The 56214-nt window shown below is 60.0% G+C and carries 51 protein-coding genes and 2 pseudogenes (1 of these 53 only partly in view); 39 read left to right on the top strand and 14 right to left on the bottom strand.

Annotation, left to right across the window (positions count from 1 at the left end; all coding sequences use genetic code 11):
- The 8 genes from ubiH to gcvP form a co-directional block, all read left to right on the top strand.
- Positions 1-98, top strand: partial view of a 2-octaprenyl-6-methoxyphenyl hydroxylase gene (gene ubiH / locus AC1Q8Q_RS12385; protein WP_492615077.1) — the final stretch only. It extends 1090 nt beyond the left edge of the window; only the last 98 of its 1188 coding nucleotides appear in the window; the start codon falls outside the window, past its left edge; it ends in the stop codon at positions 96-98.
- Positions 91-576, top strand: a complete 486-nt coding sequence (locus tag AC1Q8Q_RS12380) for a DUF4442 domain-containing protein (protein WP_033042136.1) — start codon at positions 91-93, stop codon at positions 574-576. Before ubiH ends, AC1Q8Q_RS12380 begins: the two co-directional genes overlap by 8 nt.
- A 9-nt stretch (positions 577-585) precedes the next feature.
- A complete protein-coding gene (locus tag AC1Q8Q_RS12375) occupies positions 586-1803 on the top strand; it encodes a 2-octaprenyl-3-methyl-6-methoxy-1,4-benzoquinol hydroxylase (protein ID WP_168759239.1) in 1218 nt (405 codons plus the stop codon).
- Between the two features lie 220 nt (positions 1804-2023).
- On the top strand, positions 2024-3028 hold the full coding sequence (locus AC1Q8Q_RS12370) for an extracellular solute-binding protein (RefSeq protein ID WP_020797275.1): 1005 nt from the start codon (positions 2024-2026) through the stop codon (positions 3026-3028).
- Positions 3029-3166: 138 nt separating this feature from the next.
- The gene (locus AC1Q8Q_RS12365; RefSeq protein ID WP_033044230.1) at positions 3167-4783 is read left to right on the top strand and encodes an ABC transporter permease; all 1617 of its coding nucleotides are present in this window, start codon (positions 3167-3169) and stop codon (positions 4781-4783) included.
- Between the two features lie 155 nt (positions 4784-4938).
- On the top strand, positions 4939-6021 hold the full coding sequence (gcvT, locus tag AC1Q8Q_RS12360) for a glycine cleavage system aminomethyltransferase GcvT (RefSeq protein WP_020797277.1): 1083 nt from the start codon (positions 4939-4941) through the stop codon (positions 6019-6021).
- A gap of 50 nt (positions 6022-6071) precedes the next feature.
- Positions 6072-6455 (top strand): glycine cleavage system protein GcvH, encoded by a 384-nt coding sequence (gene gcvH, locus AC1Q8Q_RS12355; RefSeq protein ID WP_020797279.1) that lies wholly within the window; start codon positions 6072-6074, stop codon positions 6453-6455.
- A 246-nt stretch (positions 6456-6701) separates the two neighbouring features.
- Entirely contained in the window at positions 6702-9575 is a 2874-nt protein-coding gene (gcvP, locus tag AC1Q8Q_RS12350) for an aminomethyl-transferring glycine dehydrogenase (RefSeq protein ID WP_033045660.1), read from the top strand.
- Between the two features lie 142 nt (positions 9576-9717).
- On the opposite strand, the gene AC1Q8Q_RS12345 is transcribed toward gcvP, so the two are convergent.
- The 3 genes from AC1Q8Q_RS12345 to AC1Q8Q_RS12335 all read right to left on the bottom strand — a co-directional run bounded on the left by AC1Q8Q_RS12345 (position 9718) and on the right by AC1Q8Q_RS12335 (position 12318).
- On the bottom strand, positions 9718-10035 hold the full coding sequence (locus AC1Q8Q_RS12345; RefSeq protein WP_020797281.1) for a DUF2388 domain-containing protein: 318 nt from the start codon (positions 10033-10035) through the stop codon (positions 9718-9720).
- A gap of 70 nt (positions 10036-10105) precedes the next feature.
- On the bottom strand, positions 10106-11890 hold the full coding sequence (gene tfpB, locus AC1Q8Q_RS12340) for a type IV pilus assembly ATPase TfpB (protein WP_020797282.1): 1785 nt from the start codon (positions 11888-11890) through the stop codon (positions 10106-10108).
- Positions 11891-11979: 89 nt separating this feature from the next.
- Complete coding sequence (locus AC1Q8Q_RS12335) at positions 11980-12318, bottom strand: ACT-like domain-containing protein (protein ID WP_020797283.1); 339 nt, start codon at positions 12316-12318, stop codon at positions 11980-11982.
- Between the two features lie 126 nt (positions 12319-12444).
- Here AC1Q8Q_RS12335 and AC1Q8Q_RS12330 point away from each other — a divergent pair, with 126 nt between their 5' ends.
- A complete protein-coding gene (locus AC1Q8Q_RS12330; protein ID WP_454866356.1) occupies positions 12445-12915 on the top strand; it encodes an Lrp/AsnC family transcriptional regulator in 471 nt (156 codons plus the stop codon).
- An 86-nt stretch (positions 12916-13001) separates the two neighbouring features.
- On the opposite strand, the gene AC1Q8Q_RS12325 is transcribed toward AC1Q8Q_RS12330, so the two are convergent.
- Positions 13002-14369 (bottom strand): CYTH domain-containing protein, encoded by a 1368-nt coding sequence (locus AC1Q8Q_RS12325; RefSeq protein ID WP_020797285.1) that lies wholly within the window; start codon positions 14367-14369, stop codon positions 13002-13004.
- A gap of 156 nt (positions 14370-14525) precedes the next feature.
- Here AC1Q8Q_RS12325 and argE point away from each other — a divergent pair, with 156 nt between their 5' ends.
- Both argE and argA read left to right on the top strand, forming a co-directional pair.
- Positions 14526-15695 carry an acetylornithine deacetylase gene (argE, locus tag AC1Q8Q_RS12320; RefSeq protein WP_020797286.1) on the top strand — a complete coding sequence of 390 codons (1170 nt, stop codon included), beginning with the start codon at positions 14526-14528 and terminating at the stop codon, positions 15693-15695.
- 148 nt (positions 15696-15843) lie between these two features.
- Positions 15844-17142 (top strand): amino-acid N-acetyltransferase, encoded by a 1299-nt coding sequence (gene argA / locus AC1Q8Q_RS12315; RefSeq protein ID WP_020797287.1) that lies wholly within the window; start codon positions 15844-15846, stop codon positions 17140-17142.
- Positions 17143-17290: 148 nt separating this feature from the next.
- Here argA and tauA read toward each other — a convergent pair whose 3' ends face one another.
- A complete protein-coding gene (tauA, locus tag AC1Q8Q_RS12310) occupies positions 17291-18280 on the bottom strand; it encodes a taurine ABC transporter substrate-binding protein (protein ID WP_168759099.1) in 990 nt (329 codons plus the stop codon).
- 363 nt (positions 18281-18643) lie between these two features.
- Here tauA and AC1Q8Q_RS12305 point away from each other — a divergent pair, with 363 nt between their 5' ends.
- From AC1Q8Q_RS12305 to AC1Q8Q_RS12265, 9 genes are all read left to right on the top strand, one after another.
- On the top strand, positions 18644-19987 hold the full coding sequence (locus tag AC1Q8Q_RS12305; protein WP_168759098.1) for an OprD family outer membrane porin: 1344 nt from the start codon (positions 18644-18646) through the stop codon (positions 19985-19987).
- 400 nt (positions 19988-20387) lie between these two features.
- Positions 20388-21728: an OprD family porin gene (locus tag AC1Q8Q_RS12300; protein WP_492615076.1), complete on the top strand. Its 1341-nt coding sequence runs from the start codon at positions 20388-20390 to the stop codon at positions 21726-21728.
- Between the two features lie 320 nt (positions 21729-22048).
- A complete protein-coding gene (locus tag AC1Q8Q_RS12295; protein WP_020797291.1) occupies positions 22049-22687 on the top strand; it encodes a peroxiredoxin in 639 nt (212 codons plus the stop codon).
- A gap of 312 nt (positions 22688-22999) precedes the next feature.
- Positions 23000-23593 (top strand): NADPH-dependent FMN reductase, encoded by a 594-nt coding sequence (ssuE, locus tag AC1Q8Q_RS12290; RefSeq protein ID WP_492615075.1) that lies wholly within the window; start codon positions 23000-23002, stop codon positions 23591-23593.
- A gap of 106 nt (positions 23594-23699) precedes the next feature.
- Positions 23700-24665: a sulfonate ABC transporter substrate-binding protein gene (locus AC1Q8Q_RS12285; protein WP_020797292.1), complete on the top strand. Its 966-nt coding sequence runs from the start codon at positions 23700-23702 to the stop codon at positions 24663-24665.
- A 25-nt stretch (positions 24666-24690) separates the two neighbouring features.
- Positions 24691-25839 carry an FMNH2-dependent alkanesulfonate monooxygenase gene (gene ssuD / locus AC1Q8Q_RS12280; protein ID WP_083349883.1) on the top strand — a complete coding sequence of 383 codons (1149 nt, stop codon included), beginning with the start codon at positions 24691-24693 and terminating at the stop codon, positions 25837-25839.
- An 8-nt stretch (positions 25840-25847) separates the two neighbouring features.
- Positions 25848-26630, top strand: coding sequence for an aliphatic sulfonate ABC transporter permease SsuC (gene ssuC / locus AC1Q8Q_RS12275; RefSeq protein WP_083349882.1), 783 nt, complete (start codon positions 25848-25850; stop codon positions 26628-26630).
- Positions 26627-27433, top strand: a complete 807-nt coding sequence (ssuB, locus tag AC1Q8Q_RS12270; protein WP_083349881.1) for an aliphatic sulfonates ABC transporter ATP-binding protein — start codon at positions 26627-26629, stop codon at positions 27431-27433. The genes ssuC and ssuB overlap by 4 nt, the downstream gene beginning before the upstream one ends.
- Positions 27434-27466: 33 nt before the next feature.
- A complete protein-coding gene (locus AC1Q8Q_RS12265) occupies positions 27467-27682 on the top strand; it encodes a TOBE domain-containing protein (RefSeq protein ID WP_007967989.1) in 216 nt (71 codons plus the stop codon).
- A 118-nt stretch (positions 27683-27800) separates the two neighbouring features.
- On the opposite strand, the gene AC1Q8Q_RS12260 is transcribed toward AC1Q8Q_RS12265, so the two are convergent.
- Complete coding sequence (locus tag AC1Q8Q_RS12260) at positions 27801-28436, bottom strand: TetR/AcrR family transcriptional regulator (protein WP_020797296.1); 636 nt, start codon at positions 28434-28436, stop codon at positions 27801-27803.
- 223 nt (positions 28437-28659) lie between these two features.
- Complete coding sequence (locus tag AC1Q8Q_RS12255; RefSeq protein WP_015097275.1) at positions 28660-30036, bottom strand: glutamine synthetase family protein; 1377 nt, start codon at positions 30034-30036, stop codon at positions 28660-28662.
- Between the two features lie 278 nt (positions 30037-30314).
- On the opposite strand from AC1Q8Q_RS12255, the gene AC1Q8Q_RS12250 reads away from it, so the two are divergent.
- The 8 genes from AC1Q8Q_RS12250 (at position 30315) to AC1Q8Q_RS12215 (ending at position 39078) form a co-directional block, all read left to right on the top strand.
- Positions 30315-30674, top strand: coding sequence for a gamma-glutamyl-gamma-aminobutyrate hydrolase family protein (locus AC1Q8Q_RS12250; protein ID WP_020797297.1), 360 nt, complete (start codon positions 30315-30317; stop codon positions 30672-30674).
- Positions 30675-30711: 37 nt separating this feature from the next.
- Complete coding sequence (locus AC1Q8Q_RS12245; protein ID WP_008064954.1) at positions 30712-32070, top strand: glutamine synthetase family protein; 1359 nt, start codon at positions 30712-30714, stop codon at positions 32068-32070.
- 59 nt (positions 32071-32129) lie between these two features.
- Entirely contained in the window at positions 32130-33494 is a 1365-nt protein-coding gene (locus tag AC1Q8Q_RS12240) for an aspartate aminotransferase family protein (RefSeq protein ID WP_033041957.1), read from the top strand.
- A gap of 169 nt (positions 33495-33663) precedes the next feature.
- Positions 33664-34776: a polyamine ABC transporter substrate-binding protein gene (locus AC1Q8Q_RS12235; protein WP_020797300.1), complete on the top strand. Its 1113-nt coding sequence runs from the start codon at positions 33664-33666 to the stop codon at positions 34774-34776.
- A gap of 188 nt (positions 34777-34964) precedes the next feature.
- The gene (locus tag AC1Q8Q_RS12230; RefSeq protein ID WP_033041955.1) at positions 34965-36062 is read left to right on the top strand and encodes a polyamine ABC transporter substrate-binding protein; all 1098 of its coding nucleotides are present in this window, start codon (positions 34965-34967) and stop codon (positions 36060-36062) included.
- 72 nt (positions 36063-36134) lie between these two features.
- A complete protein-coding gene (locus AC1Q8Q_RS12225) occupies positions 36135-37277 on the top strand; it encodes an ABC transporter ATP-binding protein (protein WP_020797302.1) in 1143 nt (380 codons plus the stop codon).
- 35 nt (positions 37278-37312) lie between these two features.
- Positions 37313-38194, top strand: coding sequence for an ABC transporter permease subunit (locus AC1Q8Q_RS12220; protein WP_231989931.1), 882 nt, complete (start codon positions 37313-37315; stop codon positions 38192-38194).
- Positions 38191-39078, top strand: coding sequence for an ABC transporter permease subunit (locus AC1Q8Q_RS12215; protein WP_020797304.1), 888 nt, complete (start codon positions 38191-38193; stop codon positions 39076-39078). The genes AC1Q8Q_RS12220 and AC1Q8Q_RS12215 overlap by 4 nt, the downstream gene beginning before the upstream one ends.
- Before the next feature lie 141 nt (positions 39079-39219).
- Here the strand turns inward: AC1Q8Q_RS12215 and AC1Q8Q_RS12210 are convergent.
- Positions 39220-39518 (bottom strand): annotated as a pseudogene (locus AC1Q8Q_RS12210) (phosphohydrolase); the annotation flags it as partial.
- Between AC1Q8Q_RS12210 and AC1Q8Q_RS12205 the strand changes: the two are divergent.
- Positions 39518-39670, top strand: a pseudogene (locus AC1Q8Q_RS12205) (helix-turn-helix domain-containing protein); the annotation flags it as partial. The pseudogenes AC1Q8Q_RS12210 and AC1Q8Q_RS12205 sit on opposite strands and share 1 nt — an antisense overlap.
- A 123-nt stretch (positions 39671-39793) precedes the next feature.
- Here the strand turns inward: AC1Q8Q_RS12205 and AC1Q8Q_RS12200 are convergent.
- Both AC1Q8Q_RS12200 and AC1Q8Q_RS12195 read right to left on the bottom strand, forming a co-directional pair.
- Positions 39794-42205, bottom strand: a complete 2412-nt coding sequence (locus AC1Q8Q_RS12200; RefSeq protein WP_168759095.1) for a penicillin acylase family protein — start codon at positions 42203-42205, stop codon at positions 39794-39796.
- Between the two features lie 109 nt (positions 42206-42314).
- Complete coding sequence (locus tag AC1Q8Q_RS12195; protein ID WP_033041952.1) at positions 42315-42896, bottom strand: DUF6436 domain-containing protein; 582 nt, start codon at positions 42894-42896, stop codon at positions 42315-42317.
- 95 nt (positions 42897-42991) lie between these two features.
- On the opposite strand from AC1Q8Q_RS12195, the gene bipL reads away from it, so the two are divergent.
- The gene (gene bipL, locus AC1Q8Q_RS12190) at positions 42992-43939 is read left to right on the top strand and encodes a phospholipase BipL (protein ID WP_492615074.1); all 948 of its coding nucleotides are present in this window, start codon (positions 42992-42994) and stop codon (positions 43937-43939) included.
- A gap of 119 nt (positions 43940-44058) precedes the next feature.
- On the opposite strand, the gene AC1Q8Q_RS12185 is transcribed toward bipL, so the two are convergent.
- On the bottom strand, positions 44059-44811 hold the full coding sequence (locus tag AC1Q8Q_RS12185) for a DUF2059 domain-containing protein (protein WP_033041950.1): 753 nt from the start codon (positions 44809-44811) through the stop codon (positions 44059-44061).
- 108 nt (positions 44812-44919) lie between these two features.
- Here AC1Q8Q_RS12185 and AC1Q8Q_RS12180 point away from each other — a divergent pair, with 108 nt between their 5' ends.
- Together AC1Q8Q_RS12180 and AC1Q8Q_RS12175 are read left to right on the top strand one after the other, a co-directional pair.
- Positions 44920-45552, top strand: a complete 633-nt coding sequence (locus AC1Q8Q_RS12180; RefSeq protein ID WP_020797311.1) for a 2OG-Fe(II) oxygenase — start codon at positions 44920-44922, stop codon at positions 45550-45552.
- A gap of 2 nt (positions 45553-45554) precedes the next feature.
- Entirely contained in the window at positions 45555-46040 is a 486-nt protein-coding gene (locus tag AC1Q8Q_RS12175; protein ID WP_492615073.1) for a 2-thiouracil desulfurase family protein, read from the top strand.
- 36 nt (positions 46041-46076) lie between these two features.
- On the opposite strand, the gene AC1Q8Q_RS12170 is transcribed toward AC1Q8Q_RS12175, so the two are convergent.
- A complete protein-coding gene (locus AC1Q8Q_RS12170; protein WP_151143699.1) occupies positions 46077-46661 on the bottom strand; it encodes a transporter substrate-binding domain-containing protein in 585 nt (194 codons plus the stop codon).
- A gap of 136 nt (positions 46662-46797) precedes the next feature.
- On the opposite strand from AC1Q8Q_RS12170, the gene AC1Q8Q_RS12165 reads away from it, so the two are divergent.
- Positions 46798-47223: a DUF4399 domain-containing protein gene (locus AC1Q8Q_RS12165; RefSeq protein WP_020797314.1), complete on the top strand. Its 426-nt coding sequence runs from the start codon at positions 46798-46800 to the stop codon at positions 47221-47223.
- A 51-nt stretch (positions 47224-47274) separates the two neighbouring features.
- Here the strand turns inward: AC1Q8Q_RS12165 and serA are convergent, their stop codons facing one another.
- Complete coding sequence (serA, locus tag AC1Q8Q_RS12160; RefSeq protein ID WP_020797315.1) at positions 47275-48504, bottom strand: phosphoglycerate dehydrogenase; 1230 nt, start codon at positions 48502-48504, stop codon at positions 47275-47277.
- Positions 48505-48710: 206 nt separating this feature from the next.
- Between serA and AC1Q8Q_RS12155 the strand changes: the two genes are divergently transcribed.
- The 4 genes from AC1Q8Q_RS12155 to AC1Q8Q_RS12140 all read left to right on the top strand — a co-directional run bounded on the left by AC1Q8Q_RS12155 (position 48711) and on the right by AC1Q8Q_RS12140 (position 53019).
- The gene (locus AC1Q8Q_RS12155; protein WP_033041948.1) at positions 48711-50105 is read left to right on the top strand and encodes an FAD-binding oxidoreductase; all 1395 of its coding nucleotides are present in this window, start codon (positions 48711-48713) and stop codon (positions 50103-50105) included.
- A 30-nt stretch (positions 50106-50135) separates the two neighbouring features.
- A complete protein-coding gene (locus AC1Q8Q_RS12150; RefSeq protein ID WP_020797317.1) occupies positions 50136-50801 on the top strand; it encodes a fumarylacetoacetate hydrolase family protein in 666 nt (221 codons plus the stop codon).
- Positions 50802-51056: 255 nt separating this feature from the next.
- Positions 51057-51983 (top strand): SdiA-regulated domain-containing protein, encoded by a 927-nt coding sequence (locus AC1Q8Q_RS12145; protein WP_020797318.1) that lies wholly within the window; start codon positions 51057-51059, stop codon positions 51981-51983.
- 118 nt (positions 51984-52101) lie between these two features.
- Positions 52102-53019 carry an SdiA-regulated domain-containing protein gene (locus AC1Q8Q_RS12140; protein WP_492615072.1) on the top strand — a complete coding sequence of 306 codons (918 nt, stop codon included), beginning with the start codon at positions 52102-52104 and terminating at the stop codon, positions 53017-53019.
- A gap of 121 nt (positions 53020-53140) precedes the next feature.
- Here the strand turns inward: AC1Q8Q_RS12140 and rpiA are convergent, their stop codons facing one another.
- Positions 53141-53815 carry a ribose-5-phosphate isomerase RpiA gene (gene rpiA, locus AC1Q8Q_RS12135; protein WP_020797320.1) on the bottom strand — a complete coding sequence of 225 codons (675 nt, stop codon included), beginning with the start codon at positions 53813-53815 and terminating at the stop codon, positions 53141-53143.
- 269 nt (positions 53816-54084) lie between these two features.
- Between rpiA and ilvA the strand changes: the two genes are divergently transcribed.
- On the top strand, positions 54085-55599 hold the full coding sequence (ilvA, locus tag AC1Q8Q_RS12130) for a threonine ammonia-lyase, biosynthetic (RefSeq protein ID WP_020797322.1): 1515 nt from the start codon (positions 54085-54087) through the stop codon (positions 55597-55599).
- Between the two features lie 40 nt (positions 55600-55639).
- Positions 55640-56065, top strand: a complete 426-nt coding sequence (locus tag AC1Q8Q_RS12125) for a DUF2269 domain-containing protein (RefSeq protein ID WP_492615071.1) — start codon at positions 55640-55642, stop codon at positions 56063-56065.
- Positions 56066-56214: the final 149 nt, after the last annotated feature.

The raw sequence follows: 56214 nt of genomic DNA, 5'->3' as shown, positions 1-56214 counted from the left end.
GCCGCAATCTGGGCCTGCTCGGTCTTGATCTGCTGCCGCCGGCCAAGCGCTGGTTCGCCCGGCAAGCCATGGGCCTGGGTACTCGCCCTGATGTTTAAGTGGCTGACGCGCAGGTTTGGCAAGGCCCGCTTGATGTGCCGGTTCATGAACCTCTATCCGCCGTACCTTGGTGCCGGGGTTCGGGTGCGGTACATCAGCGATGACTTTCGTGATGTCCAGGTGTCCATGGGCTTGAGTTGGTACAACCGCAACTACGTCGGCACGCAGTTTGGCGGCAGCCTGTATTCAATGGTCGATCCGTTCTTCATGCTGATGCTGATGGAAAACCTTGGTCGCGAGTACATCATCTGGGACAAGTCCGCCGACATCGATTTCATTGCGCCGGGCAAAGGCCCGGTATTCGCCCGTTTCAACATCGATGACACCTTGCTCGACGAGATCCGCCGGCAGACGGCGGAGGGCAAGAAGTACCTGCCGCAATTGCAGGTCGATATCCATGACGGCGCCGGCCACCTGGTGGCGCGTGTCGGAAAAACCCTTTACGTGCGGCTCAAGCCGCAAGCGAGACAGGCTTAAAGCATGGAAATGCGCGCAGATCTGCTGATTGTCGGGGCCGGAATGGTCGGCAGCGCCCTGGCGCTGGCGTTGCAGGACAGCGGGCTGGAAGTCCTGCTGCTCGATGGCAGCCCGTTGAGCGTCAAACCCTATGACCCGCAGGCGCCGTTCGAGCCGCGCGTGAGTGCATTGTCCATTGCCAGTCAGCGAATTCTCGAACGCCTGGGTGTTTGGGACGGTATTGCCAGCCGGCGCAGCAGTCCCTACAGCGACATGCACGTCTGGGACGGCAGCGGCACCGGGCAAATCCACTTTTCGGCGGCCAGCGTGCATGCCGATGCCCTGGGCCATATCGTCGAGAATCGTGTGGTTCAGGACGCCTTGCTCGACCGCTTGCACGACTGTGACCTGGGCATGCTGGCCAATGCGCGCCTGGAACAAATGCGCCGCTCCGGCGACGACTGGCTGCTAACCCTGGCCGATGGCCGCACCTTGCGTGCGCCGCTGGTGATCGCGGCGGATGGGGCCAACTCGGCGGTGCGACGCCTGACTGGTGTCGCCACGCGGGAATGGGATTACCTGCATCACGCCATCGTCACCAGCGTGCGCAGCTCTAAACCTCATCAAGCGACCGCCTGGCAGCGGTTTACCGACAATGGCCCGCTGGCGTTCCTGCCGCTTGAACGCGACGGTCAGCAGGATTGGTGCTCGATCGTCTGGTCGACCACGCCGAGCGAAGCCGGGCACTTGATGGAACTCGATGACGAGGATTTCTGTCGTGCGCTGGAGCGGGCCTTCGAAGGTCGACTTGGCACGGTACTGAGTGCGGACCCACGCCTGTGCGTGCCGCTGCGTCAGCGCCATGCCAAGCGGTACGTGGCAGAGGGCCTGGCCTTGATCGGCGATGCCGCGCACACCATTCACCCGCTGGCCGGGCAGGGCGTGAACCTCGGTTTCCTGGATGCTGCCGTGCTGGCCGAAGTGCTATTGCAAGCGGCAACCCGTGGCGAGCGACTGGCGGACGTGAAGGTGCTGAGCCGTTACGAACGTCGGCGGATGCCGCATAACCTGGCGTTGATGGCGGCAATGGAAGGTTTTGAACGGTTGTTCCAGGCTGACCCGTTGCCGGTGCGCTTGTTGCGTAATGTCGGGTTGAATTGGGTCGATCGGATGCCCGAGGCCAAGGCGCTGTTTGTGCGTGAGGCGTTGGGGTTGATCGGGGATTTGCCGGCGCTGGCCAAGGCCTGATGTCCTTGGTGTGGCTGATGGCCTCTTCGCGAGCAAGCCCGCTCCCACATGGGAATGCATTTCAAATGTGGGAGCGGGCTTGCTCGCGAAGGCGTCAGCACATTCACTATCAATTCCCGCTGTGCAACATCTGGTAACTCCTCCGGAAACTGTTCGATTGAGAAGCGAAATGTGAGTCCTTATCATTTGACCTCACTTTTTCAATCGAGAGACCGCTCCCATGTTGGCACCGAAGCGTCTACTGACCGCACTGGCCCTGACCCTGATCGGCAGCACCGCCGCCCAGGCCGCTGACGAGGTGGTGGTCTATTCCTCGCGCATCGATGAACTGATCAAGCCAGTGTTCGATGCCTACACCGCGAAAACCGGCACCCAGGTGAAGTTCATCACCGACAAGGAAGCGCCGCTGATGCAGCGAATCAAGGCCGAGGGTGAGAACACTCCCGCCGACCTGCTGCTGACCGTCGATGCCGGCAACCTCTGGCAAGCCGAGCAGATGGGCATCCTCCAGCCCTTCACCTCGAAAACCATAGACGCCAACATTCCGCTGCAATACCGTGCGGCCTCCCACGCCTGGACCGGCCTGAGCCTGCGGGCGCGGACCATCGCCTATTCCACCGACCGAGTGAAACCGGGCGAACTGACCACCTACGAAGCACTGGCCGACAAGAACTGGGAAGGCCGCCTGTGCCTGCGCACGGCGAAAAAGGTCTACAACCAGTCCTTGACCGCCACCCTGATCGAAGTGCACGGCGCCGAGAAAACCGAGCAGATCCTCAAGGGCTGGGTCAACAACCTGTCCACTGACGTGTTCTCCGACGACGTGGCAGTGCTCGAGGCCATCAATGCTGGCCAGTGCGACGTGGGCATCGTCAATACCTACTACTACGGTCGCCTGCACAAGCAAAAACCGGATCTGCCGGTTAAACTGTTCTGGCCGAACCAGGCGGATCGCGGCGTGCACGTCAACCTGTCGGGCATTGGCCTGATCAAGCACGCGCCGCATGCGGAAGCGGCCAAGGCCCTGGTGGAGTGGATGACCACGCCAGAGGCACAGAAGATCTTCGCTGATGTGAATCAGGAATACCCGGCCAACCCGACCGTGCAACCCTCCGCCGAAGTCGCTGCGTGGGGCAAGTTCGTCGCCGATACCCTGCCGGTGGAAGTTGCCGGCAAGCGCCAGGCCGAAGCGATTCGCATGATGGATCGCGCTGGCTGGAACTGAGTCGCCCGCAATAAAGAGCAAAAGATCGCAGCCTTCGGCAGCTCCTACAGGGTGATCACCGACCCAATGTAGGAGCTGCCGGAGGCTGCGATCTTTTTGCGTTTTCCCTACACTTCAAGATTTTGCGAGAGCTATACCTTGGCCCACCCCGCCCAACGCCGCTGGTATCCCCTGGTCTTCGCCATCGCTGCGCTGGTCCTGCTTCCCCTGAGTGTCCTGCTGCTGTCCTGGCAAGCCATCGACCCGCAGATCTGGTCCCACCTCTGGGAAACCCAGATGCCGCGCCTGCTGGGCAACACCCTGACCCTGGTATTCGGTGTCGGCGTTGGCGTCACGGTCCTGGGGGTGAGCCTGGCCTGGCTCACCAGCCTTTGCGAATTCCCCGGTCGGCGTTGGCTGGACTGGGCACTGATGCTGCCCTTTGCGATTCCGGCCTACGTGCTGGCATTCGTCTTTGTCGGGCTGCTGGATTTTGCCGGTCCCGTGCAAACCCTGTTGCGAGAGTGGTTCGGCAGCGGCCTACGTTTGCCGCGTGTGCGCTCCACGGGAGGGGTGATCCTGGTCCTGGTGCTGGTCTTCTATCCTTACGTTTATCTGCTGGCGCGCACCGCTTTCTTGGCTCAGGGCAAGGGGCTGATGGAAGCGGCACGGGTGCTCGGTCAATCCCCATGGCAGGCGTTCTGGCGCGTGGCGATGCCCATGGCGCGCCCGGCCATCGGTGCTGGCGTAGCCTTGGCGCTGATGGAAACCCTGGCGGATTTCGGTGCCGTGTCAGTGTTCAACTTCGACACCTTCACCACCGCCATCTACAAGACCTGGTACGGGTTCTTCAGCCTCTCCAGCGCCGCGCAACTGGCCAGCCTGTTGCTGCTGGTGGTGATGCTCGTGCTCTACGGCGAGCGGCGTGCCCGCGGCGCCAACCGTGCGAGCAATGAACGGCCACGGGTCAAGGCGTTGTATCACCTGCGCGGTCTCAAGGCACTGTTGGCGACGGGGTGGTGCGCTCTGGTGTTCGCCTGCGCCTTTGTCATTCCTATGCTGCAGCTGGTGGTGTGGTTCTGGCAGCGCGGTCGCCTGGATCTGGATGAGCGTTACACCGGCCTGATCATTCACACGTTGTACCTGGGGGCGATGGCGGCGTTGATCACCGTCAGTGTCGCCCTGGTATTGGCGTTTGCCCGGCGGCTGGCGCCGACCCGGGGGATTCGCGCCGGGGTGAGCCTGGCCAATCTTGGCTACGCCTTGCCCGGATCGGTGCTGGCGGTTTCGATCATGCTGGCGTTCAGTTACCTCGATCGCGTGTTGGTGATCCCGCTCTCCGGCTGGCTCGGCGGGGCTGGCAAGCCGTTGTTGCTGGGCAGTCTGTTGGCGCTGCTGCTAGCTTACCTGGTGCGCTTCATCGCTGTGGCCTACGGTCCGCTGGAAAGCAGTCTGGCGCGTATACGGCCATCTTTGCCCGAAGCGGCACGTAGCCTGGGCGTCAGTGGGCCGCGACTGTTTTTCAAAGTGTATCTACCTTTGCTGCTCCCCGGTTCGATGAGCGCGGCCTTGCTGGTGTTCGTCGATGTGCTCAAGGAAATGCCCGCGACCCTTCTGATGCGCCCGTTCGGCTGGGACACGCTGGCGGTGCGGATTTTCGAAATGACCAGTGAAGGTGAGTGGGCGAGGGCGTCTTTACCGGCCTTGACCCTGGTTTTGGTCGGGCTGCTACCAGTCATCGGATTGATACGACGTTCGGCGCATCGAAACAGCTAGGTGCCAGTCCTACACCTTGCGGCTACAATGCGCGGCATTCGGTGCGGTCCGTCTGACAGATAAGGTAGTGAAAGCGGCTGGAAGCCTTTTATTTCAAGGTTCCCGCACAAATTATCACTCGACCGCACCTTCGCCACGCCCGGAAGGAGAAACCCATGGGACAGCGTACGCCTCTGTATGACCTTCATCTTGCCCTCGGCGCGAAGATGGTCGATTTTGGCGGTTGGGATATGCCTCTGCATTATGGATCCCAGGTCGAGGAGCACCATCAAGTGCGCCGCGATTGCGGTGTTTTTGATGTATCCCACATGACCGTGATCGATGTCGACGGCCCCCAGGCCAAGGCTTGGCTCCAGCATTTGCTGGCCAACGACGTCGAACGCCTGCATAAACCCGGTACCGCGTTGTACAGCACCATGCTCAATGAGCGCGGCGGTATCGTCGACGACATGATCGTCTATCGTCTCGAAAGCGGTTACCGCTTGGTGGTCAACGCCTCCACCCGCGACCAGGACCTGGCGTGGATGCAGGCGCATCTCGATGGTTTCGACGTACAGCTCAACGAGCGATCCGAATTGGCAATGCTGGCCATTCAAGGCCCCCATGCCCGGCACAAGATTGCCGAGCTGGTGAGCCAGGCACGCGGCGCACTGATCCAGAAACTCAAGCCGTTCGAAGGTCGGCCCGACGGTGACTGGTTCATCGCACGCACCGGCTACACCGGTGAAGACGGCCTGGAAATCATTCTGCCTGCCGACCAGGCGCCGGGGTTCTTCAACGATCTGGTGGGGGCGGGCATTTCCCCCATAGGCCTGGGCGCGCGCGACACCCTGCGGGTCGAGGCGGGCATGAACCTGTACGGTCAGGACATTCACCAGGACGTTTCCCCGCTGGCCTCCAATATGGCCTGGAGCATCGCGTGGGAGCCTTCCACTCGCCAGTTCATCGGCCGTCCGGCGCTGGAAGCCGAGCGCAGCGGTGGCGTACAACATAAACTGGTCGGTCTGGTCCTTGAGGAACGCGGGGTTTTGCGCGCTCATCAGGTGGTTCGCATCGCCAATGTTGGCGAAGGGGAGATCACCAGTGGTAGTTTCTCTCCTACGCTAAGCAAGTCCATTGCACTGGCGCGGGTGCCGATGGCCACCGCCGACCGCGCGGAAGTGGAAATCCGTGGCAAGTGGTACCCGGTCCGAGTGGTCAAGCCGACCTTCGTGCGCCATGGCAAAACCTTGATCTAACCTTTCCCGGCGGATGTTGACCGCCGATAAATTTCCTGAGGACACAGAACATGAGCAATATCCCTGCCGACCTGCGTTTTGCCGAGAGTCACGAATGGGCTCGCCTGGAAGCCGATGGCACCGTCACCGTGGGCATCAGCGATCACGCGCAGGAAGCGCTGGGTGATGTGGTGTTCGTTGAGCTGACTGAAGTCGGCAACGTCTTCGCCGCCGGTGATCAGTCTGGTGTGGTGGAGTCGGTCAAGGCCGCTTCCGACATCTATTCCCCGGTTGCCGGTGAAGTGATCGCGGTCAACGAAGCTCTGAGCGGTGAGCCTGAGTTGCTCAACTCCGACCCGTACGGCGCGTGGATCTTCAAGCTCAAGCCAAGCAACACGGCTGACCTGGACAAGCTGCTTGATGCAGCGGGTTACAAGGCCGCCATCGGCGAGTAAGCCTTCAGCGTTATCTCAAAGCCCCGACCTGTCGGGGCTTTTTTGCTTCTGGCGATTTTTCCCCTTTAGGAGCGAGCACGCTCGCGATGGTCGTCAACGATGACGCTGGAAGCCTGACACCCCGCGGTGTTCTCAGGTTCATCGCGAGCATGCTTGCTCCTGCAAGGGTTCGGGTCTGGCATCGACTGCTATGCTGGATTGACCGAGTTGCATCGACGCTGAGCGCCAGCCAAGAGAGAGCCCGTCATGTCCCAGTTGCCGTCCCTGAGCCAGTTACGCGACCCCAATGCCTTTCTTCGCCGCCACCTTGGCCCTGATGCCGCCGAGCAGCAGGCGATGCTCGACAGCCTTGGCCTCGGCAGCCGGGTCGAATTGATCGAGCAGACGGTCCCGCCGGGAATCCGCCTGAACCGACCACTCGACCTGCCGCCAGCCCTCGACGAAGAAGCCGCACTGGCCAAGCTGCGCGGTTACGCTGAGCAAAACCAGGTCTGGACCAGCCTGATCGGCATGGGCTATCACGGCACGTTGACCCCCGCCGTCATCCTGCGCAACGTCCTGGAAAATCCCGGCTGGTACACCGCGTACACGCCCTATCAACCGGAAATCGCCCAAGGCCGGCTTGAAGCGCTGTTGAATTTCCAGCAGTTGACCATCGACCTCACGGGACTTGAACTGGCCAACGCCTCGCTGCTGGATGAAGCCACTGCGGCCGCGGAAGCCATGGCCCTGGCCAAGCGGGTTGCCAAGTCGAAAAGCAATCTGTTCTTTGTCGACGAAAACTGCCATCCGCAGACCATTTCCGTGGTGCAGACCCGTGCCGAAGGCTTCGGGTTCGAGCTGATCGTCGACGCTGTGGATAACTTGAAACAGCACCAGGTATTTGGTGCACTGCTGCAATATCCCGACACCCACGGCGAGATCCGTAATCTACGTCCGCTGATTGATCATCTGCATGCCCAGCAGGCGCTGGCGTGTGTCGCCACTGATTTGCTGAGCCTGCTGCTGCTCACCCCGCCGGGGGAGCTGGGTGCCGACGTGGTGTTCGGTTCATCCCAGCGTTTTGGCGTGCCCATGGGTTACGGCGGCCCTCACGCGGCGTTTTTCGCCAGCCGTGACGAGTACAAGCGGGCGATTCCCGGCCGCATCATCGGCGTGTCAAAAGACGCCCGCAGCAACGTTGCCCTGCGCATGGCGCTGCAAACCCGCGAGCAGCATATCCGTCGTGAAAAGGCCAACTCGAACATCTGCACCGCTCAAGTGCTGCTGGCCAATATCGCCAGCTTCTACGCGGTTTATCACGGCCCCGAAGGGCTGAAACGGATTGCCCAGCGCGTCCATCGGCTGACCTGCATCCTTGCCGCGGGCCTTGAGCGCAAGGGCATTACCCGTCTCAACCAACACTTCTTCGACACCCTGACCCTGGAGGTCGGTGGCACCCAGACCGCAATCATCGAAAGCGCCCAGGCCGCGCAAATCAACCTGCGCATTCTGGGGCGTGGGCAATTGGGTGTGAGCCTCGACGAAACCTGCGATGAAACCACGGTGGCGAAACTGTTCGACCTGTTCCTGGGGGCCGATCATGGGCTCAGTGTCGACGAGCTGGACGCTGAAACCCTGGACGGCGGCATTCCCGACACGCTGGCACGGACCTCGCCCTATCTGCGCCACCCGGTGTTCAACGCCCACCACAGCGAAACCGAGATGCTGCGCTACCTCAAGCAACTGGAAAACAAGGATCTGGCACTCAATCAATCGATGATCCCGCTGGGCTCGTGCACCATGAAGCTCAACGCCACCAGCGAAATGATCCCGATTACCTGGCCGCAGTTCGCCAACCTGCACCCGTTTGCGCCCAGAGAACAGGCCCTCGGTTATTCATTGATGATCGAAGAACTGGAGCGCTGGCTTTGCGCGATTACCGGTTTTGATGCGATCTGCATGCAGCCCAACTCCGGGGCCCAGGGCGAATATGCCGGCCTGCTGGCGATCCGCAAATACCACGAGAGCCGCCAGCAGGGCGGGCGGGATGTCTGCCTGATTCCTTCGTCGGCCCACGGCACCAATCCGGCCTCGGCGCAGATGGCCGGGATGCGCGTGGTGATCGTCGAGTGTGACGAGGCGGGCAACGTCGATCTGGAGGACCTGAAAGACAAGGCCGCCCAGGCCGGGGATAAGCTGGCGTGCCTGATGGCGACTTATCCATCGACCCACGGCGTGTATGAAGAAGGCATCAGCGAAATCTGTGAAGTTATCCACAGCCACGGCGGCCAGGTGTACATGGACGGCGCGAACCTCAACGCCCAGGTCGGGCTGGCGCGCCCGGCGGACATTGGCGCCGATGTGTCACACATGAACCTGCACAAGACCTTCTGCATTCCCCATGGCGGCGGCGGGCCGGGCATGGGGCCGATTGGCGTGCGCGCCCACCTGGCGCCGTTCGTGGCCAATCACCCGGTCGTGCCTATCGAAGGACCGCAACCACAGAATGGCGCAGTCAGTGCGGCGCCCTGGGGCAGTGCCAGCATCCTGCCGATCAGCTGGATGTACATCGCCATGATGGGGCCGCAATTGGCCGACGCCAGTGAAGTGGCGATCCTGGCGGCCAATTACCTGGCGCGGCACCTGTCCGGCGCGTTTCCGGTCCTCTACACCGGCCGCAACGAGCGAGTGGCCCACGAATGCATTCTCGACCTGCGCCCCCTCAAGGCGCTGACCGGCATCAGCGAGGAGGACGTTGCCAAGCGCCTGATGGACTACGGCTTCCATGCACCCACCATGTCGTTCCCGGTGCCGGGAACGTTGATGGTCGAGCCCACCGAAAGCGAATCGAAGGCAGAGCTGGACCGTTTTATCGGCGCGATGCTGAGCATCCGCGCGGAAATTACCGAGGTGCAGAACGGCAACTGGCCGGCCGAGGACAACCCGTTGAAGCGAGCGCCGCATACGCTGGCGGACATCACTGGCGTGTGGGAACGGCCTTACAGCATCGTGCAGGCGGTCACACCGGATGCGCACACCAAGGCGCACAAGTATTGGCCGGCGGTGAACCGGGTGGACAATGTCTACGGCGACCGGAACCTGTTTTGTGCGTGTGTGCCGCTGGACGAATACCGTTAGGCAAGGTCAAAAGATCGCAGCCTGCGGCAGCTCCCACATGGTAATGCGATCCCCCGTAGGAGCTGCCGCAGGCTGCGATCTTTGCTTTTAAACGTCCATAAAAAATGCCGCTCATATGGGCGGCATTTTTTGTTCGGCAACCTTATTCCGAAGCCACGGCATTCTTCGCCAGGATCGCATTCGCCAGTTCCATATCCGTGGCCTGCAAACCCGGGTTGTCGGCGCGGACTTTCTGCATTGCCGCTTCCAGGTACGGGCCGCGGATGCTGCCGTCACTGGCCACAAAGCTGCCGGCATCGTCCTGGGCCGCGACGATCATCTTGTTATCCTTGAACGTCAGGTAGGTCGAGCCGGTGGTTGCACCGGAGGTAAGGACGTTACGCCAAAAGCTATCAGCCATCGCCGAGCCGACAGGCAGGGACAACAAGGCGATGGTAGCGACAGCAACTTTGAAACGCATGATGGGTGACTCCACTGATTAACTGCGATGTTGGATTGTCGACCCCCAATCGAGTTCCGTAACGGTCCACCTACTTCTGCTCGCTCTGCGGAGTCACCCGCAACACCTCCTCAATCGTCGTCAGGCCCGCCGCCACTTTCTGCGCCCCCGACAGTCGCAGGCTGCGCATGCCCTCCTTGAACGCCTGGCGCCGCACCGCCAGCAAGTCAGTGTCGGGATTGATCAGCGCCTTCAAGCCGTCGCTCAATTGCATGATTTCGTACACCCCGGCACGACCGTGGTAGCCGGTATCGCGACATTCCAGGCAGCCAATGGCGCGCTGGGCGTTGCCAGGCAAGGGGGCCTGCCAGGGCCGGGTCAGGGTTTGCCAGTCTTCCTCGCCCAGGGTTTGCGGGGCCTTGCAGTGTGGGCACAGGGTGCGCACCAGGCGTTGGGCCATCACGCCGAGTACGGTGGCCTTGATCAGGTAGTGCGGCACGCCCAGTTCCAGTAACCGGCTGATGGCGCTGGGTGCATCGTTGGTGTGCAGCGTCGATAACACCAGGTGCCCGGTGAGGGCCGCCTGGATGGCCATCTCGGCGGTTTCCAGGTCGCGGATCTCGCCGATCATGATGATGTCCGGGTCTTGCCGCATCAGCGCCCGGACACCGGCGGCGAAAGTCAGGTCGATGTTGTGCTGGACCTGCATCTGGTTGAACGCCGGCTCGACCATTTCTATCGGGTCTTCGATAGTGCAGAGGTTGACTTGCGGCGTCGCCAGTTTTTTCAGCGTGGTGTAGAGCGTAGTGGTCTTGCCCGAACCGGTCGGCCCGGTGACCAGGATAATGCCATTGGGCTGGCGGGTCATGTCCTGCCAGCGCCGCAGGTCATCGGCGGAAAAACCCAACTGATCGAAATCCTTGAGCAGCACTTCCGGGTCAAAGATCCGCATGACCATTTTTTCGCCGAAGGCCGTGGGCAAGGTCGAGAGCCGCAACTCGACTTCTCCACCCTCCGGAGTCTTGGTTTTCACCCGGCCGTCCTGGGGTTTGCGTTTCTCCGCAACGTTCATTCTGCCCAGGCTTTTGAGGCGACTGACGATGGCCATGGTCACCTGGGGCGGGAATTGGTAGACGTTGTGCAATACGCCGTCGATGCGGAAGCGCACCGTGCCCTGTTCGCGTCGGGGCTCGATGTGGATATCGCTGGCGCGCTGCTGGAAGGCGTACTGGAACAGCCAGTCGACGATATTGACGATGTGCGCGTCGTTGGCGTCGGGCTCCTGGTCGCTGGCGCCGAGGTTGAGCAACTGCTCGAAATTGCCCAGGTGGCTGACCTGCTGATCGGCGCTGTTCGCGCCGCTGACCGATTTGGCCAGGCGAAAGAACTCCACGCTGAAACGCTGGATGTCCACCGGGTTGGCCACCACGCGCTTGATCGGCAACTTCAGCACGTGGGCCAGGTCTGCTTCCCAACCCGTTACATAAGGCTGGGCGCTGGCGATGGTTACTGCGTCGCGATCGACCGACACCGCGAGAATCTTGTGGCGCTGGGCGAAGGCGTAGGACATCAGCGGCGTCACGGCCGCGACGTTGATTTTCAGCGGATCGATCCGCAGGTAAGGCTGGCCCGCCTGCTGGGATAGCCACAGGGTCAGGCTTTCAAGGTCGAGGTGCTTGCCCGGACGGCTGAGGTCGTCCAGGTGTTGGCTGGCGATGAACTCCAGCGGGTGTATCTGGCCATCGGCGGCGTGACGGCGTCGGGCGTTCAACGCCTGTTCGGCCGAGTCCTGGCTGACAAAGCCCTGGGCGACCAGTTCACGCAGCACATCATTGAGGTCCAGCCAGCGGTCCTGAAGGGCGATTTGAACGGACATGCGGGCTCCTTTTGAAAACAGTGCGCAAAGGATAGTCGTGACCCTGCAAGCCGTTGGGCCACTACCCGACGAAGCCGTATCGGGGTTTTTCAGCCCGCCGCCAGAACCGCTTCTCCCCAGGCGCAATCCGCCGCTTGCAGATCGACCGAACAGACGCTGATCAGGTTGCGCAGTTTTTGCGCAATCACCTGGGCGCGATGCCAGCTCAAGCCGTCGACGACCACATCGATGGCCAGCAAATCGTCGTGACGCTGCACCTGCACCTGCTGCGGGGTCAGGCACTGCAAGGCGAACAGGTTGAGCGCGCGGCATAACAGGTCCGGTTCGGCTTCGGCGAGCAATTGATAGTGAACGCGGCAATGGGTGTTGCCGGCATTCCAGGCATCGGCGCGGGTTAGCGAGGTATTCACGGCTTCCAGGTAAGGCATGCTCGATCTCCAATCTGATTGGAGAAATTTTTACATTCGGCGGCGGGTATTTCTTATCTATGATTGGACATATTCGCGTTATGTTGAATTAATTAATTCGCAAGATCATCAGTTGAAGGTTTTTTTATGCATAGCGAGTTGGACAGCTACGACCGTAGGATTCTCGCCTTGCTGCAGGAGGATGCTTCGCTTTCAAGCGCGCAGATCGCCGAAAAGGTGGGGCTTTCGCAGTCACCCTGTTGGCGGCGGATTCAGCGAATGAAAGAGGAGGGGATCATTCGCAGCCAGGTCACCTTGCTCGACCGCAAGAAAATCGGCCTGAACACGCAGATTTTTGCCCAGGTAAAACTCAACGCCCATGGCCGTTCGAACTTCACCGAGTTCACCGAGGCCATTCGAGGTTTTCCTGAAGTATTGGAGTGCTACGTGCTGATGGGGGCGGTGGACTTCATGTTGAGGATCGTCGCGGCGGATATCGAGGCGTACGAGCGGTTCTTCTTCGAGAAGCTGTCGCTGGTGCCGGGGATACAGGAGGTGAACTCGATCGTGGCGTTGTCGGAGATCAAATCGACGACCAGTTTGCCAGTGTTGCGGTAAAGCAAAAGATCGCAGCCTGCGGCAGCTCCTACAGGGGTACACAATTCTATGTAGGAGCTGCCGAAGGCTGCGATCTTTTAGCGGTGTTACAGGCGCAGTAGCATCTTCCAGGCACGATTCTGATAAACCGCGATCGCCTGTTGCTTGCGCGCATCCAGGGTTTCGTCGGTGATCGGCTCGTTGGCCAGTTGCGCCAGCTTGTTCAGCTCGCCGTAGAGGCGATCCATTTCCGGGATCTCCAGCACGTTGCGTGCGTGGTGCAACCAGACCTGAATGCGCTCGATACGCGGCAGTTGCTCGGCCAGGTCTTCCGGCTGTTGCTGGTAGCGCTGCAATTGCAGCGAGGTGGCTTCCTCGCCCAGCAGGCGCGGCAGCCAGCTGCCCAATTGCGCGGCGCCCTGGCGATTGCCCCGGGTATTACGCTCGGCGGTCCAGGTGCGGGCCAGCAACCAACGCGAGGTGTTCAGGGAGAACAGGCCCCAACGCGGGTCTTCGAGTTCTTCGAGGAACTGCTCCGGCGCGGCTTTGCGAACGTCTTCATCGTCCAGGCCAGCCTGTACCAGCGGGCGCCAGTCTTCCAGCAGGGCGTCGAGGGCGACACGCAAATCGTGGGTCGACTGGCGCGGTGCGGCTTGACCGAGGCTGCTGATCAGCGCGCGCATTTCAGCCAGGTTCTCGACCCAGTCCTGCAACAGGCGCCAGTGGCCATTGAAACGATACTGCTCGGCCAGGCGCTGGCTGCTGCCCAGCAAGTGCCAGCTGAGTGCGGCGAAGGCGTCGTCCAGTGGCGTTTCGGCGCTGATCTGCGGTGCCGGCAGGCTCAAGGAGTAACTGTGGGCGTCGTACAGGCGATAGCCACGTTCGGCCTTGCTGATGTCGCATGGCATCAGCGCCAGTTTTTCAGCCAGTTCGGCGGCCAGTTCCAGCAGCGCAGCGGGTTCGCCTTCGCGCAATTCCAGTTCCAGTTCGCAGATTTCTTCTTTTTGCTTGCCGACCACCACGTGGCCCAGGTCCAGTGCTGCTTCGATGACCACTTTGGTCTTGCCGCGGCCCCAGGCGATTTCCGCGCGCTCGCGGACGAAGTCGGTGGTGAAGATGGCTTTCAGGGTTTTCTTGTCCAGTTCGGCCAGTTCTTCGGGCCAGCATTCGCCGTCCAGTTTTTTCAGGTCGAGCTTGGCTTTGGGCAGGTTCCAGTCGTACTCGTTACGTACGGACAGGCCAGCGACGCTTTGGCCGCGGGTCTTGAGGGTCTGGATCACTTCTTCGCCATCCTTGCGCAGGCGCAGGGCGACTTTGGCCCGGGCCAGGTCACGCTCAGGGGTGTCGAAGTATTGATTCATCAACTCACGGCGTTCCCAGCCACTTTTGTTGCGTTTTTTCAGTAACGGGTGCTCGCGCAGGGCGGCGAGGGTTTCGCGGCTGACGCGGAGCTTGATTTCGGTTTCTTTCTGCATGGCCGGAAAATCCAGGATCGGGAGCGCAGCCGGGGGAAAAGGTGGCTGCCAAGGTCGTGCAGTGTACAGGACTCAACCTGCCTACGCCGTGCGACGGTTTATTCCTGTCACCGGATGGCTCTATGATGGACTTCAATTCGGGAGTTGGAGTCAGCGATGCCTTTGCCGTCCATGAAAGATCAGTTCGCTGCACTGATCGCTGCGCCATCCGTCAGTTGCACCCAGCCAAGCCTCGATCAATCCAATCGTCCGGTGATCGACTTGCTGGCCGCCTGGCTCGGTGATCTGGGTTTTGCCTGCGACATCCAGCAGGTCAGCCCCGGCAAATTCAACTTGCTGGCCAGTTTTGGCAGTGGCCCCGGCGGGCTCGTGCTGGCCGGTCACAGTGATACGGTGCCATTCGATGGCGCGTTGTGGCAGACCGACCCCCTGAAGCTGACTGAGGTCGACGGGCGCTGGGTCGGCCTGGGCAGTTGCGACATGAAGGGCTTTTTCGCCCTGGCCATCGAAGCCGTCCGGCCGCTGCTCGACCAACCGTTCAAGCAGCCGCTGCTGATCCTTGCCACCTGCGATGAAGAAAGCTCGATGTCCGGCGCCCGGGCACTGGCCCAGGCGGGACGGCCGCTGGGACGTGCAGCCGTGATCGGCGAGCCGACCGGGCTCAAGCCGATCCGCATGCACAAAGGCATCATGATGGAGCGCATCGATATCCTCGGGCAGAGCGGCCACTCCTCGGACCCGCGCCTGGGGCACAGCGCACTCGAAGCCATGCACGATGCCATCGGTGAACTACGCGGCTTGCGCCTGTTGTGGCAGCGTGAATTCCGTAATCCGCAATTCAGCGTGCCGATGCCGACCATGAACTTCGGCTGCATCCATGGTGGCGACAACCCCAACCGCATCTGCGGCCAGTGTTCGCTGGAGTTCGATCTGCGGCCGTTGCCGGGCATGGATCCCAAGATCCTGCGAGCCGATATTTCGCAGAAGCTCAAGGCGATTGCCGAGCGGCACCAGGTAAAAATCGATTACGCACCGCTCTTCCCCGAAGTGCCTCCTTTCGAGCAGGCTGAGGATGCGGAACTGGTACGCATTGCCGAAAAGCTCACCGGCCATGGCGCCGAAGCAGTGGCATTTGGCACCGAAGCGCCTTATCTTCAGCGACTTGGCTGCGAAACACTGGTGCTTGGCCCGGGCGATATCGCCTGTGCCCACCAACCGGGGGAATTCCTCGAAATGTCACGTTTGCAGCCTACGGTGCATCTATTACGACAGTTGATTGAACATTACTGCCTGACGCCGGCCCAAAAATCGGTACCAACCGGTTGAATGCGCAGTTTAAATTGCCGGTGTCCCAACCCGTATTCATGAGGAGAGCGCGCGTGTCGCCAAGCCTGTTCCGACGATAACCATCAGCCCGCTGTGCGTTTTCTGTTCCGCCCTTTTTTCGGCTGCTATTTAGTACAGGCCCAGGTTCATGCCCGAATACGTCAATTGGCTTCGTCACGCTTCGCCCTACATCAACGCCCACCGCGATTGCACCTTTGTCGTCATGCTGCCCGGCGATGGCGTTGAACACCCTAACTTCGGCAACATCGTCCACGACCTGGTGTTGTTGCACAGCCTGGGCGTGCGCCTGGTGCTGGTGCACGGTTCGCGCCCGCAAATCGAAGCACGCCTCGAGTCTCGCGGCCTGACCCCGCATTACCACCATGGAATGCGCATTACCGATGCGGCGACCCTGGAGTGCGTGATCGATGCGGTCGGCCAACTGCGCATCGCCATCGAAGCGCGGCTGTCCATGGACATGGCGTCTTCGCCGATGCAAGGCTCGCGCCTGCGGGTGGCCAGCGGCAACCTGGTGACGGCGCGTCCCATCGGCGTGCTTGAAGGTGTCGACTATCACCACACCGGTGAAGTGCGTCGGGTTGACCGCAAGGGCATCAATCGCTTGCTGGACGAGCGCTCCATCGTGCTCTTGTCGCCACTGGGCTATTCGCCGACCGGCGAAATTTTCAACCTCGCTTGTGAAGATGTCGCCACGCGCGCGGCCATCGACCTGGGCGCAGACAAACTGCTGCTGTTTGGCGCCGACCTTGGTTTGATCGATGAACACGGCAGGCTGGTACGCGAACTGCGTCCGCAGCAGGTGCCGGCGCATTTGCAGCGTCTGGGCAGCAATTACCAGGCCGAGCTGCTGGATGCCGCCGCTGAAGCCTGCCGTGGCGGCGTGGCCCGCAGCCATATCGTCAGCTATGCCGAAGACGGTGCGCTGCTGACCGAGCTGTTTACCCGTGACGGTGGCGGTACGCTGGTGGCCCAGGAGCAATTCGAGGTGGTGCGCGAAGCGGCCATCGAAGACGTCGGCGGCTTGCTGGACTTGATCAGCCCGCTGGAAGAGCAGGGCATCCTGGTACGCCGCTCCCGCGAAGTACTCGAGCGTGAGATCGAGCAGTTCAGCGTGGTCGAGCGTGAGGGCATGATCATCGCCTGCGCGGCGCTGTATCAGATCGCCGATTCCGATGCCGGAGAGTTGGCGTGCCTGGCGGTGAACCCGGAGTACCGTCATGGCGGTCGCGGTGATGAGCTTCTCGAGCGCATTGAAACCCGTGCACGGGCCCAGGGGTTGAAAACCTTGTTCGTCCTCACCACGCGCACGGCTCACTGGTTCCGCGAGCGTGGCTTCGTGCCGAGCAGCGTCGATCGTCTGCCGTCGGCACGGGCGTCGCTGTACAACTACCAGCGTAACTCGAAGATCTTCGAAAAAGCCTTGTGATTGTGCGGTCACGGTCGACCGGATCGTTCCCAAGCTCTGCGTGGGAACGCCTCAACGGACGCTCCGCGTTTGGCTTCTGAGTGGGGACGCGGAGCGTCCCGGGCTGCATTCCCACGCGGAGCGTGGGAACGATCAAGTGCAGGGGGGGTTATTGCTGCACGAATTTTGCGCTGACATACGGTGAGTAATCCGGCAGCACCGTTTCAACCTTCCCCTGTTCCTTCAAGAATTTCGCCGTCTCGCCAATCGCTTGCGCCGTTCCGCCGGCCAGCAGGGCGCTGGTCTGTTGTGCCTTGGCATCCGGGAACGCGGACCCGGCCAGCAATTCCGGTACATCGGCTGCATTGGCTCCGGTCAATTTGGCGATTTTCTGCACCGGTACCGAATCCTCGGTCCAGCTGTCCTTATGCGCCGCATAGTCGGCAAATGAGTCGAGGGTGACCTTGGCGAACCGGGCGATGACCTCTGGGTGCTTCTCGGCGTAATCCTTGCGCGCTACCCAGACTTCGAAGGTCGGTGCACCCCATTGGCCGACTTGTGCGGCATCGGTCAAGGTCTTGCCGGTCTTGCGGATTTCCCCCAGGGCTGGCGACCACACAAATGCGCCATCAATGTCTCCACGCTTCCAGGCGGCGGCGATTTCTGCCGGTTGCAGGTTCACCACTTTGACTTTCGACGCGTCCAGGCCCCAGTGCTTAAGCGCGCCCAACAGGCTGTAGTGGGATGTGGAAACGAACGGCGTGGCGATGGTCTTGCCGATCAGATCTTGCGGTTTTGCGATACCACTGCCATTGCGCACCACCAAGGCTTCGGCGGCATTGATCTGTGCGGAAACGAGGAACGCGACGATCGGCAGATTGCGCGAGGCCGCGGCGGCCAGTGGGCTGGAGCCGAGGTTGCCGATTTGCACGTCGCCGGAAGCAATGGCGGTGACCACTTCCGGGCCACTGTTGAAGCGCCGCCAGTCGATTTTCTCGCCAATGGTTTTTTCATAAAGGCCATCGGCCTGGGGGACTTTGCTTGGATCAATGCCGGTCTGGTAGCCAACCGTGAGGTTTGCCGCATGGGTGGAAAAAGAAAATACGAGCGATACACAAACTGTAACAAATGGCTTGGATAGTGCGCGTCTGATCGACATGGCATTGGCCTTTATGAAAGGTTTTGTTTCGGAATTGCTTACAAACCTAATCGATCTAAAAAACGCCTAATAAATACCATTTAGGAATTAGCTTATGAGCCGGAGGCTCTAGCCTGAGGAAAGGCAAAAAATGAGCGAAATTCCTAAACGGTATGAGAAAAGAAACCATCCATTCTTTTCAGGTTTATGACGAAAGCATGACCGGCAAGGACCAAAAAATCGGGGATTAGACTATGGTCGTAGACACATGTAGTTACGATTGACTTGTGGGTCACGCTCTGGCGCTAATCGCGCATCTTAGATTCCAGGCATATGACCCGGAACCAGGACCAATAAGAATTAGAGACGAGAGGAGTTTAAACAATGAACAAGTCGACCTTGACCCTGGCCGTGGCCGTAGGGGTTCTGGCGCAGCAGGCAGGCGCCGTCGGTTTCATCGATGACAGCAAGGCTTCCGTTAGTTCGCGCACCTATTATTTCGACTCGGATAAGCGTGAAGGTGCCAGTACGCCTGCCAACCGGCAGCGTGAAGCGGCGGAAGGCCTGAAGTTCGATTACCAGTCGGGCTTCACCCAAGGCACCGTTGGCTTCGGTATCGACGCCCAGGCACTGGTCGGCATCCATCTGGACGGCGGCAAGGGCCATCACCCGGACAACAACTCCTTCTCCCCTAGCGATTCCGATGGTTCGGCAGAGAGTTCGTGGAGCCGTTTGGCGGGCAACGTCAAGGCACGCGTCTCGAAGACCGAGGCCCACTACGGTGGTGCCTTGCAGCCCAACATGCCTATCCTGATCGCGAACGACAGTCGCGTACTGCCACAAACCTTTGAGGGTGGCACCATCACCTCGAAGGAAATCGACAACGTGACCTTCAACGTCGGTCAACTCGAGCACGCGACGGGTCGCGCCTCCTCGAACAGCACTGGCCTGTCTGTGGCTGGCGCTACCCAGGACAGCAACCAGTTCCGTTACGCCGGTGCTGACTGGAAGGTCACCAAGGACCTGTTGCTGCAGTACTACTACGCGAACCTGGAAGACTTCTACAAGCAGAACTTCCTCGGCCTGGTGCACGTTTACCCGATCGCGCCTAACCAGTCGTTCAAGACTGACATTCGCTACTTCGACAGCAGCTCCGATGGCAAGAACGGCAGCGGCCAGGCGGGCTACCGGTTCAACAACAACAACGGCTTCGCCAAGACGCCGGGCGAGGTCGATAACAAGACCTGGAGCGCCACGTTCACCTATACCCTGGGTGGCAGTGCATTCCTGCTCGGGCATCAGCGTGTCAACGACGACGGCGGCTTCGTCTTCCTCAACCAGGCCAACGTTGTCGATGGCAACGGTCGCAACGAAGGTGCCGGCGGCGCCAGCTTCTACTCGTTCACCGATGCCACCGTGGGCAGCTTTATCCGTGCCGGTGAAAACACCACCTACGGTCAGTACTCTTACGACTTCGCTTCGCTGGGCGTTCCAGGTTTGAAAGCTTCAGCTGCTTACCTGTACGGCCAGGACATCAAGGCCACCAACGGCGTGGGCAAGGACCTGAACGAGCGCGAGACCGACCTGCGTGTGGATTACGTGATTCAAACCGGTCCGCTTAAAGGCTTCGGTACGACGCTGCGTCACGGTATGTATCGTGGTAACACCAGTACCCTTGATGAAGACCAGACCCGTGTGATCTTCAACTACACCTACGCCTTCAAGTAAGCCGTAGCAGAAAGCCTCGTCGGCGGACGAGGCTTTTTTTCGTCTCCAGTTTTATATTCCATAAACAATGCATATGATTATTTTTTATTCTTTTTAGATTTTTACTCAAGCGCTTAAAGTTAGGCCATCCGATACGCACCGTAAGCTTCGGATCGAGTTTCAAATTCCCGGACACCCAAAAATTCAAGGCATCGGCTTGTCGTCGATACCTCGGGCTGTACTGTCTGGGCATATTCCTAAATGCGATTAAAATATATTTTTCAATTCTTTTTAGGATTATGAAGGGGTATTCTGCGCGGCCCAAAAAAAGACCGATCCAGACGGTCTGGCGCTAATGGCGCCGGCGGATCCAGGGCATTCGACCCAGGACCAAGAATTAGAAAACGATAGGAGCGAAACAATGAACAAGTCCAACCTGGCCGTGGCAGTGGCCCTAGGGGTTTTGGCGCAGCAAGCAAGCGCCGCCGGTTTCATCGAAGACAGCAAGGCAACGTTGGGGCTGCGCAACTTCTACATCAACACCGATTACCGTGATGGTACTGGTCCGAACAAAAACGAAGAGTGGGGCCAAGGCTTCGACCTGCGTTTCACTTCCGGTTATACCCAAGGCACCGTTGGTTTTGGTGTTGATGCGATCGGCCTTCTGGGCGTGCGCCTGGATTCGGGCGGCGGTACAAACGGCGCCACTGCGACGTCCTATGGCGGTACGGTGTTCCCAAGCAAGTCCAACGGCGAAGCGGTTGATAACTTCTCCAGCCTGGGCCTGACTGCCAAGGCCAAGGTTTCCCAGACTGAATTGAAACTGGGCACCCTGCAGCCAAAACTGCCGGTTATCGTGACCAACGATGGTCGCCTGCTTCCACAAACCTGGCAGGGTGGCCAACTCAGCTCGGGCGATATCAAGGACCTGACCTTGATCGGTGGCCAGATCGAGCAGGTAAAAGGTCGTAACTCGAGCAACAACGAACAGTTGTCGATCTCGGGCGCCAACAGCCGTGCCTCAACAGGTCGAGACAGCAATAAGTTCATCTACGCCGGTGGTGACTACAAGCTCACCAAGGACCTGACAGCCCAGTACTACTACGGCAACCTCGAAGAGTTCTACAAGCAACACTTCCTGGGCCTGGTGCACAACTGGGCAATCGGCCCCGGTGTGTTGAAGTCGGACTTGCGCTACTTCAACAGTTCCGATGACGGTGCCAACGGTCACGATCCGCTGTACTTCACCACTGGCAACTACAACGCTCCAAACGGTAAAGGCAAGGTCGACAACAACCTGTACAGCGGCCTGTTCCTGTACTCCGTTGCCGGTCACACCTTTGGTGGTGGTTACCAGGTCAGCAACGGCAGCAGCGATTTCCCGTGGCTGAACCAGGGCGACGGATCGTCGGCCTACATCATCACCGACTCGCAAATCCAGAAATTCGCCCGTGCCGGCGAACGCACCTGGCAGGCACGCTACTCGTATGACTTCGCCAAAGTCGGCGTGCCTGGCCTGACGGCGGGCGTGGTGTACCTGCATGGCGACGATATCGATACCGTCAACTCTGCCGGTCGCGAAGCGGCCAGCGGCGCTTCCGAGTGGGAACGCGACCTGACCGTGGGTTACGTCGTTCAGTCCGGTGCGTTGAAAAACCTCGGCGTGATGTGGAAAAACGCCACCTGGCGTACCGATCTGCCGAACACTCGCTCCCAGGACGAGAATCGCCTGATCGTCAGCTACTCGATCCCGCTGTTGTAATAGCGTGTGGGAGCGAGCCTGCTCGCTCCTACAGGGTAACCGACGCAAAAAAAAGCCCCGCCCGGCATCACGCCGGGCGGGGCTTTTGCGTTTTCTAGGCGGGCTCACCCCCGTAAACCGGCCTCGTATTTCCCCTCTTTTACAGCAACTCAAGGCCTTCTCGAACCTTGTGGCCGATGTTGGGGGCGATGGGTTCGGGCGTCCAGTGAAGAGATGTTTAATATTCCGTTGTGATCTAAATAAATCGATATTTATTCTTTTTAATGGATAAAAAATGCAGGCACAGTTGAACTCAACCAGCACTCACCAGGAGCAGCACCATGAGTATCAGACTGGGCGATATTGCCCCGGATTTCGAACAGGATTCCAGCGCCGGTACCATCCGGTTTCACCAGTGGCTGGGCGATAGTTGGGGTGTGCTGTTTTCCCACCCGGCCGACTTCACGCCGGTGTGCACCACCGAGCTGGGCTTTACGGCGAAGTTGAAAGACGAATTCGCCAAGCGTGGGGTCAAGGCCATCGCGCTGTCCGTCGACCCGGTGGAATCGCACCACAGGTGGATCGAAGACATCAACGAAACCCAGGGCACCGTGGTCAACTTCCCGATTCTCGACGACGCCGACCGCAAGGTTTCGGACCTGTACGACTTGATCCATCCGAACGCCAACGACACCTTGACGGTGCGCTCGCTGTTCGTGATCGACCCGAACAAAAAGGTACGGTTGACCATCACCTACCCGGCGAGCACCGGTCGCAACTTCCATGAAATCCTGCGGGTGATCGACTCGCTGCAACTGACCGACAACTTCAAGGTGGCCACCCCGGCCAACTGGCAGGACGGTGATGAGGTGGTGATCGTGCCATCGCTCAAGGATGAAGATGAAATCAGGCAGCGCTTTCCCAAAGGCTATCGAGCCATTAAGCCGTACTTGCGCCTGACACCGCAGCCGAATCGCTGAAGTCTGCGCGTTCCCACGCGCAGCAAAGGAACGCCTCAACGGACGCTCTGCGTTCGGCTTTTGAGGGGACGCGGAGCGTCCCGGGCTGCATTCCCACGCAGAGCGTGGGAACGATCAAGAACACAAAGCAGGGGGTTTTCAGGCCGTTTCGACGGCCTTTTTTTTGTCAGGAAGAAACTGAAGTTATATCGCCAAAACGAATAACCAAATGAATAAATATGATTTATAGATATATAAATCACCTGTTAAGGTCACTCTATCCAAGCGAGATCGCAAACCGCGAATCGCAACGCCGCTCAAGGAATCGTCTGAATGTTGGTCGTCTCACTCGGTGGCAGCCCCAGCCAGCGCTCCCGTTCCGGGGTGTTGCTGGAGCGCTCCCAGCGTTGGTTGCAAGGGCAGGGTGTGGAAGTGGTGAGCTATCAGGTGCGGGACTTCCCGGCCGAAGACTTGCTGCATGCACGCTTCGACAGTCCGAAGGTGATCAACCTGCTTCAACAGATTGAAAACGCCGATGGCCTGCTGATTGCCACGCCGGTCTACAAGGCTTCTTTCTCAGGTGCGTTGAAAACCGTGCTGGATCTGCTGCCCGAGCGCGCCCTGGCGCATAAAGTGGTGCTGCCCATGGCAGCCGGGGGCAGCATTGCCCACATGCTGGCGGTGGATTACGCACTCAAGCCGGTATTGTCGGCATTGAAGGCCCAGGAGCTGCTCCAGGGGATTTTCGCCGTCGACAGCCAGATCGCTTACGGCGAAGGCAGTGCGCAGGCACAGTTGGCGCCGGAGCTGGAGCAAAGATTGAACGAGTCGCTGGAGTTGTTTTTCAGCGCCATGGCGCGACGGCCCAAGCCGCTCGACCCGCAGCTATTGAATGATCGTTTGTTGAGTGCTCGCTGGAGCATCTGAGCTCCACTGAACATAAGCCCCATTCCAAATTGATGTACTGGCCTTACTCGCCCGCTAACGGGCAAGCAGGTGCAGCCAAAAACCCAACTGCAAAAAGGAGAGCGCCATGCGCCCTGTCATTTTGCGTCGTGGTCTGGTCGCTCTGTTTGCTGCGGCTGTCACCTTCGGCGCCATTACTCAAGCTCAGGCCGAGACGCTTCGTATCGGTTACCAGAAATATGGCACCCTGGTGCTGCTCAAAGCCAAGGGGACTCTGGAAAAACGCCTTGCCGCCCAAGGCGTGGACGTGCAATGGACTGAATTCCCCGGTGGTCCGCAACTGCTCGAAGGCCTGAACGTCGGCTCCATCGACTTCGGCGTTACTGGCGAAACCCCGCCAGTGTTCGCCCAGGCCGCGGGCGCGGATCTGCTCTACGTCGCCTACGAACCGCCAGCGCCGCACAGTGAAGCGATCCTGGTGCCGAAGGACTCGCCGATCAAATCGGTGAAGGACCTCAAGGGTAAGAAAGTCGTCCTGAACAAAGGCTCCAATGTGCATTACTTGCTTGTCCGCGCCCTGGAAGACGCCGGCCTCAAGTACAGCGATATCCAGACCGTATTCCTGCCGCCGGCTGATGCCCGCGCCGCGTTCGAGCGTGGCAGTGTCGATGCCTGGGTCATCTGGGACCCATACCAGGCCGCCGCCGAACAGCAGCTGCAGGCCCATACCCTGCGCGATGGCCAAGGCATCGTCGATAACCACCAGTTCTACCTCGCCACCAAGCCCTATGCGCAGAAAAACCCTGAGGTGATCAAGACCCTCGTGGAAGAAGTGCGCGCAGTCGGTGAATGGTCCAAGGCCAATCCGGACGATGTGACCCAACAGGTTTCGCCACTGCTTGGCCTGCCAGCGGACATCACCCTGACGTCCGTGAAACGCCAGGGCTACGGCGCGCTGTTCCTGACCCCGGAAGTGGTCGCCGCCCAACAGAAAATCGCCGACAGCTTCTACCAGCTCAAGCTGATTCCCAAGCCTTTGAGCATCAAAGACGTGATCTGGACGCCGCCGGCAGCCGTTGCCAAAGCACAGTAATCGATTCCTTAAGGAGACCACTCCAATGAGCCTCAACATCTTCTGGTTCCTGCCTACCCACGGCGACGGCCATTACCTTGGCACCGCCGAAGGCGCTCGCGCCGTCGACCACGGTTACCTGCAACAAGTCGCGCAAGCGGCGGATCGCCTGGGTTTCGGCGGCGTGCTGATTCCCACCGGTCGTTCCTGCGAAGACTCGTGGCTGGTGGCCGCGTCGCTGATTCCAGTGACCCAGCGTTTGAAATTCCTCGTCGCGCTGCGCCCCGGGATCATTTCCCCGACGGTGGCGGCGCGTCAGGCGGCGACCCTGGATCGTTTGTCCGGTGGGCGTGCGCTGTTCAACCTGGTGACAGGCGGTGATCCGGAAGAGTTGGCCGGCGACGGTCTGTTCCTGACCCACGAAGAGCGCTATCAGGCCTCGGTGGAGTTCACCCGCATCTGGCGTCGGGTGCTGGAAGGCGAAACCGTCGATTACGACGGTCAGCACATCAGCGTGAAGGGCGCCAAGCTGCTCTATCCTCCGATCCAGCAACCGCGTCCGCCGCTGTACTTCGGCGGTTCGTCGGAAGCGGCCCAGGATTTGGCGGCAGAGCAGGTCGAAATGGTCCTGACCTGGGGCGAGCCGCCGGCCGCCGTTGCCGAAAAAATCGCCCAGGTGCGCGCCAAGGCCGCCAAGCTCGGGCGCACTGTGCGCTTCGGTATTCGCCTGCATGTGATCGTGCGCGAAACCAATGCCCAGGCGTGGCAAGCGGCGGACCGACTGATCTCGCACCTGGACGACGACACCATCGCACGTGCCCAGGCTTCGCTGGCGCGTTTCGACTCGGTTGGCCAGCAACGTATGGCGGCTCTGCACGGCGGCAGTCGCGATAACCTGGAAGTCAGTCCCAACCTGTGGGCCGGTGTCGGCCTGGTGCGCGGCGGTGCCGGCACGGCGCTGGTGGGTGATGGTCCAACCGTGGCTGCCCGTGTAAAGGAGTACGCGGACCTGGGTATCGATACCTTTATCTTTTCCGGTTATCCACACCTGGAAGAGTCGTATCGCGTTGCCGAACTGCTGTTCCCGCACTTGGATATCGAGCGTCCCGAGTTGCCGAAAAGCGCCGGTTACGTCAGCCCGTTTGGCGAGATGGTTGCTAACGACATTCTCCCTAAAGCTGCGTCCCAGAGCTGAGGCGCACCATGAAGAAAGTCATTCACAGCCTTGCGCCATGGGCATTACCGGTCTTGCTGTTAGCGGTGTGGCAGTTGTCGGTGTCGGCGGGCTGGTTGTCGACGCGGATTCTGCCGGCGCCCATTGCCGTGATCGAAGCCGGGGTGAGCCTGGTTCGCAGTGGTGAAATCTGGACGCACCTGGCTATCAGCGGTTGGCGCGCGGCGCTGGGTTTTGCCATTGGTGGCGGCATCGGCCTGACCCTGGGCTTTATCACCGGCCTGTCGAAATGGGGCGAGCGCCTGCTCGACAGCTCGGTGCAGATGATCCGCAACGTGCCGCACCTGGCGCTGATTCCCTTGGTGATCCTGTGGTTCGGCATCGACGAATCGGCGAAGATTTTCCTGGTGGCCTTGGGCACCTTGTTCCCGATCTACCTCAACACGTATCACGGCATCCGCAACGTCGACCCGGCGTTGGTGGAAATGTCGCGCAGCTACGGTCTGTCGGGTTTCAGCCTGTTTCGCCAAGTGATTCTGCCGGGGGCCTTGCCTTCGATCCTGGTCGGTGTGCGCTTTGCCCTGGGCTTCATGTGGCTGACGCTGATCGTCGCCGAAACCATCTCCGCCAGCTCCGGCATTGGCTACCTGGCGATGAACGCCCGGGAGTTCCTGCAGACCGACGTGGTGGTGCTGGCGATTCTGCTATACGCGGTGCTCGGCAAACTGGCCGACCTCGCGGCCCGTGGACTTGAACGCGTATGGCTGCGCTGGCATCCGGCCTATCAGGTCGTCAAGGGAGGTGCCGCATGACTGCTCAACAACCTCCACGCCTGTTGCGCGGAATCCCGCTGGCGGTGCGCAAGCTGCAAAAAACCTTCGGCTCGCGGCAGGTGCTGCGTGAGATCGACCTGCACGTTCCGGCCGGTCAGTTCGTAGCAGTGGTCGGCCGTAGCGGCTGTGGCAAAAGTACCCTGCTGCGCTTGCTTGCTGGCCTCGACAAACCTACGGCTGGTGAATTGCTCGCCGGCACCGCTCCGCTGAGCGAGGCGCGGGAAGACACCCGGCTGATGTTCCAGGAAGCGCGTCTGCTGCCGTGGAAAAAGATCATCGACAACGTTGGCCTCGGCCTCAAGGGCAACTGGCGTCCGCAAGCGCTGAAAGCCCTGGAAGCGGTCGGCCTGGCGGATCGCGCCAACGAGTGGCCGGCGGCGTTGTCCGGAGGGCAGAAGCAACGTGTGGCGCTGGCTCGCGCACTGATCCATCAACCGCGCCTGCTGTTGCTCGACGAGCCGTTGGGTGCGCTGGATGCGCTGACCCGAATTGAAATGCAGCAGCTGATCGAGCGGCTCTGGCAACAACACGGCTTTACGGTGTTGCTGGTCACCCACGACGTCAGCGAAGCGGTGGCGATCGCCGATCGGGTGATCCTGATCGAAGACGGTGAGGTCGGCCTCGACCTGCACGTGGAACTGCCGCGCCCTCGGGTCCGCGGCTCCCATCGGCTGGCGGCGCTGGAAACCGAAGTGCTCAACCGCGTGCTGTCACTGCCGGGGCAACCACCGGAGCCGGAACCTGTTTCACCCTTGCCTACGCAGTTGCGTTGGGCTCAATAACTCAAGCCTCAATCAACGACAGGAATCAACATCATGACTATCAAGGCCATCAACGTTCGCAACCAGTTCAAAGGCTCCATCAAGGAAATCGTACTCGGTGACGTGCTGTCGGAAATCGATGTGCAGACCGCTTCCGGCATCGTCACGTCGGTGATCACCACGCGTTCGGTGAAAGAGCTGGAACTGGCGGTGGGCAGCGAAGTGATCGCGTTCGTGAAATCCACCGAGGTGTCGATCGCCAAATTGTGAGTCGTACGTGTGATCGTTCCCACGCTCTGCGTGGGAATGCCTCAACGGACGCTCCGCGTTCGGCCTTTGGGGACGCAGAGCGTCCCGGGCTGCATTCCCACGCAGAGCGTGGGAACGATCAGCGTGCGGAGCGCTTGGGCAGGTACGGCGGCAAGTACAGCCCCAGATACGCATCGAACACCCGCATCCCTTCCTCAGCCATGCGCGGCGTGATCTGCCCGTGCTGCTGCACCGAGCGCGCATAAACCCGGTCCCCGAGCTCCATGGCCAAGGCAAACACATCGACATCGTCCGGCAACCTTGGCAGCTCGAAATGGTGATCGAACAACTTGTGCATCAGGTCGCCCAACTCAATGTCGTGCTGGCGGTCGGCCTGGGTGACTTCGGTCAGGCCGTGCTGGGCCAGAATCAATTGGCGGGCCGCGGCGTCTTCGCTGTAGATCTCAAGCATCCGTTGCTCGACCAGTCGCGACAGGTCACGCCAACCACTTAAAGCGTCATGGTCGATAGGTGCCTGCAGGCAGGCGCGGAAGGCCGCGTGGACGTCGGCCGTCAGCGCCTCCAGCAGGGACGGGACGCTGGCGAAGAAGTGGTAGACGGAGGAGGGCGGGATTTGTGCGCGTTCGGCGACACTGTAGATCGACAGACTGGCCACGCCCTCGGCGGCCAGCAGCGTGCGGGCGGCATCGAGTATCGAATCGATCCGGGCCTGGCTGCGTGCACGGGGTTTGCGAACGGTGGCGGTGCGCGTCATTGGAGTCTCCTGCGGGGCAGGGGGCATTGTACGAGCAGGGTTTGATGTTGTCTGCCTGGACGCCTTCGCGAGCAAGTCGCTCCCACAAGGATTGCCTGTGTTCACGAAAATGATGTTCACTGAAATTTACTGTGGGAGCGAGCCTGCTCGCGAACCGCCGCAGGGCCATAAAAAAACGCCGCTGGCTGTGAGGCCGGCGGCGCTTCTTGTTCACTGCAACCACTTACACGGTATGCAGGTACCAGTTGTACTCGAGGTCGGAGATGGAGTGTTCGAACTCCTCCAGCTCGCTCTCTTTACAGGCCACGAAGATATCGATGTATTTCGGATCGATGTACTTGGCCATGACTTCGCTGTCGTCCAGCTCGCGCAACGCATCACGCAAGTTGTTTGGCAGGCTCTGCTCGTTCTGCTCGTAGCTGTTGCCTTCCACCGGGGCACCTGGCTCGATCTTGTTGACCAGGCCGTGGTGCACGCCTGCCAGGACCGAAGCCATCAGCAGGTACGGGTTGGCATCGGCACCGGCCACGCGGTGTTCGATACGTACGGCATCGGCGGAGCCGGTCGGTACGCGAATCGCTACGGTGCGGTTGTCCAGGCCCCAGCACGGCGAGTTCGGCACATAGAACTGCGCGCCGAAACGACGGTAGGAGTTGACGTTCGGGCAGAGGAAAGCCATCTGCGCCGGTAGGGTCTCGAGCACACCGCCGATCGCGTGACGCAGCGCGGCGTTCTGCTCGGGATCCTCACTGGCAAAAATATTCTTGCCGTCTTTGTCGAGAATCGAAATGTGCACGTGCAGACCGTTGCCCGCCTGGCCCGGGTAAGGCTTGGCCATGAAGGTGGTGTCCATTTCATGGTCGTAGGCGATGTTCTTGATCAGGCGCTTGAGCAGCACTGCGTAGTCGCAGGCCTTGATCGGGTCGGCCACGTGGTGCAGGTTCACTTCGAACTGCGCCGGGGCACTTTCCTTGACGATGGCGTCGGCAGGGATGCCTTGCTCTTTGGCGCCTTCCAGAATGTCCTGGAGACAGTCGACGTATTCGTCGAGGTCGTCGATCAGGTAGACCTGTGTCGAGTGCGGGCGTTTACCGGAAACCGGCGAGCGAGGCGGTTGCGGACGGCCGTTCACGTTCTCCTGGTCGATCAGGTAGAACTCCAGTTCGAACGCGGCGCAGATGGTCAGGCCCATTTCGTCGAACTTGCGCACGACGTTGGCCAGCACTTCGCGCGGGTCGGCGAAGAATGGCTCGCCTTCGAGTTCGTGCATGGTCATCAGCAGTTGCGCGGTCGGGCGCTTCTGCCATGGCTCGTTGCACAGGGTATCGGGGATTGGATAGCAGATTCGGTCAGCATCACCGATGTCCAGGCCCAGGCCGGTGCTTTCCACCGTAGAGCCATTGATATCCAGAGCAAATAGGGAGGCCGGCAGGTTGATGCCTTTCTCGTAAACCTTGTGGAGGCTGGTGCGTTCGATGCGCTTGCCGCGCACCACACCATTCATATCCGCAATCAGAAGGTCAACGTACAGAACCTCAGGATGTTCCTTAAGGAACGCGTTCGCTTCGTTAAGCTGAACGGCACGCGGGGGTACCGACATGATGCAACACCTTTGTTGTTAAAAATATCAATCATTGATCTTTTCGGATTCCAGTCAACCCGAACGGCATGCCGAAGTCAAGCGAGGCCTTTTTTGCCCTAAAAAAGCGCTCACATGGCTTTTTTGAGGCTCTTTGGGGCGTTTTCATCCCCCGTGGCCGTTTGACGCCCGCAGGCTTGAGCGGGCCGTGTTGTATTTTTTACGGGGGTGTTGTGTAAAAAAATGAACAAGGCTAAGCTCGAATCAAACCCATAACAGCAATAATACCGGGGTGCTTCATGTATCGCCTGCCGATAATCGGCGTCACCGCCTGCTCTTCGCAGACCGGTCTGAATGCTTATCACATCAGTGGCGACATCTGCGTCAGCGCCAAGGCCGCACCGGCTCCTGGCCTGTCGGTGATCTTCCCGTCCCTGGCGGATCAACCGTCTCTGTCCGATATTCTGGACGGTCTCGACGGCACACCCATTACGGTTACTCCATTCAATATAGAACCGATTCACAATAGCGGCTCGGCCTTTGTGCAGGGCACCGCTCGTGATTCTGCACGCCTGGTATGTGCAGAAGTACACACAAGCACGATAGCCTGGCGCAAACTTGCATTTCAACGCGACGCCGATGCGTCAACTATCGCCTGACCTCAAGCGTCAGGAAACTCAAAGCCTAGAGGCATTTATGAGTAACAACCTCGACCAGCTCACCGATTGGTTGAAAGACCACAAGATCACAGAAGTCGAATGCATGATCGCCGACTTGACCGGGATTACCCGGGGCAAGATTTCGCCGACCAACAAATTCATCGCCGAAAAAGGCATGCGTCTGCCAGAAAGTGTGCTGCTGCAGACCGTGACCGGCGATTACGTCGAAGACGACATCTATTACGAGCTGCTCGACCCGGCCGACATCGACATGATCTGCCGTCCCGACCAGAACGCGGTGTTTCCGGTGCCATGGGCCATCGAACCGACCGCCATCGTCATCCACGATACCTATGACAAGCAGGGCAACCCGATTGAGCTGTCGCCGCGCAACGTGCTCAAGAAGGTCCTGAAACTCTATGCCGACAAAGGCTGGCAGCCGATCGTGGCGCCGGAAATGGAGTTCTACCTGACCAAGCGCAGCGACGACCCGGATTATCCGTTGCAGCCGCCGATCGGCCGCTCCGGGCGTCCGGAAATCGGTCGCCAGTCGTTCTCCATCGAGGCGGCGAACGAATTCGATCCATTGTTCGAGGACGTCTATGACTGGTGCGAATTGCAGGAACTGGACCTCGACACGCTGATCCACGAAGACGGCACGGCGCAGATGGAAATCAACTTCCGTCATGGCGATGCCCTGTCCCTGGCCGACCAGATCCTGGTGTTCAAGCGCACCATGCGCGAAGCCGCCCTCAAGCACGACGTGGCAGCTACCTTCATGGCCAAGCCGATGACCGGCGAGCCTGGCAGTGCCATGCACTTGCACCAGAGCATCATCGACATCGAGACCGGCAAGAACATCTTCTCCAATGAAGACGGGACCATGAGCGAGCTGTTCCTGCAGCACATCGGTGGCCTGCAGAAACTGATTCCCGAGTTGCTGCCGCTGTTCGCCCCCAACGTCAACTCGTTCCGCCGCTTCCTGCCGGACACCTCGGCACCGGTAAACGTGGAATGGGGCGAAGAGAACCGCACCGTGGGCCTGCGTGTACCGGATGCCGGGCCGCAAAACCGGCGTGTGGAAAACCGCCTGCCGGGTGCCGATGCCAACCCGTACCTGGCCATTGCCGCGAGCCTGCTGTGTGGCTACATCGGCATGGTCGAAGGCCTGAACCCGAGCGCACCGGTGGTGGGTCGTGGTTATGAGCGCCGCAACCTGCGCCTGCCACTGACCATCGAAGACGCGCTCGAGCGTATGGAAAACAGCGCAACCATCGAGCGCTACCTGGGCAAAACTTTCATCACTGGCTACGTCGCGGTCAAGCGGGCCGAGCATGAAAACTTCAAGCGCGTGATCAGTTCGTGGGAACGGGAATTCCTGCTTTTTGCCGTCTGACGCGCCGTGCGCCGCCGTTGTCGGGTGGCGCTCTCACCTGGAATTTTTAGGAGATTGGTATGACCAGCAACAACCCGCAAACCCGTGAATGGCAAACCCTGAGCAGCGATCACCACCTGGCCCCGTTCAGCGACTTCAAGCAGCTGAAAGAGAAAGGCCCGCGGATCATCACCAACGCCAAGGGCGTCTACCTGTGGGACAGCGAAGGCAACAAGATCCTCGACGGCATGGCCGGCCTATGGTGCGTAGCCATTGGTTACGGTCGCGATGAACTGGCGGACGCCGCCAGCAAGCAGATGCGCGAGCTGCCCTACTACAACCTGTTCTTCCAGACCGCTCACCCGCCGGTGCTGGAGCTGGCCAAGGCCATCGCCGATGTCGCGCCAGAAGGCATGAACCACGTGTTCTTCACCGGTTCCGGCTCTGAAGGCAACGACACCATGCTGCGAATGGTTCGTCACTATTGGGCAATCAAGGGCCAGCCGAAGAAAAAGGTCATCATCAGCCGCAAGAATGGCTATCACGGTTCCACCGTGGCCGGCGCGAGCCTGGGCGGCATGACCTACATGCACGAACAGGGCGACTTGCCGATTCCGGGCATCGTCCACATCGCCCAGCCATACTGGTTCGCCGAAGGCGGCGACATGACCCCGGAAGAGTTCGGGATCTGGGCTGCCAATCAGTTGGAAGAGAAGATTCTGGAAGTCGGCGTGGACAACGTCGGTGCATTTATTGCCGAGCCAATCCAGGGCGCCGGCGGCGTGATCATTCCGCCAGACACCTACTGGCCGCGCATCAAGGAAATCCTCGCCAAGTACGACATCCTGTTCGTGGCCGACGAAGTGATCTGCGGCTTCGGCCGTACCGGTGAGTGGTTCGGCAGCGACTTCTACGACCTCAAGCCGGACATGATGACCATCGCCAAAGGCCTGACCTCCGGCTATATCCCCATGGGTGGCCTGATCGTGCGCGATGAAGTGGTCGAAGTGCTCAACGAAGGCGGCGATTTCAACCACGGTTTCACCTACTCCGGGCACCCGGTGGCGGCGGCTGTAGGCCTGGAAAACATCCGTATCCTGCGCGACGAAAAAATTGTCGAGCGCGTCAAGGCAGAAACGGCACCGTATTTGCAGAAACGTCTGCGCGAACTGAACGATCACCCATTGGTGGGCGAAGTTCGTGGGGTAGGCCTGTTGGGGGCAATCGAACTGGTTCAGGACAAAGCTACTCGCAAGCGTTATGAAGGCAAGGGCGTCGGCATGATCTGCCGGCAGTTCTGCTTCGATAACGGGCTGATCATGCGTGCCGTGGGGGACACCATGATCATCGCGCCACCGCTGGTGATCTCGCCTGCGGAAATCGATGAGTTGGTGACCAAGGCACGCAAGTGCCTTGACCTGACCCTGAGTGCGTTGCAGGCCTAAGTGCTAGGCTCTGAGCGGGAGTCATGAAACTTTCGCTCAGAGCTGTCAGAAACGTTGGCCTTTCCTTGAAAGACCGCCTCGGATCTTGCCAGACTAGCCGCGGTTCCAGTTGTCCGGGTTCGGCCGCTGAACAAAGTGGTTCAAAAAAGAAAAATTTGGAGCATTACGCATGAAGGCATTAGGAAAAAAGCTTGCTGGCAAGACTCTCCTCGCCATGTCCCTGATGGGCATTATGGCGGGTGCGGTCCAGGCGGACGACAAGGTGTTGCACGTCTATAACTGGTCCGACTACATCGCTCCGGACACGATCAAGAAGTTTGAAGACGAGTCTGGGATCAAAGTGGTCTACGACGTCTTCGACAGTAATGAAACCCTCGAAGCCAAGTTGCTGGCAGGCAAGTCCGGTTATGACATCGTCGTACCGTCGAACAACTTCCTGGCCAAGCAGATCAAGGCTGGCGTCTACCAGAAGCTGGACAAGTCCAAGCTGCCAAACTGGAAAAACCTGAACACCGACTTGCTCAAGGCGGTATCGGTGAGCGACCCGGGTAACGAGCACGCCTTCCCTTACATGTGGGGTTCGATCGGCATCGGCTTCAACGCCGAGAAGGTCAAGGCTGCACTGGGCGCCGACGCGCCGACCAATTCCTGGGATCTGCTGTTCAAACCGGAAAACGCCGCCAAGTTGAAGTCGTGCGGTATCAGTTTCCTCGATTCGCCTACCGAGATGATTCCGGTGGCGTTGCATTACCTGGGCTATCCAACCGACAGCCAGGACAAGAAACAACTGGCCGAAGCCGAAGCACTGTTCCTGAAAATTCGTCCTTCGGTAGGCTACTTCCACTCGTCCAAGTACATTTCCGACCTGGCCAACGGCAACATCTGCGTGGCCGTGGGTTACTCGGGCGACATCTACCAGGCCAAGGCGCGTGCCGCTGAAGCCGGTGACAAAGTGAAAGTCAGCTACAACATTCCAAAAGAAGGTGCTGGCAGCTTCTACGACATGGTCGCCATCCCTAAAGATGCCGAAAACGTCGAAGGCGCCTACAAGTTCATGACCTTCCTGCAGAAGCCGGAAATCATGGCTGAAATCACCAACGCCGTGCGTTTCCCGAACGGTAACGCGGCCGCCACGCCATTGGTTGATAAAGAAATCACCGCCGACCCAGGCATCTACCCGCCAGCGGACGTGCTGGCCAAGCTGTACGCGATTGCCGACTTGCCGGCCGCGACCCAGCGGATCCTGACTCGCAGCTGGACCAAGATCAAATCCGGTAAATAAGCCGGTTTGATGCAACAACCTGTTGTTGCCACCTGCGCGGCGGCAACAACAGGATCAATTAAATGACAGAAAGTTTTGCTGGAACGGTTTTTCGAGGGTAAGTTGCGCGCCGGTTTTGTTGTAAGGCAGCCATGGCTGTCATGTAACGCGGGGCAACTTGAGCCCAACTCATTTTAGAGGACCTCCACTTGCCTATTTTTTCTTTGTTGCGCAATGCCATGCTGGTCGCTGCCGGGTTGACGCTTGCCGTCAATGTTCAGGCTGCCGGCACCGTGCATATTTATAACTGGTCGGATTACATCGGCGAGACCACCCTGGCCGACTTCCAGAAAGAGACCGGTATCAAACCGGTTTATGACGTATTCGATTCCAACGAAACCCTGGAAGGCAAGTTGCTGGCCGGGCGTACCGGTTATGACGTGGTCGTGCCGTCCAACCACTTCCTCGGCAAACAGATCAAGGCAGGTGCTTTCCAGAAGCTCGACAAATCGAAGTTGCCGAACTATTCGAACCTCGATCCGGTGCTGCTCAAGCGCCTGGAGCAAAACGATCCGGGTAACCTGTACGCCGTGCCGTACCTGTGGGGTACCAACGGCATCGGTTACAACCCCGAAAAGGTCAAGGCTGCGCTGGGCGTCGACAAGATCGATTCCTGGGCGGCGGTCTTTGAGCCGGAGAACATCAAGAAGCTGCAAAGCTGCGGCGTGGCGTTCCTCGATTCCGCCGATGAAATGATGCCGACGGTCCTCAACTACATGGGCCTGGATGCTAATAGCACCAACCCCGAAGACTACAAAAAAGCCGAAGCCAAGTTGCTGGCGGTTCGGCCTTACGTGACTTACTTCCACTCCTCCAAATACATCGCGGACCTGGCCAACGGCGATATCTGCGTGGCCATCGGTTTCTCCGGTGACATGTTCCAGGCCCGCAACCGCGCGGCCGAAGCGAAGAAGGGCGTGGACATCGCCTATTCGATTCCCAAGGAAGGCGGTGCGCTGTGGTTCGACATGCTGGCGATTCCGAAGGATTCGGCCAACGTCAAGGAAGCGCACGCGTTCATCAACTATTTGCTGAAACCTGAGGTGATTGCCCAGGTCAGTGATTACGTCGGCTACGCCAACCCTAACCCCGGGTCGGACAAACTGATGGAACAGTCCATTCGCACCGACGAAGCGGTTTATCCACCGCAAGCGGTACTCGACAAGACCTACGTGTCCATCGAGTTACCACCAAACATACAACGTTTGATGACCCGCAGCTGGACCAAGGTCAAGTCGGGTAAATAGCTTCAAGGCTCAAACTATCCAAGGTTGGCTCACCTTGAGCGAACTGCACTCTTTTTGTTGGGAGTTTCGTAAATGGCAGTTGCCTCCGGCGCCTATAAGAAAGCCCTCGAGGGCGACCAGACACCTAAACAGGTGCTGGTCAAAATCGACCGGGTCACGAAGAAGTTCGACGAGACGATTGCCGTGGACGACGTGTCCCTGGAAATCAAGAAAGGCGAGATTTTCGCCCTGCTCGGCGGTTCGGGATCGGGCAAATCCACCCTGCTGCGCATGCTCGCCGGCTTCGAACGACCGACTGAAGGGCGGATTTTCCTCGACGGCGTGGACATCACTGACATGCCGCCGTACGAGCGGCCGATCAACATGATGTTCCAGTCTTACGCCCTGTTCCCGCACATGACCGTGGCGCAGAACATCGCCTTCGGCCTCAAGCAGGACAAACTGCCCGCCGCTGAGATCGATGCGCGCGTGGCCGATATGCTCAAGCTGGTTCAGATGACCCAGTACGCCAAGCGCAAGCCGCATCAGTTGTCCGGTGGCCAGCGCCAGCGTGTGGCCCTGGCCCGTTCGCTGGCCAAGCGTCCAAAGCTGCTGCTGCTCGACGAACCGATGGGCGCGCTGGATAAAAAACTGCGTTCGCAAATGCAGCTGGAGCTGGTCGAGATCATCGAGCGCGTTGGCGTGACCTGCGTGATGGTGACCCACGACCAGGAAGAGGCCATGACCATGGCCGAGCGCATCGCGATCATGCACCTGGGCTGGATCGCCCAGATCGGCAGCCCGATCGACATCTACGAAACCCCGACCAGCCGCCTGGTCTGCGAATTCATCGGCAACGTCAACATCTTCGACGGTGAAGTGATCGACGACGCCGAGGGCCACGCGATCATCACCTGCAAGGACCTCGACCGGAAGATCTATGTGGGCCATGGCATCAGCACCTCGGTGCAGGACAAATCCGTGACCTATGCGATCCGTCCGGAAAAGCTGCTCGTGACCCCGACCATGCCGACCTGTGAATACAACTGGTCCAGCGGCAAAGTGCACGACATCGCCTACCTCGGTGGTCACTCGGTGTTCTACGTCGAACTGCCGAGCGGCAAGATCGTCCAATCGTTCGTCGCCAACGCCGAGCGCCGTGGGCAGCGGCCAACCTGGGGTGACCAGGTGTACGTGTATTGGGAAGACGATAGCGGCGTGGTACTTCGCTCATGAACATGCGCAAATTCAAACGCCGCCTCAATCGAATAATTCCCGGTGGCCGCCAGTTGGTCATCGGGGTTCCCTTCATCTGGCTGTTCCTGTTCTTCATGTTGCCGTTCTTCATCGTCCTGAAGATCAGCTTCGCCGAAGCCGACGTGGCCATCCCGCCGTACACCGAGATCTACAGCTACGCCGAACAGAAACTGCAGGTGCTGCTGAACCTGGGCAACTACGTGATGCTCGGCGACGACGAGTTGTACATCGCCGCTTACCTCGGCTCGTTGAAGATGGCACTCTTCAGCACCATCCTCTGCCTGCTGATCGGCTACCCGATGGCCTACGCCATCGCCAGTGCCCGCAAAGAGCTGCAAACGGTGCTGGTGCTGCTGATCATGATGCCGACCTGGACCGCGATCCTGATCCGCGTCTATGCGTGGATGGGCATCCTCAGCAACAACGGCCTGCTCAACGGTTTCCTGATGACCATGGGCTGGATCAGTGAGCCGCTGCAGATCCTCAACACCAACCTCGCCGTGTACATCGGCGTGGTGTATTCGTACCTGCCGTTCATGATCCTGCCGCTGTACGCCAACCTGGTGAAACACGACACCAGCCTGCTGGAAGCCGCGTCGGACCTCGGTTCGAGCACCTTCAACAGCTTCTGGAAAATCACCGTGCCGCTGTCGAAAAACGGCATCATCGCCGGCTGCATGCTGGTGTTCATCCCGGTGGTGGGCGAGTTCGTGATCCCGGAACTGCTTGGCGGTCCGGAGACCCTGATGATCGGTAAAGTGCTCTGGCAAGAGTTCTTCAACAACCGTGACTGGCCGGTGGCATCCGCCCTGGCGGTGGTGATGCTGGCGATCCTGATTGTGCCGATCATCCTGTTCAACCGCAGTCAGGCCAAGGAAATGGAGGGTAAAGAATGAAACGCTTCCGTTTCTCCAGCCTGATGCTGGTACTGGGTCTGTTGTTCATCTATCTGCCGATGCTGATCCTGGTGATCTACTCCTTCAACGCCTCGAAGCTGGTGACGGTGTGGGGCGGCTGGTCGATCAAGTGGTACGTCGGCCTGATGGACAACACCCAACTGATGGGCTCGGTGGTGCGTTCGCTGGAAATCGCCTGCTACACGGCGGTGGCGGCAGTCGCACTGGGAACGCTGGCCGCGTTCGTCCTGACCCGCATCACCCACTTCAAGGGCCGTACGCTGTTCGGCGGCCTGGTCACCGCGCCGCTGGTGATGCCGGAAGTGATCACCGGTCTGTCGCTGTTGCTGCTGTTCGTGGCCATGGCACAGATGATCGGCTGGCCGCAGGAGCGTGGCATCGTGACGATCTGGATCGCCCACACCACGTTCTGTGCGGCGTATGTGGCGGTGGTGGTGTCGGCGCGCTTGCGTGAACTGGACCTGTCCATCGAAGAAGCGGCCATGGACCTCGGTGCGCGGCCATGGAAGGTGTTCTTCCTGATCACCATCCCGATGATCGCGCCATCCCTGGGCGCCGGCGGCATGATGTCGTTTGCCCTGTCGCTGGATGACCTGGTGTTGGCGAGCTTCGTGTCGGGCCCGGGTTCCACGACCTTGCCGATGGAAGTGTTCTCGGCGGTGCGCCTGGGCGTGAAGCCCGAGATCAACGCCGTGGCCAGCCTGATCCTGCTGGCAGTGTCGCTGATGACGTTCCTGGTCTGGTTCTTCAGCCGTCGCGCCGAAGAAGCGCGCAAGCGTGCGATCCAGCAAGCCATCGAAGAAAGCGCTGCCGATTCGTGGAAGCAACCGGACGTGCGTCGCGCGCAGCCGGAAGCGGCGTGAGTCTTAAATCGGGTTGACCACAATCCTGTGACCAACCCAAATCTAATGTGGGAGCGGGCTTGCTCGCGAAAGCGGAGTGTCAGTCACGAATATGTGGACTGACACTCCCTCTTCGCGAGCAAGCCCGCTCCCACATTTGCTTTAGGCAACCCAAGGGGATTGGCGAATGACTTCGACAAAATTCATCGGCTTGAACCACGGTTCCTGATCTATCAAGACATCGGTCTTCACATTGCCGAACGTGGTCTGCGGACGATGGTGCAAGCCGTCGGCAAAGGCGCAGATGATGCACTCCTTGAACCCTTCGCCCCGTGGATGCGCATGCACCACCGCTTCACGCTGCACGGTGGAAACGCTGCGTAGTCCATGCCCAGCACATCCATTTCAACGCCAGCGGTCACCAGCGCCACGGTCGGCCGCAGGTGTTGCGGCACGCCCGGCGCGGGTGATGCTGGAAAGCACCCGCGCGCCGCTCAAGACCGTGGCTTACCAGTGCGGTTTCCGCGATGCCCAACACATGCGCAGCGTGTTCAACCGCAGGCTGGGGGTGACGCCACAGCAGTACCGGCAGAACTTTGCAGCGATGGTTTGAGGCATTTATTTGTGTTGTTCTTGAGGACGTCTTCGCGAGCAGGCTCGCTCCCACAGGTGACCGAGTGTCCTCTAATGTGGGAGCGAGCCTGCTCGCGAAGACGTCAGCCCGACCAATGAAAATCTATTGCCCGGACCGCGCTGGCAGCAACTTCAACGTACTGCGCGTATTCGCCGTCACCTCTTCATCATTGAGATGCGCCTGAAAGTAAATCCCCTCGATATACGCCTCAGCCTGATCGTCAAAGTGTTTGTCGAACGGCACGCCACTCTGGCCGACCGGGTTGACCGTCAAACTGTGCGCCGGATCGGCGAAGTCGATCAGGCGCCGGGTCGATGGGCCGTACGTCACCGGCCACGGTGCCGGGCCGATCTTGGCCGACAGGTTGTTCGGCACTTCATGGGTGCCCGGAGCCGCGAACGGACCGATATTGAAGATCCGATCCAATGGCTTTTGCTGCCCCAGCGGGTGGCCATGGGTCAGCGTGTGCGCCTTGCCCCATTGCCATTGCGAGGAATCGGCACCCAGGGTGGCCTTGAGGTGGGCGATGCTGGCAAGCCACGCGACCTTGACGGTGTCGGCGCGGGTTTCCTTGCCGAGGGTATTACGGTTGTCCCACCACGGTGAATCCGCCGTCGCTGCCAGGCGCGGCAGGGCGGCATCGATCACCCGGGTCGAGAGCAGCGTTTCGAAGAAGTCATTGCCCAGTTCGTCATGCATCGCCGCGTCAGCCAGGTTGAACAGGAGCTGGTTGAACAGCGTCGCGCTGGTGGACTCCAGCGGGTAGTCGCCTTGCCACTGGGCCAGTTGCTCCACCAGCTTGAGCTCTGCAGGGTCGCTGACCACTTCGCGCAGGGTCGGTAGGAGTGGCGCCAGCAGGCGCGTGCCGTAGGCGGTGGTGGTGCCCAGTTGCAGCTTCTGGCTACTGTCCAGATCCCACTTGACGTTCTTGTCGCTGAGCTGGCGATTGAGCTGCTGGCCTCGATCGGCGAGGTTGTAATAACCGGGGATCTCCATTCCCGTCGGCGACAGCGGCTGGAAGTTGGCCGAGACGATATAGCCCCGTGCCGGGTTCTCTTCCTGCGGGTTGGCGCTGAACGGATAGAAGCCGTCCTTGTCGGCATCGCTGGTACTGCCATCGAGGATAAACCACGGCAGCACCCCGGCCGGGCGCTTGGGCAATTGCGCTGCAGCCCACCAGCCGATATCACCCTTGGCATTGGCCCAGACGATGTTCAGGCCGGGAGCCTGGACCTTGGCGGCAGCGCCACGGGCCTTGGCCAGGGTGTCAGCACGGTTGAGTTGGTAGAAGCCTTCGATGATCGGGTTCTGGCTTTCGAGAAAGCCCCACCACATGGCGATCGGCGTTTTGCCGACGCTCTTGCCCAGCGCGTCGTTGACGATCGGGCCATGGGGTGACTGGCGCAGCGTCAGGGTGACCGGTGCCTGGCCCTTGACCGCGATCTGTTGTTCGCTGCTGACCATGTCCACCCACTTGCCGCGATACCAGACCTGATTCGGATTGTCCGGATTGACCTTTTCGGCAATCAGGTCGAGATCGTCGTTCTGGAACATGGTGATGCTCCAGCCGAAGTCCCGGTTCATGCCCAGTGAAGCGAACGGCATCAAGGCCTGGTAATGGCCATAGAGCTCGAAGCCCGGTGCCGAGAGCTGCGCTTCGTACCATACCGACGGTGCGGAAAAACGGATGTGGGGGTCTCCGGCCAGCAGCGGCTTGCCGCTTTTGGTGCGGTTGCCGGCAACCGCCCACGCATTGCTGCCCTCGAACTGCGGCAAGCCATTGTCGGCCAGGGCCTGTTCGCTCAGGCGGGCGAGGGCGTTGAGGTCTTTCCAGTCGGTGCTGGCGAGGGGCGACGGGGCCGCGCTGGGTCGGGGCGCCAACACGCCCTTGGCCTGCCAGTCGAGATCGAAGACGCTCAGATAGCCGGCACCCAATTGATCACGCACGTAGGTCAGCAGTGGTTCGGTGCGAAACGCCGCAGCAAAACTGTAGGCCATGTAGCCGGCGATGCTGATGGTGTCCTGCGCCGTGAACGGGCGCTTGGTTATGCCCAGCACATCGAACTCGACGGGTTTGGCGTGACCGTCCTGGTACTGGTTGATGCCGTCCAGGTAAGCCTGCAGGGCAAGGAAGGCGGGCGATTGCTTGTCCATGTTCGCCAGATAGGTTTCGGCGCGTTCGCGAATGCGCAGGCTGCGCATCAACTTGTCGGTGTCGAGCAGTTTCGGTCCGAGCACCTCGGCCAGTTCGCCCCGGGCAAGGCGACGCAAAACCTCCATCTGGAACAACCGATCCTGGGCATGGACATAGCCGAGGGCGCGGTACAGGTCGGTTTCGTTGTCGGCACGGATGTGCGGGATACCGCGCTCGTCATAGCGCACGGTGACCGAACCTTGCAGGTGCTGCAGCTCCACCATGCCCTGGCGTGATGGCTGCTTGCTGTAGACGTACCAACCGGCGCCGACGGCGAGCGCGACGATCAGCAAACCGAGCGCGGTCAGGCTACGTTTCATGGTGACTCCTTATTGTTATGTGCGACAGCAATTCCCTGGCGAGACTGTTTAACACGACAAGCCGGTTTGGCCCATCGCCCGTAGGAGGGATTCTCGTTTGCTGCCTGCGTTAACTCGTCGGGACGACGGGCCACGGGCAGTAACACCCCACGGCCAGTGTGTGCGTGGCACTCACTTCGCGGCCTTCGTTCAGCGCCTGCAGGATCGGCTCGATAAAGCTGTTGCTGGAATTGCAGGTCAGGCCTTCACTGTAGGGCCCGAAGTACGCCAGCCTGCCATTGCGATCCCAGATCGCCACGGCGGGGCTGGCGGGAATCTGTTCGGAGCCCGGCAGGACGTCGATGGTTTCCAGGCTGCTGAGCGTGGCGGGTAGTTGGCCGTGGCTGCCAGGCCTTTGCACTGCATAGAACTCCACACCGTGCGGGACATAGCGCTCGACCAGTTCGGTCAGGTGCTGTTGATTGCCCACGTTGCACGGGCAGGCCGGGTCCCAGAAATGCACGAGTCGGATGGCGCCGGGGCCGGCGAGATGGTCGGGCAGGCGTAGCGGATCACCGGAGAATAACGCCGTGTGCTCGCTGAATGCCCGCAGATAGCGCCCCTGAAACCAATCGTAGGCCGCCCACAGCACCCCGGCGCACACGAGGGCGAGCAAGCTGGCGAGCAGGGTGGCGCGATAGTGCGAGCGCATGGTGTCACTCCTTGTGGGTCGGTTAGCTTGCCATGCTTGCTGCGACAGATGAATATCGCAGGTCTATAAAGTCCGCTTCGCGCTCTGGAATGCCCATGTCAGTGACCTTCGATCCCGATCATCTGCGTGCCAGCCTGCGGCCGCTGGCGCAAGGGCAGCCGTTGTCAGCGGAGGCCCAGGCTTATCAACGGTTTTATGGACTGGATTTTTCCTCGCGTAAGGTTCGCAGCGCCCTCGGTTGTTTTCAGGTCGATGGTTACGAAGTGGTCAGCCAGGTCTGGTGGCCAGAGCAGGTGAAGGCGACGCTGTTTGTCTTTCACGGGTTCTACGACCACACCGGCCTCTATCGGCATGTGATCGAATGGGCGCTGGAGCAAGGCTTCGCGGTGATTGCCTGCGACTTGCCGGGCCATGGGCTTTCCAGTGGCGAGCGGGCGAGCATCAAGGACTTCGCCGAGTATCAGGACACCCTGCAAGGCTTGTTTGCCGAGGCCCGATCGCTCGAGCTGCCACAACCCTGGCACCTGTGCGGGCAGAGTACCGGTGGCGCAATTGTGATCGATCATGTGCTCAACGCGGGGGCGGGCAGTCCGGCCCAGGGCCAGGTGATCCTGTTGGCGCCGCTGGTGCGGCCACGGGCGTGGGGCTGGTCGCAACTGAGCTATTACCTGCTCAGGCCTTTCGTCAAAGCCATTGCCCGGCGCTTCAGCGAGAACTCCAACGACCCTGAGTTCTTGCCGTTCTTGCAAGCCGATCCGCTGCAGCCGCTGCGATTGCCGACGGCATGGGTCGGGGCGTTGGCGCGCTGGATCAAGCGTGTCGAAGCGGCGCCCGCCAGCCCTCGGCGACCGCTGATTGTGCAGGGGCAAGCGGACATGACGGTGGATTGGCAGCACAACCTTGAGATGCTGCGGGGCAAGTTCGATCGGCCGCAGGTATTGATGCTGCCTGAGGCACGGCATCATCTGGCGAATGAAACGTTGGTGCTGCGCGGGGAGTATTTCGGGTTTTTGACCAAGCGGATCAAGGGCCGGAATCTTTAGTGACCCTGCCGGCCTCTTCGCGAGCAGGCTCGCTCCCACATTAGACCGCGTCTATCTGAAAGCTCGATCCACTGTGGGAGCGAGCCTGCTCGCGAAAGCGGTCTAGCGGACGCTGAAAACTATTGGGTCAGATTCGAAGTACTCTGCCCCACCGCCAACCCGGCCCGAATCGCCGCCAGCGCCGCCTGGTAATAGGCTTTGCCTTCAGATGACTCGGCAAATGTGGCGAATTCTTCGAGCTCCTCATCCGACAGGTCGCGGTAGACGTACAGCAGCGTGTTGTTCAGGTCGTTGCCGATCTGTTCCATCAAGCGCTGGCGCTGCCCATTCAGCATGCTTTGGGTCTGGCCGGCGCCGAGCAGGCCGGGGATCATCGAACTGAGACTGTCGGCCGCAACACCGGCAATCGCCAGGCTGACTTCCGCGCCGGCCTCGCGAGCAGGCAGGGCCTGGGCCAGGTGGCCGATGATCAGCAGCCGGCTGTCGCTGGCCTGCATCTTGGGCAGGCCCTTGGCATTTTTCGCCAGTTGATCGCGGCGGGTTGCGAGCAATTCGGCGGCGACGATTTTCTTGCCCAGCGGCGATTGAAAGAACGCCAGCGCCGGCTTCGGATCGGCGAGGCTCTTGCGCAGCTGTGCTTCGGCACGCTGGTCCACGGCCTTGGGTGCGAAACGCTGATTGCTGTTGTCGACCAGCGCCTGGAAAACCGCCGGTGGCAGGCTGCTTTGGTAGCGCTGTTGCGCGGCCGTGAGGGCGTCGTTGAAATGCGCGCGTTGTTCTGGCCAGCCGGCGACCTTGTACAGTTGGGCGTGGCCGTCTGCCCAGGCGGGCATAACACAGAGCATCAGCAGGGAGAAAAGCAAACGGCGCATAGGGACTCCTGTCAGCAGGCGACTATTCTCCGTGTGGCATCCAGTCTTGTCGAGAATTCGTATCAACCCGCTGCATGGCTCTGTCGGATTTTCAGGCGCAGGAATACTATGCGCGCCATGCAAATACCTTCTGATCACCCACTGCTGTTACAAATCGTCGACGACCTGGCTACCCACGGTTGGTCGCAGCAGAATATTTTCCTGCCTCAGGATCTGACCCGAGCCTTGGCGGCTGAGTGCCGTAAACGTGCGGCCGAAGGTGAGTTGGCCCCGGCTGCCGTGGGTCGAGGGCCGTCGTCGGAGATTCGCGAGGGGATTCGCGGCGATCATATCCAGTGGATCGAGCCCGGCCAGGCCGAGGTCTGCGACAGCTATCTGGCGTTGATGGACAGCCTGCGCGAGGCGCTCAACCGTGGCCTGTTCCTGGGGCTGGAGGACTTTGAGAGTCATTTTGCGATGTACCCGCCTGGCGCTTTCTACCTCAAGCATGTCGACCGGTTCCGTGACGACGACCGGCGCATGGTGTCGGCGGTGGTCTACCTCAACGATGCCTGGCTGCCTGAGCAGGGTGGTCAGTTGCGCATGTACCTGGAAGAAGGTGCGCAATACGATGTAGTACCCATCGGTGGATGCCTGGTGGTATTCCTGTCGGGGGAGGTCCCCCATGAAGTCCTGCCTGCGAGCCGTGAGCGCCTGTCGTTGACCGGCTGGTTCCGGCGTCGAGGCAATGAGCCGTTCTGATCATGCAAAAGATACTGGTAAGCCGCTGCCTGCTGGGTCACCGCGTACGTTATGACGGCGGGGCCAGCGGGCCCTTCGATCAGTTGCAGCGGTGGATCGACGAAGGTCGGGTGGTGCCGTTGTGTCCGGAAGTTGCCGGTGGCCTGCCGACGCCACGATCGGCGGCGGAAATTCCCGGTGGGCAGGGCGGCGAAGTACTCGATGGCCAGGCCGCGGTGATCACCACGGAAGGCGAGGATGTCAGTGCGCAGTTTCTGTCAGGGGCTTATCAAGCCCTTGAACTGGTGCAACAACACGACATACGCATTGCCGTGCTCAAGGCCAATAGCCCGTCGTGCGGCAATCTGCTGACCTATGACGGGACGTTCAGTGGAGTGAAAGTCACGGGCGAAGGGGTCACGGCGGCGCTGCTCAGGCGCCATGGGGTGCGGGTCTTCAGTGAGCTGGAACTCGCGAATGCGGCTCAGGCACTGGCAGCACTCGATTAACGACCCACACAAAACCACACAGGTTTGGCTTGCGACTCAGGGGTTCGGTGCCACTCCGGTATCCGGCCCCAGCCACTTCTTCTCCAGCGCCTCCAGCCGCCCATCCGCCTTGATCCGTTGCAGCGCGCTTTCCAGGCTGGCGTGAAACGCCGGGTTACCCTTCTGGAATGGAATCGACAAGTTCACTGCCTGGATGGCTTTCGGCTTTTGGTCTGTCAACGACTGCACCAGCAATATCGAGCGTGGCTCTTCTTTCTGCGCGATCAATTGCGCATTGGCCTTGATGTAAGGCTCGGTGAAATCGAAACGATCCGAAAGCGCCGGGGTCTGTGCAATGTGGTTGATGGCGATGTCGTATTTGCCACTTTCCACGCCGGCCAGCAAATCACTGGCATCTGTCACGACAAAGTCGGCGCGAACCTCCAGTTCGTTGGCCAGCAGTTGGCCCAACTCGACTTCGAAGCCCTTTAGATTGCCATCCTCCTTGAAACTGAAGGGGGGGGTATTAGCCTCAAGGGCAATGCGCAATTCACCGCGATCGTTCACGTCGTCAATCAGTTCGGCATGAGCCAACGGGCTCAAAAGGGGTAGCAGGCAGATCAGGCCAGGCAGAAAACGCATGGTCACTCCTTTGAAATCATTATCGCGACGCTCTGGATCAGGCTCGCTTTGCTATGGTTGTCGAGTGCCTTTCGACAACGATTGACCATGAAGTTGTGATGGTCACGCGAATTTTACGTAAAAACTGGAGAAGAGAATGAAAACCTTTATGTCACGTGCTGCACTGGCTGGTCTGCTGATGGGTGTTTCAGTGTTGGCCAGTGCAGCAACGCCAGCCCCGAAAGGTGCTGAAGTGTCCATTGTTTCTCCCAAAGATGATGCCACGGTCCCGCAGACGTTCGTGGTGAAGTTCGCTGTCGAGAACATCGCGTTGGCGCCAGCTGGCGATGCCACCAAAAACACGGGCCACCATCACCTGCTGATTGACGTGGACAAACTGCCGGCGGCTGGCCAGCCGATCCCGAACGATGCCAACCACCTGCACTTCGGCAAGGCGCAGACCCAGGCTGAAGTAACGCTGCCGCCGGGCAAGCATACCTTGCAGCTGGAGTTGGGCGACAGCGGTCACATGCCGTTCGACCCACCGATCGTCTCCGAGAAGATCACTGTAAACGTCAAATAAAAAAAGGGAGCCCCTTCGCAGGGGCTCCCTTTTTAATGCCGCACGCTGCTCTTAGAACAGAACGCGGCTACGAATGGTGCCGTTGACGTGTTGCAGTTTCTGTTGCGCCAGGTCCGAGTACTCGGCATCTACGTCGATCACCACGTAGCCGACTTTCTCGTTGGTCTGCAGGAACTGACCGGAAATGTTGATGCCGTTTTCGGCGAAGACCTTGTTGATCTCGCTCATCACGCCCGGGATGTTCTCGTGGATGTGCAGCAGGCGATGCTTGCCAGGGTGAGCCGGCAGGGCTACTTCCGGGAAGTTCACGGACGATACCGAAGTACCGTTGTCGCTGTACTTGACCAGTTTTTCTGCCACTTCCAGGCCGATGTTGGCCTGCGCTTCGGCGGTGGAACCACCGATGTGCGGCGTCAGGATCACGTTGTCCAGGCCACGCAGCGGGCTTTCGAACTCTTCGTCGTTGGAGCGTGGCTCCACCGGGAACACGTCGATGGCCGCGCCGATCAGGTGCTTGTCCTTGATCGCGTCCGCCAGGGCGTCCAGCTCGACCACGGTGCCGCGCGCGGCGTTGATCAGGATGCCGCCCTTCTTGATGGCGCGGATTTCCTTCTCGCCGATCATCCACTGGGTGGCAGCGGTTTCCGGTACGTGCAGGGTCACGATGTCGGACATGCCCAGCAGTTCGTGCAGGTTGCCGACCTGGGTGGCGTTACCCAGTGGCAGCTTGGTCACGGTGTCATAGAAGTACACCTGCATGCCCAGGCCTTCGGCCAGGACCGACAGCTGAGTACCGATCGAGCCGTAACCGACGATGCCCAGCTTCTTGCCGCGGATCTCGAAGGAGTTGGCCGCACTCTTGATCCAGCCACCACGGTGGCAGGAAGCGTTCTTCTCAGGGATACCGCGCAGCAACAGGATCGCTTCGGCCAGCACCAGCTCGGCAACGGAGCGGGTGTTGGAGTACGGCGCGTTGAACACCGCGATACCGCGTTCGCGGGCAGCGCTCAGGTCGACCTGGTTGGTGCCGATGCAGAAACACCCAACAGCTACGAGCTTCTTCGCGTGATCGAAGATCTCTTCGGTCAGTTGAGTGCGCGAGCGAATGCCGATGAAGTGAGCATCAGCGATCTTTTCCTTGAGCTGGGCTTCCGGCAGAGAACCTGTGAGGTACTCGATGCTGGTGTAGCCCGCCGCCTTGAGGACGTCGACAGCCGATTGGTGGACGCCTTCGAGAAGAAGGAACTTGATCTTGCTCTTATCGAGAGAAGTCTTGCTCATCTGCGTAAACCTGTATCCCGGAGAAAAATGGCAGGGAAGGGAGCAGCCCGGAGCTGACCCGCACGGCAAGAAAGCCGTCACCGCAGAACAGCCGTTGGGCACTATGCTGCGGGGTCGGTATGCTAGCATATGCACCCCGCTAAACACTCATTCCTGCGACGTGAAGCGTTCTCAGGATGACCATGAATTGTTCGAGAGTTCTGTCGATGACCAATCCTGCCCTGATTGATGAGCTGAAGACCCTGGTTGAGCCTGGCAAGGTGCTGACCGATGCCGACTCCCTGAATGCTTACGGTAAGGATTGGACCAAGCATTTCGCTCCGGCTCCGACCGCCATCGTGTTCCCCAAGACCACCGAACAGGTCCAGGCCATCGTCCTGTGGGCCAACAAACACAAGGTGGCGCTGGTGCCTTCCGGTGGCCGCACCGGCCTTTCCGCCGCCGCAGTGGCAGCCAATGGCGAAGTGGTCGTGTCCTTCGACTACATGAACCAGATCCTCGACGTGAACCTCACCGACCGCACTGCCGTTTGCCAGCCGGGCGTGGTCACCGAACATCTGCAGAACGTGGCCGAAGAAAAGGGCCTGTACTACCCGGTGGACTTCGCTTCGGCAGGTTCGAGCCAGATTGGCGGCAATATCGGCACCAATGCCGGCGGGATCAAGGTGATTCGCTACGGCATGACCCGTAACTGGGTGGCCGGCATGAAAGTCGTCACCGGCAAGGGCGACGTGCTGGAGCTGAACCGAGACCTGATCAAGAACGCCACCGGCTACGACATGCGCCAGCTCTTCATCGGCGCCGAAGGCACCCTGGGCTTCGTGGTGGAAGCGACCATGCGCCTGGATCGCGCGCCGAAAAATCTTACTGCCATGGTCCTCGGCACCGCCGATTTCGACTCGATCATGCCGGTGCTGCATGCCTTCCAAGGCAAGCTCGACCTGACCGCTTTCGAATTCTTCTCCGACAAGGCCCTGGCCAAGGTCATGGGCCGTGGTGATGTGCCGGCTCCGTTCGAAACCGATTGCCCGTTCTACGCGCTGCTGGAATTCGAAGCGACCACCGAAGAAGTGGCCAACCACGCCCTGGAAACGTTCGAGCACTGTGTCGAGCAGGGCTGGGTCCTGGACGGTGTGATGAGCCAGAGCGAAACCCAGTTGCAGAACCTGTGGAAACTGCGCGAATACATTTCCGAAACCATTTCCCACTGGACGCCGTACAAGAACGACATTTCGGTGACCGTGTCGAAAGTGCCGGCATTCCTCAAGGAAATCGACGCGATCGTCGGCGAACACTACCCAGACTTCGAAATCGTCTGGTTTGGTCACATCGGCGACGGCAACCTGCACTTGAATATTCTCAAGCCGGATAACTTGAGCAAGGACGAGTTCTTCGCCAAGTGCGCAACCGTCAACAAGTGGGTGTTCGAAACCGTCGAGAAGTACAACGGCTCGATTTCCGCCGAACACGGCGTGGGCATGACCAAGCGTGATTACCTGACCTACAGCCGCTCCCCGGTTGAGATCGAGTACATGAAAGCGGTCAAGGCGGTGTTCGACCCGAACGGGATCATGAACCCGGGCAAGATTTTCGCTGTTTGACTTTAAGAGCTACGAACCAGGAGTCGGTCCATGAGCTATCAGCACCAGTATGTCGACGGTACGCGTATTCACTTCCCGCTGGGGAAAGTGGTGTGCATCGGCCGTAACTACGCCGAACACGCCAAGGAACTGGACAACCCGGTGCCGACCGAGCCGCTGCTGTTCATCAAGCCGGGCAGTTGTGTGGTGCCGCTGGAAGGCGGTTTCAGCATTCCGACCGAGCGTGGCTCGGTGCATTACGAAGCGGAAATCGCCGTACTGATTGGCAAGCCGTTGTCGACCAAGCCCAGCGTTGAAGAAGTGCTGGACGCCATCTCCGGCTTCGCCCCGGCCCTGGACCTGACCCTGCGCGACAAGCAGGCCGAGCTGAAATCCAAGGGCCTGCCCTGGGAAATCGCCAAGTCCTTCGACGGCGCAGCAGTGATTGCCCCGTTCGTTTCCGGCAGCACCTTCGCCGACCTGACCGACATCGGCATCCGCCTGACCATCAACGGCGAAGTGCGCCAGGATGGCAACAGCAGTGCGATGCTCAACCCGATCGTGCCGATGATCCAGCACATGGCCGGTTGCTTTTCGCTACAGGCCGGTGACGTGATCCTCACTGGCACACCGGTGGGCGTGGGTCCGCTGAATGTCGGCGACGAGATCGTCCTGGAACTGCCGGGCGCAAGCAGCTTCACCAGCAGCGTTCGCTAAGCAACGCAAACCCTTTGTAGGAGCGAGCATGCTCGCGATGTACCTGAGATCGACGCGGGATGCCTGGTATCCAGCGTTATCGTTGGCGACCATCGCGAGCATGCTCGCTCCTACATTAGGGTGTGCGACTGCTCCTATCCCGCCATTTCCCGTTTTTTTCACATGATGTCTGGATAATTTCCACGGCTTTCGGCATCTGAGCCGGGCCCAATTGTGCTATTACCCCTAGCCTGAATTTCTGGAACGCATGCCCTGATGGCCACTCAACCAATCTCGTCGCTCAAACCTGCCCGTCGCTCGCGCTTTGCCCTGCGTTGGTATTCCTGGCTGTTGCTGCTGGTCGCCGCTGCCTACGGTTTGGCGTTTGCCATGCATTGGGATGACCGCGGCGTGCTCTGGGTGCTGGAGCGTTTTGAAAGCCCGGCCGAACGTCAGGGCAGCGTCTGGCTGCCGGACTATCATGCGGTGATCGACGCCAAGCCACTTCCGGGCATGGAAAAGGACGAGGCATCGGACGTCACCTACGATGCCCAGACCAAAACCCTGTTTTCGGTAATGGGTAAGAACCCGTTCCTGGTCGAGTTGTCGCTGCAAGGCGATGTGCTGCGCAAAATGCCCTTGGTAGGCTGGAGCAATCCTGAAGGGGTAACAGCGCTGGGCAATGGAATGCTGGCCATTGTCGATGAGCGTGACCACCAGATCTCCCTCGTCAAGGTCGATGCCGGCACTCGCGAGCTGAACTTCGCTGATTTCCCGAAGTTCGACCTTGGCCCTTCGAAAGACCAGAACAAGGCGTTTGAGGCGGTCGTATGGGATGCGCGCAATCAGCAAATGCTGCTCGGCGAAGAGCGTCCGCCCGCGCTGTTCACCTGGAAAGGCGACGGCACGACGCTCAGCGGCGACAAGCAAAAGCTGGCCAGTGACGAGCTGGACATCCGCAACCTGTCTGCCCTTGCCATCGATCCGCGCACGGGCCACACCCTGGTGTTGTCCGCTGACTCCCACCTGTTGCTGGAGCTGGACGAGAAAGGCGAACAGGTCAGCTTCATGACCTTGCTGGGTGGCTTCAACGGCTTGAAAAAAACCATCCCACGGGCTGAAGGCGTGACCATGGATGAGGCCGGCACGATGTACATCGTGAGTGAGCCAAATCTGTTTTACCGTTTCGAAAAGCAGAAATAATCAACTTTTCGTGTAGGCTTTTTCGCCTCTGGTTGTAGGATCAGGCCAATGGCCATTAAGCTTCAGTTCAGGCAGGCGTGATATTTCATCCGCCTGTCCTGAAGCCGAGCCCGCCTGAATGCGCCGATTAGCCCGCCCCAAACCTCTGCTGTTGCTCCTGTCGGTGATTGCCCTGAGCGTATTGATCGCGTTCGGGCAGCATTTACGCCTGTTCGAGCGCACCTGGTTCAACCTGCGTACGCTCTGGCAGCCGATGAGCACCCAGTCCATCGGCCTGGATCAGTATCGGGTGGTGCTGGAGGGGCAGGTCATTGAAGGGCTGGACGATGATGTTTCAGCCTTGACCTACGACCCGGTGCGCAAAAGCCTGTTCACGGTCACCAATCAAAACTCCGAATTGATCGAGCTGTCGCTCGACGGCAGGATCTTGCGGCGCATCGCGTTGGTCGGTTTTGGTGATCCTGAAGCTGTCGAGTTCATCAGCGCCGACACCTACGTGATCACGGACGAGCGCCAGCAGCGCCTGATCAAGATCCATCTGGAGCATGACACCACCTTTCTCGACGCGGCGGACGCGGAACAGATGACCCTCGGTGTGCACATGAGCGGCAACAAGGGGTTCGAAGGCTTGGCTTACGATTCGGTAGGCAAGCGCTTGTTTGTCGCCAAGGAGCGCGACCCGATGCTGATCTACGAAGTGCACGGCTTTCCGCATTTCAATCCGGAAAAGTCCTACGCGGTACATGTGGTCAACAATCCCAAGCGTGACGCCGGGATGTTTGTGCGGGATTTGTCGAGCCTGCAATACGACGAGCGCAGCGGGCACTTGCTGGCGCTGTCCGACGAGTCGCGGCTGATTCTGGAGCTGGATGTGGATGGTCGACCGCTGAGCACCATGTCATTGAACAAGGGGCGGCAAGGTCTGCAAAAGACCGTACCGCAAGCGGAAGGTATCGCCATGGACGACGACGGTACGATGTACCTGGTGAGTGAACCGAATCTGTTCTACGTCTTCAAGAAACCACCGCAGAACTAACAAACACCGCAAATCAACTGTGGGAGCGGGCTTGCTCGCGAATGCGGTGTGTCAGTGATATCTCTGTTGACTGGCACACCGCATTCGCGAGCAAGCCCGCTCCCACAAGGGGGCGTATGTTTTACTCGGCGCGCAGGGTCTTCACACCTTCGCTCGTGCCCAGCAACAACAGATCCGCCGGGCGCGCCGCGAACAAGCCGTTGGTGACCACGCCGACGATCGCATTGATCTGCGACTCCAGTTCCACCGGATTGGTGATCTCCAGATTGAACACATCGAGGATGATGTTGCCGTTGTCGGTGACTACACCTTCACGGTAGACCGGATCACCGCCGAGTTTCACCAGCTGGCGGGCCACGTGGCTGCGGGCCATCGGGATCACTTCCACGGGCAGCGGGAAGGCGCCGAGGACGGGCACCAGTTTGCTGGCGTCGGCGATGCAGATGAAGGTCTTGGCCACGGCCGCGACGATTTTCTCACGGGTCAGGGCTGCGCCGCCGCCCTTGATCAGGTTCAGGTGCTCGTCGCTCTCGTCGGCGCCGTCGACGTAGAACTCCAGGTCGCTGACCGTATTGAGCTCATAGACCGGGATCCCGTGGCCCTTGAGGCGTGCGGCGGTGGCTTCGGAGCTGGCGACCGCGCCATCGAACGCGCCCTTGTGCTTGGCCAGGGCATCGATGAAGCAGTTGGCGGTGGAGCCGGTGCCGACCCCGACGATGCTCTTGTCGTCGAGTTTCGGGAGGATGAAGTCGACGGCGGCCTGGGCTACTGCCTGTTTGAGTTGATCCTGGGTCATGCGGGCTCCGAAGTGCCGAAGAGAGAACGAAAGGCTGGCATTATAGGCCTCGGGGCAGGGAAGGTCATTGTCCGATTGGCGGTCCGTGACTGTTCCCTGTAGGAGCGAGCATGCTCGCGATGGTCGTGAACGATAACGCATGAAACCAGGCGCCCCGCAGCGCCTTTGGGTTTCTCGCGAGCATGCTCGCTCCTACAACAGGTGGTCGTGCGGCTAAAAGCCGGGTTAGACTCCTTGATCCTGCCCAACCCGCTCAGTGATGCTTTCCGATGCTTGAACAGTACGTCAAAAAGATCCTCACCTCGCGCGTTTATGACGTTGCCGTAGAAACCCCATTGCAGACTGCTCGCCAGCTCTCCGAGCGGCTGGGCAACGAGATTTTGCTCAAGCGTGAAGACTTGCAGCCCGTGTTCTCGTTCAAGATTCGCGGCGCCTACAACAAGCTGACGCAGCTGAGCGATGAAGAGCGCGCTCGCGGCGTGGTTACCGCTTCGGCGGGCAATCACGCGCAAGGCCTGGCCCTGGCGGCCAAGGTCCTGGGCGTGAAAGCCACCATCGTCATGCCCAAGACCACGCCCGAGATCAAGGTCGAAGGCGTGCGTTCGCGCGGTGGCAAAGTGGTGCTGCACGGCGATTCGTTTCCGGAGGCCCTGGCCTACTCGTTGAAACTGGTCGACGAAAAAGGCTACGTCTACATTCACCCCTACGACGATCCCCACACCATTGCCGGGCAGGGCACAGTGGCGATGGAAATCTTGCGCCAACACCCGGCGCCCCTGGATGCGATCTTCGTTCCAGTCGGTGGCGGCGGCCTGATCGCCGGTATCGCGGCGTACGTGAAGTATCTGCGGCCGGACATCAAGGTCATCGGTGTCGAGCCGGACGACTCCAATTGCCTGCAAGCCGCCATGGCGGCGGGTGAGCGTGTGGTATTGCCGACCGTGGGCATCTTCGCCGATGGCGTCGCGGTGGCCCAGATCGGCCAGCACACTTTTGATATCTGCAAAGACTACGTCGACGAAGTCATCACCGTCAGTACCGACGAAATCTGTGCGGCGATCAAGGACATCTACGACGATACCCGTTCGATCACCGAACCTGCCGGCGCCTTGGGCGTGGCCGGGATCAAGAAGTACGTCGAGTCCCGCGGCGTCACCGGACAGACCTTCGTGGCCATTGACTCCGGGGCCAACGTCAATTTTGACCGCCTGCGCCATGTCGCCGAGCGCGCTGAACTGGGCGAAGGCCGTGAAGCCATCATCGCCGTGACCATCCCTGAACAGCCGGGGAGTTTCAAGGCGTTCTGCGAAGCCATCGGCAAGCGCCAGATCACCGAATTCAACTACCGCTACAACACTGGCAGCGAAGCGCACATCTTTGTCGGGGTGCAGACTCATCCGGAAACCGACCCGCGTCGCGCGCTGATCGCCAGCCTGGGCGAGCAGGGCTTTCCGGTCGTCGACCTGACCGACAACGAACTGGCCAAGTTGCACATCCGCCACATGGTCGGCGGTCGCGCGGCACATGTGGTCGATGAAGTGATCCTGCGCTTCGAATTCCCAGAGCGTCCGGGCGCGCTGTTCAACTTCCTCAACAAGCTCGGCGGGCGCTGGAACATTTCCATGTTCCACTATCGTAACCACGGTGCGGCCGATGGTCGTGTGGTCGCGGGCCTGCAGGTGCCCCATGAGGAGCGTCACCTGGTGCCGGCAGCACTGGAAGAAATTGGCTACCCGTTCTGGGACGAAACCGACAACCCGGCCTATCAGTTGTTTCTTGGCTGAGCGGCTACGCTGATGGGCAGGCCCTTAAGGAAATCGAACCATGGAAACGTTGACGGCCCTGAAAGCGGCGCACACGGTGGCGACGGTGGTGTTGCTGGTATGTGCGCTGGGCATGGGGATTTGGGTCTGGCGAACCCGGCGTAACGGCGACGCGACAGCGGGCAGCCGTACGCTGCAACGGCCACGGGTGTTCGTCTGGCTGTTGATGGGGCTGGCATTGCTGAGCATGCCGTTTACCGGTTGGTGGATGGTGCACCTGGTGGGCTGGCCGTTGGGGCAGACCTGGTTGCTGGCTTCCAATGTGCTTTACACCGTGGCGGCGCTGGCGTGGTTCTGGTTGTTGGTAAGGCTGAACAAGGTGCGCAAGACGCCGGGTGGGGTGGGCAGATTTACCTTTGCCCTGGCGTTGTTCAGTTTTGTCTGCTTTGTGGCGATTGCCGGGTTGATGGGCGCCAAACCGGTTTAACCCTTTAAACCGTATTGCCCCATTCGCGAGCAGGCTCGCTCCCACAAGGGAATTGTGTCGTTCACACATCCACTGTGGGAGATTCTATGGTTGAGGGGAAGCCCTCAACTGGTTTTCGGTTGGTATTCACTCTGCCCCTTCAGCAGGGC

Source organism: Pseudomonas sp. GW823-FHT06B06 (assembly GCF_058795195.1).
Note: the sequence above shows the minus strand (reverse complement) of the source record. Positions and strands in the feature narration are given on the sequence as shown.

What these genes read in the sequence shown, in the direction of transcription:
- AC1Q8Q_RS12380 (WP_033042136.1), top strand. Translation starts at nt 91, where the DNA reads ATGTTTAAGTGGCTGACGCGCAGGTTTGGCAAGGCCCGCTTGATGTGC.
- AC1Q8Q_RS12375 (WP_168759239.1), top strand. Translation starts at nt 586, where the DNA reads ATGCGCGCAGATCTGCTGATTGTCGGGGCCGGAATGGTCGGCAGCGCC.
- AC1Q8Q_RS12370 (WP_020797275.1), top strand. Translation starts at nt 2,024, where the DNA reads ATGTTGGCACCGAAGCGTCTACTGACCGCACTGGCCCTGACCCTGATC.
- gcvT (WP_020797277.1), top strand. Translation starts at nt 4,939, where the DNA reads ATGGGACAGCGTACGCCTCTGTATGACCTTCATCTTGCCCTCGGCGCG.
- gcvH (WP_020797279.1), top strand. Translation starts at nt 6,072, where the DNA reads ATGAGCAATATCCCTGCCGACCTGCGTTTTGCCGAGAGTCACGAATGG.
- gcvP (WP_033045660.1), top strand. Translation starts at nt 6,702, where the DNA reads ATGTCCCAGTTGCCGTCCCTGAGCCAGTTACGCGACCCCAATGCCTTT.
- AC1Q8Q_RS12345 (WP_020797281.1), bottom strand. Translation starts at nt 10,035, where the DNA reads ATGCGTTTCAAAGTTGCTGTCGCTACCATCGCCTTGTTGTCCCTGCCT.
- tfpB (WP_020797282.1), bottom strand. Translation starts at nt 11,890, where the DNA reads ATGTCCGTTCAAATCGCCCTTCAGGACCGCTGGCTGGACCTCAATGAT.
- AC1Q8Q_RS12335 (WP_020797283.1), bottom strand. Translation starts at nt 12,318, where the DNA reads ATGCCTTACCTGGAAGCCGTGAATACCTCGCTAACCCGCGCCGATGCC.
- AC1Q8Q_RS12330 (WP_454866356.1), top strand. Translation starts at nt 12,445, where the DNA reads ATGCATAGCGAGTTGGACAGCTACGACCGTAGGATTCTCGCCTTGCTG.
- AC1Q8Q_RS12325 (WP_020797285.1), bottom strand. Translation starts at nt 14,369, where the DNA reads ATGCAGAAAGAAACCGAAATCAAGCTCCGCGTCAGCCGCGAAACCCTC.
- argE (WP_020797286.1), top strand. Translation starts at nt 14,526, where the DNA reads ATGCCTTTGCCGTCCATGAAAGATCAGTTCGCTGCACTGATCGCTGCG.
- argA (WP_020797287.1), top strand. Translation starts at nt 15,844, where the DNA reads ATGCCCGAATACGTCAATTGGCTTCGTCACGCTTCGCCCTACATCAAC.
- tauA (WP_168759099.1), bottom strand. Translation starts at nt 18,280, where the DNA reads ATGTCGATCAGACGCGCACTATCCAAGCCATTTGTTACAGTTTGTGTA.
- AC1Q8Q_RS12305 (WP_168759098.1), top strand. Translation starts at nt 18,644, where the DNA reads ATGAACAAGTCGACCTTGACCCTGGCCGTGGCCGTAGGGGTTCTGGCG.
- AC1Q8Q_RS12300 (WP_492615076.1), top strand. Translation starts at nt 20,388, where the DNA reads ATGAACAAGTCCAACCTGGCCGTGGCAGTGGCCCTAGGGGTTTTGGCG.
- AC1Q8Q_RS12295 (WP_020797291.1), top strand. Translation starts at nt 22,049, where the DNA reads ATGAGTATCAGACTGGGCGATATTGCCCCGGATTTCGAACAGGATTCC.
- ssuE (WP_492615075.1), top strand. Translation starts at nt 23,000, where the DNA reads ATGTTGGTCGTCTCACTCGGTGGCAGCCCCAGCCAGCGCTCCCGTTCC.
- AC1Q8Q_RS12285 (WP_020797292.1), top strand. Translation starts at nt 23,700, where the DNA reads ATGCGCCCTGTCATTTTGCGTCGTGGTCTGGTCGCTCTGTTTGCTGCG.
- ssuD (WP_083349883.1), top strand. Translation starts at nt 24,691, where the DNA reads ATGAGCCTCAACATCTTCTGGTTCCTGCCTACCCACGGCGACGGCCAT.
- ssuC (WP_083349882.1), top strand. Translation starts at nt 25,848, where the DNA reads ATGAAGAAAGTCATTCACAGCCTTGCGCCATGGGCATTACCGGTCTTG.
- ssuB (WP_083349881.1), top strand. Translation starts at nt 26,627, where the DNA reads ATGACTGCTCAACAACCTCCACGCCTGTTGCGCGGAATCCCGCTGGCG.
- AC1Q8Q_RS12265 (WP_007967989.1), top strand. Translation starts at nt 27,467, where the DNA reads ATGACTATCAAGGCCATCAACGTTCGCAACCAGTTCAAAGGCTCCATC.
- AC1Q8Q_RS12260 (WP_020797296.1), bottom strand. Translation starts at nt 28,436, where the DNA reads ATGACGCGCACCGCCACCGTTCGCAAACCCCGTGCACGCAGCCAGGCC.
- AC1Q8Q_RS12255 (WP_015097275.1), bottom strand. Translation starts at nt 30,036, where the DNA reads ATGTCGGTACCCCCGCGTGCCGTTCAGCTTAACGAAGCGAACGCGTTC.
- AC1Q8Q_RS12250 (WP_020797297.1), top strand. Translation starts at nt 30,315, where the DNA reads ATGTATCGCCTGCCGATAATCGGCGTCACCGCCTGCTCTTCGCAGACC.
- AC1Q8Q_RS12245 (WP_008064954.1), top strand. Translation starts at nt 30,712, where the DNA reads ATGAGTAACAACCTCGACCAGCTCACCGATTGGTTGAAAGACCACAAG.
- AC1Q8Q_RS12240 (WP_033041957.1), top strand. Translation starts at nt 32,130, where the DNA reads ATGACCAGCAACAACCCGCAAACCCGTGAATGGCAAACCCTGAGCAGC.
- AC1Q8Q_RS12235 (WP_020797300.1), top strand. Translation starts at nt 33,664, where the DNA reads ATGAAGGCATTAGGAAAAAAGCTTGCTGGCAAGACTCTCCTCGCCATG.
- AC1Q8Q_RS12225 (WP_020797302.1), top strand. Translation starts at nt 36,135, where the DNA reads ATGGCAGTTGCCTCCGGCGCCTATAAGAAAGCCCTCGAGGGCGACCAG.
- AC1Q8Q_RS12215 (WP_020797304.1), top strand. Translation starts at nt 38,191, where the DNA reads ATGAAACGCTTCCGTTTCTCCAGCCTGATGCTGGTACTGGGTCTGTTG.
- AC1Q8Q_RS12200 (WP_168759095.1), bottom strand. Translation starts at nt 42,205, where the DNA reads ATGAAACGTAGCCTGACCGCGCTCGGTTTGCTGATCGTCGCGCTCGCC.
- AC1Q8Q_RS12195 (WP_033041952.1), bottom strand. Translation starts at nt 42,896, where the DNA reads ATGCGCTCGCACTATCGCGCCACCCTGCTCGCCAGCTTGCTCGCCCTC.
- bipL (WP_492615074.1), top strand. Translation starts at nt 42,992, where the DNA reads ATGTCAGTGACCTTCGATCCCGATCATCTGCGTGCCAGCCTGCGGCCG.
- AC1Q8Q_RS12185 (WP_033041950.1), bottom strand. Translation starts at nt 44,811, where the DNA reads ATGCGCCGTTTGCTTTTCTCCCTGCTGATGCTCTGTGTTATGCCCGCC.
- AC1Q8Q_RS12180 (WP_020797311.1), top strand. Translation starts at nt 44,920, where the DNA reads ATGCGCGCCATGCAAATACCTTCTGATCACCCACTGCTGTTACAAATC.
- AC1Q8Q_RS12175 (WP_492615073.1), top strand. Translation starts at nt 45,555, where the DNA reads ATGCAAAAGATACTGGTAAGCCGCTGCCTGCTGGGTCACCGCGTACGT.
- AC1Q8Q_RS12170 (WP_151143699.1), bottom strand. Translation starts at nt 46,661, where the DNA reads ATGCGTTTTCTGCCTGGCCTGATCTGCCTGCTACCCCTTTTGAGCCCG.
- AC1Q8Q_RS12165 (WP_020797314.1), top strand. Translation starts at nt 46,798, where the DNA reads ATGAAAACCTTTATGTCACGTGCTGCACTGGCTGGTCTGCTGATGGGT.
- serA (WP_020797315.1), bottom strand. Translation starts at nt 48,504, where the DNA reads ATGAGCAAGACTTCTCTCGATAAGAGCAAGATCAAGTTCCTTCTTCTC.
- AC1Q8Q_RS12155 (WP_033041948.1), top strand. Translation starts at nt 48,711, where the DNA reads ATGACCAATCCTGCCCTGATTGATGAGCTGAAGACCCTGGTTGAGCCT.
- AC1Q8Q_RS12150 (WP_020797317.1), top strand. Translation starts at nt 50,136, where the DNA reads ATGAGCTATCAGCACCAGTATGTCGACGGTACGCGTATTCACTTCCCG.
- AC1Q8Q_RS12145 (WP_020797318.1), top strand. Translation starts at nt 51,057, where the DNA reads ATGGCCACTCAACCAATCTCGTCGCTCAAACCTGCCCGTCGCTCGCGC.
- AC1Q8Q_RS12140 (WP_492615072.1), top strand. Translation starts at nt 52,102, where the DNA reads ATGCGCCGATTAGCCCGCCCCAAACCTCTGCTGTTGCTCCTGTCGGTG.
- rpiA (WP_020797320.1), bottom strand. Translation starts at nt 53,815, where the DNA reads ATGACCCAGGATCAACTCAAACAGGCAGTAGCCCAGGCCGCCGTCGAC.
- ilvA (WP_020797322.1), top strand. Translation starts at nt 54,085, where the DNA reads ATGCTTGAACAGTACGTCAAAAAGATCCTCACCTCGCGCGTTTATGAC.
- AC1Q8Q_RS12125 (WP_492615071.1), top strand. Translation starts at nt 55,640, where the DNA reads ATGGAAACGTTGACGGCCCTGAAAGCGGCGCACACGGTGGCGACGGTG.